Below are 57,671 nucleotides of genomic sequence, written 5' to 3'. Positions count from 1 at the left end.
AGATAAAACAGATTTCATTTGAGTCTAACTTATTCAGGTTAATCATTTTTCCCAAATCTCTTTTATTTGAATCAATAATTTTGAACTGGATTGAACTGTCATTTGCCTCTTCATCACTTGTAGTGGTACTTTCAACCTTATTTTGTAGTAGATTTTCTGTACGTTTAGCGCCTACGAAAAGAAACCCTACGACAAGGATAGTTATTATTATGAGTGTAACAACAACCTTTTTCATAAATACTTCCTTTACACTTTTTTTGCCTATCTATTTGCTAAGTAGCGGTGTAAATCATTCAGTATTAGCACCTAGGAACTGGAAATCGCTTCGTCCTAGCGTGTCACTCTTTCCGACATCTTCTTTACTTGTTTGTGCTATAACCCTCACCACTGGATTTCCTTCAAAATTTTTTGCATCTTCAATCATTGTTATTTTTCCATTTGTTACATCTTTTTTTATTTGATCGTATGAATGTATACTGCTTGCTTTCAGAAACAGATGAGTTTGTCCGTCAAACAGCATAGCTCTAAAACAGTGGATTATGAACTACTTTCAAAATAGTCGTTTTGGAAGCATTCAAAACAACATAGCTCTAAAACTGCCCTTGAGAAATATCAGACACGCCTAGCGTTTTGGAAGCATTCAAAACAACATAGCTCTAAAACTATTTAATAGTATCTCCTACCCCAACTGTTGTTTTGGAAGCATTCAAAACAACATAGCTCTAAAACCGTGTAGTTAGTCTAGTGTACTTCTTGTGAGTTTTGGAAGCATTCAAAACAACATAGCTCTAAAACATGGTTTGAGTTACATGGTGACAAAATGACGTTTTGGAAGCATTCAAAACAACATAGCTCTAAAACAGGATACTGTGTGGGAAGTAGAAAGCTTGAGTTTTGGAAGCATTCAAAACAACATAGCTCTAAAACGTTACGATTACTAAATACTGAACCAATGAAGTTTTGGAAGCATTCAAAACAACATAGCTCTAAAACGAAGAACGTTCATTAGATGATTTAGACCTTGTTTTGGAAGCATTCAAAACAACATAGCTCTAAAACGAAAGCGGACGAACAGACAACGGGCGTTTTGTTTTGGAAGCATTCAAAACAACATAGCTCTAAAACTCCAAGCAACGGTGGAGGCTCTGGAAAAGAGTTTTGGAAGCATTCAAAACAACATAGCTCTAAAACTACCGATAGAAAAGTTTTGAACATCTTCTTGTTTTGGAAGCATTCAAAACAACATAGCTCTAAAACGTCCCAACAAGCGTAATTTCTGGCTTCACTGTTTTGGAAGCATTCAAAACAACATAGCTCTAAAACAAATTGGTAGCAACAAGCGTTACAGGATTGGTTTTGGAAGCATTCAAAACAACATAGCTCTAAAACCTCGGCTCAAATTTTTGAGGTTCCGTAATCGCACTATTCGCCCATAGCAAGGCTTTAGCCTGAATGCTTCATTGGTTTGATTTACTTGTCAAAGAACGAAAAAATTAGTCCTATCTGTTATCTTCTTGTCAAAAAATAATCTTGGTCTAGAATTTGTTGTGCAACACCCTCAATTGGTCGAGGTTCTAAAAATAATACATCTACATTGTATAAAGAAATATGGTCAATTAATGTTTGTAATTCTGTCGTGGTTAAATAAGAACAAGCATTCACGAATACCAATAGCTTCTTTTTCACTAGATAACGATATACTTGGATTACTTCAATCATTTTTTCTAAAATGGTATCACTTTTCGTTTCAATCCGTATTCCTAAGCACTTAAATATCTCCATGAGGGTCAACTCATCTTCTTCAAGATCTAGCGCATGTTCTAACAATTCGTGTTGCATCACTTTGGCAATTTCCATCGACAAACGATCAATTTTGGTTTTGATTTCTGGCTTTTCATTCAACTGATTTTCTAAATCTGCATAAATAAATTTCAATGTTGCAGGTGAATTTACTTCATACCCCAAGATATCTGTTATCAAAATCAGTTCAGATTCTTTGAGATTTTTTTGATTTTTATCAAACAATTTTAGTTCGCTCATCTCATCATAGCGATAAAACTGTTCAACGGTACGTGCGTAAGTCTTTACATCTTCAACTACTAAAATCGTTGATAAATTTAATTTTAACGATTCATCAAGTAGCTTAAAGTTCAGATTCATCATGTGCTTCTCCTAAAAAAACGACCCTTGCATCCGAATTTCCAATGCAAGTATCCTGTTCTCCTGTCAAATAGATCATTCGTGCAAATTGTTTTTCCGTAACCGTCAAAATTGTTACCAATCCCTTTTTAGGATTATGTTGCTTCAAGCGATTGATCATAGCAGTATTGGCAGTGTTATTCAGCAAAATCTTACTATAAACAGAAAATTGGTGCATAATAAAGCCTTCACTAAGCAAGAATTTCCGAAATCTCCGATAAATTTTTCTTTCTTCTGCAGTTTCTGTCGGCATGTCGAACATCAAAATCATTCTCATATAACGATAGCTCATATCCTAAAATTAGGCGCCCCTTCTATCTCTTTATTTAGTGATTTCACTACTTTTTTCGTATAATCACTGATGATATTGGTCAAAAACATTTTTTTGTTATGATAAGGATAGTTGTTCGTAAACAAATCAAATAGTGCTCGCTTGATTACTTGAAATTCCTGATGTCGATTTTCATAAACGATGTGATCAACTAACGGTCGAAATGGTTCCATAAAATCACTTGCTAAGTTGAAATCATTGAACTGATTCGCATGCTTTAATCCAAATTGCGTCATGCAACCTGTTTGAACAACCTCTCTTGCAAACATACTCAATAATAACGTGTAGCCATAATTCAACCCGGCATTGATTGCATTGTCCGCCTCACGTGTAAACTCTTTACCAAACAAGGCATTGAAATAGATTCTTGCGGCATGGCCTTCGCGATTACTTGGATCAAAAATTTCTAACTCGCTTTGCAAGTTGAGGAGTGAAGCTGCTTTCTCTTGAAGATCAAAGCCAGTTAACAACTGACTTTGATTCAAGATTTTTTGTGAAATGATTTCGGTCCAAATTTCCGCTTTTCTGTTTTCTTCCCATTCCAACTGCCGAGCTAATTGTAAACTGCTATCATGACGTGCATAGAAAGATAACAATTTACCAATAGGCAAACGTTTATCATCGCAAAAAAGAATCAGAATATTTTCATCAATCAAACGTTTAATTAACATGGTAGTTAACGTAATGTCTGTTGTTTCCAGTAAGAGAACATCAATTTCAGACAGATGGATCAATTCTTGTCGATCATATGTCCGAAAAACTAGATGATTGTTTTTGTAAGTCAATTTAGAATGCGTATTTACTACTACTGTCCGCCAACCCATTAACTCAGACCAACCTTCTTTGAGTCTCGTATAATCCTGTAATTGATTGGTTAATAAATGTTGCATCAACTATTTCTGCCGTATTTTTATATCTTCTACGTGGAATAGTCTCACCAAAGAATTTGAAATCGGCTGGTGCGCCTTGTTTATTTAATTGAAGTAACTGAATAAATGAAGAAGCTAGTTCTCTCATATCAGCATCCTGATTCTTTTCATATAAATCACGGACTTTCTTCTGATTTTTTCCCGCATCAATATATTGTTCAGTGAACTGTAAAATTGCTTCTAGTAATTCAGCAAATTCGTGGCGATGCTCATTCAAATACTCCAAGCTTTTACCACTAGAATCGCTCACGTGTTTCGCATGATATAGCAATTCAATCAGATGCACTGGCAAGACCATTTGATTGCCTTTTTGTGATTCCTCTGCACTTGCCAATAGGCGGCGGCGACCATCAGCAAATTGATATAAAGAATATTTTGGTAGCTTCAATTGAACTTTGGGATGGATAAAGCCTTTTTCTTCTAAGAAGGCGACTTCGTCTTGTTCAAACGCTTGACGTTCTAAAATTTTGATTCCGACTAATTGTTGGACAACTTTTGCAGCTTTTCCTTTTTCATGAGTAATAATAACAGAATACGCCACCGTTGGACTGTCAACCCCGCCATAATTGACAGGTGCCCAATTGTTTTTTCTAGCAATCAATTTTTTCGAAGGTCCTTTAGGTAAGATTGATTCTTTCGTAAACGCACCTGTTTGTATTTCAACTTTCTTTACAATATTCATTTGATGATAGTTCATCACTTTTTTGATTGTCTTGATGTCTCTTTGACGATTCCAAAGGACTTCGCCCGTTTCTTCGTTAGCTACCATCTCATCACTTGTAAAAAAGTTCATAATGTTTGAATAGAACTCTTTTTTTGCAGTTGCCTTGTTAAGGGCACGAATCGAAACTTTTTGGTACTCACCATAAACAAATTCAGGCTCAAGTTTCGGATAAACTTTTAATAAAGCTTGAGCAATGACCCCATTCAAGTAAGCATCTTGTGCATGGTGATAATCATTGAGTTCACGAATTTTATATAACGAAAAGTCTTTTCGAAACTGGCTTGCTAAAGCAGATTTTAACGTAATCACACGAACTGGTTTTTCGGATGATTGTTCATTGTTATATTTTTGGTGTAAAATCTGGGCAACATTTTTTGTGATTTGGCGTGTCTCAACTAACTGACGTTGAATGAAATGTGCTTTGTCCTCTTCAGTCAAACCGCCGTTGGTTGCTTTCGTCAAATAACTAAATTTCTTTTTACTGATTAGACCAGAAGCCAAAAGTCTTTCCCAAGTAGGTCGCATTTTTTTTACTACGCTTTCAGCAGGTACCGTGTTTGATTTTCCACGATTCATGCTAGAGGTAGTCAACACGCGGTTGTCGATTGAATCATCTTTGACGAAACTTTGAGGAATAATGTGATCGATATCATAGGAAGATAAGTTGTTAATGTCTAACTCATTGCCGGTATACATATCACGCCCATTTTGCAGATAATACAAGAACAAACGATCATTTCTTAGTAAATTAGCGTCTTTGCTAATCGGTTCATCTTCCAAAATACTACTACCTAATTTTTTGATGGATTCTTCTAAATATTTCATGCGCGCTTTCGAAGCACGATTTCCCTGAGCAGTTGTTTGGTTTTCTCTCGCCATTTCTACAACAATATTTGTTGGTAATTCTCCCATGATATCAATGATTTCTTCCACGATTTTTAAGCTTTGTAAAATACCTTTTTTGATCGCGGGGCTACCTGCTAGTTCCTGTACGATTTCTTCTGTGCTCTTGTCATTATCAAAAGCTATTTTTTCGATTTCTTCTTTAAAAGATAGATTTTCATCGTTAATTAATTGCATAAAGTTACGGTTACGATTTTTCGGTAGATCATCATCATCAATTAAATAATCGAGAATCGTTTTCTGTGTTTTTTGGTCAACAATGCCATGAATCAGTTTGGCAGATAAACGTCCCCAGCCTTTGTAATGCTTACGTTCCAATTGCTTTTGTTCTTCTTCAGTCAATATGTTGGAGAACTTTTCTAATTGTTTACGGCGCATTTTACGATCTTCAAAGACAGTCAATATTTTCACGATTTGTTCAAATTGTTGTTCATGTTCTGGTTGCTCAAATAACTCTGGACGGATCCCCAGTTTGATTAAATCATGATATGTCCCCAGACCTGCATTAAAAGATTTTTCGATTCCTTCAACCTTTGGATTTTCAATGCCATACTCATTTTTCAGAAAAGCCTCTAGCATTTCTTTTTTGACTTTTCGTTGTTGTTTAAATAACTCATTGACGATTTGCCGTTTCTCTTTACTCGAAAAGTTTTGTACACGCCCGTTATCATCAATGTATCTCACCTTAGTCAATTCATTGTAAACAGTAAATGTTTCATATAACAGACTATGCTTAGGCAAGACTTTTTCCATTGGCAAATAAGAGTCGTTGTTTGTCATCCGTTCCACAAAGTCCGTTGCTGATTTTTCAATATCTACTTTTTCATTCAGATTCCAAGGTGTGATTTTCCCCGTTTCTTTTCGTGTTAGCCAAGCAAACTGTCCCTTTTCTTTAGCCAACGGACCTACATAGTAAGGAATTCTAAATGTCATGAGCTGACTAATTTTTTCTTCATCCAAAAATGAATAATAGGATTTTTGATTTTTGATAATTGCTTTTAATTCTTCTAAATGAAGTTGATAAGGAATCACACCGTTATCAAAAGTTCTTTGTTTGCGCAAAAAATCCTCCTGCTCAATTTTTGCTAAGAAACCTTCCGCACCTGTCGTTTTCACCAACGTTTTTTTCAAATATTTGTAAAATGCTTCTTGTGTCTCGCTGCCATCGATATACCCTGCGTACCCAGCTACTTTTTTATTTTTAAATAGATCATCATATTCGTCTGGTAAGTTTTCACGAACAAATCGCTTCAATGTTTTTAGATCTTCTTTGTGATCTGTAAAACGCACAACCATACTACTTGATAATTTTGCACGTGTCGTAGCATCCGTTACTTTCAAAATATTGGCTAGCGAAATCGCATCATAGACACTTTTTGCTGCATCAAATACACTACGGAAATCCTCACCTATCTCAGCAAGTAACGTTTCCAAATTTTCTTCATACTCTTCTTTTGAAAATTGGATTTTAGCGTCTTCATTCAACGAAAATGTTTTTTTGACATTTCCTTGATTTCCAACAATCATTTTGATAAATTGTGCAAAGTCTCCTGTACTTTTTTCTTCAGGAAATAAACTTAAAATCAGTTCTGCTCGCTTCATGCGAGAGATTTTTTGCTCGGCAATCCCGTCTAAATCGACCGTTAAGTCCAATGCTTTTTCAACGTTGAATGTTTCATTATAGACTTTAATAAACTGTTCAAACGTCCCGGAAACAGAAGAATTTTCTGTATTCAGCTCCCCTTCAATCAAAAAGTGTCCTCTGAATTTAATGATGTGCGCTAGTGCAAGATAAACCAAACGTAGATCTGCTTGCTCAGAGGAATTGGCTAAATGCTCACGTAAATGATAAATCGTCGGAAACTGTTCATGATAAGCTACTTCTTCTGCTACATTTCCAAAAATCGGGTGACGTTCATTTTCTTTTTCATCTATGATAGAAAAGCTCTCATCCAAACGAGCAAAGAAATTCGCATCAACTTGATTCATTCCTTCATCAAATATTGTACGCAAATATTGAATTCGTTGACGGCGTCGAGCGATTCTTCGGCGAGTCGTTCGTTTCAATCGGCGTCCTTCAGCTGTTTCACCCTGCTCAAATAAGCGAACACCCCAAAAATTTTTTTTGACTGCTTTTTTTTGTGTATTACCCGAAATTTTCATTTTTCGTTTTATCAACTCATAATCTTCTGTCAGTACTGCCCACCCGACACTCGCTGTTCCAATATCAAGGCCAATTGTGTAATTTTTTTTCATCTTTACCCCTCCCGAATTTTCTTCTGTAATGATTCTTGTAAAAAATAAAAAGAATATTTCTGTTGTGTATTCTCAAATATGTGATAAAATATATTTGTTGGTAGCATTCAAAACAACATAGCGAGTTAAAATAAGGCTTAGTCCGTAAACAAACTTTGGCACTGTATTCGGTGCTTTTTTTGTACTCTTTTTTAAAACATTTTGTTGTTTTTTAAAACAGAAACTTGCTACTTAACCATTTTAAATTATACCACTACCCACTACACAAGCAAGCCTTTTCAATGGATAAACAATTGATTATTCATCTTGTTAAAATAAGAATAAAAAATAAAAACAAAACCTTTATCGAACTTAAAATAACTTTAAATAGACAATCATATAGTTATTTTTATTCAGTCAAAAAAAGTGAGCCAAAACAGAAAAATGTTTTGGCTCACTTTTTTTGATTTCATAGGTTCAAGTAATTCGTCTTGGACTTACACTAAAAGAAACTTCCACTCGTGAAAATAATTCAACCATCTTCATTTATTTCATCTATTAGCTGGTTTCCTTTACGTGCTATTCATTCTTCGTTTTCAGAAGGATGAATAGCACCCAACTCTTCATTCAAGAAATAAGAAATAATCGTGCGAATCCCTACTAATGCCGCTAGTTGAAAAATATCTTTCAACGTTGGTTTGATGATCGACTCGATGATTCCAGCAGAAATAATAATTTCTAAGCTTAGAAGAATGTAGCCACCTAACATTTTTTTAACTTCGGTATTCTTTTTGATTTTTGCTTGCTTGTTTAATTGCTTATCAAATGAAAAATAGAAGAAATCTTTTGCAGATAATACCGCTCCCCACAACAACAATAAGATAGCAAAAAAGTTAAATCCTAAAACGAGGTATTGTGCATAAGATAAGAATTGTTCACTCAACATATCCTTCATCCTTCACTCCCCCTTGCTCGTTTTTTTTATCTGAAATTTCCCTGTTCAAGAAATAAGAAATCACTGTTCGAATGATAACCATCACAGCCAACTTCAAAATGTCTGCCCAAGTTGGTCGAATAATCGATTCAACGATATCCGCTACAACTAAAACTTCTAAACTCAATAAAATATAACTAGCCAACAATTTTCTAACTTCTGCATTGCGTTGATTTCTTTGTGCATAACTTTTTCTTATTGAGTGAAACTGAAACAGCGTTTTAAGCACCAAAAATATTCCCACGATCAAAATTAAAATGGAAAAAATATTTAAAATAAAAATAGCCCATTCTAAATAGAAAACAAACGTTTCATCAAACATCGCTTATCACACCTCTTCCATTCTCCATAACTTTATTGTAAAGAATGCAAGAGGTCTCGTCCAATCAAAACAAAAAAGAATTCTTTTTCATATTGCTTTGATAAATTAGACAGACAATAAAACTTGTCAAAAAATCTTTTTTTCAGCACGCGTATCATTTGGTTGTTTCAAAAATTGGGTCTATCATTTAAAGCATAAGAAGGATGTCACGAGAAATAAAGGAGGATTTTCTTATGAACAAAAAACTAATAAAATTAAGCATTGGTTTAGGTGTACTAGCAATTGGCGCACTGATCGTTGGAAAGAAAACTGGTTTCTTTGAAGACGATAGTCATTTATATGACGAATATGAATCAATCTAGTCGTCCAATCATCATTTAATAGTTGCCAAAGCCAAGTACTGGAGGAAGAATCACAATGAAAAAAAGTAAAGCAATCATGATCGGGGCAGGCATTGCCAATATGGCTGCTGCTGTGTATTTAATTCAAGAAGGAAAATGGCAAGGAAATCAAATCACCTTTTACTCATTAGATGACCATGGTGCAAATGATGGGGCACCAACAGACACTGTCACAGATGAATACTGGAATAAAAATCATCCGATGGAAAACACAAAAGGGTATATCGCTCGTGGTGGTCGAATGCTCAACTATCGAACTTATGTTGACTTGATGGATTTGCTCAGCCGAATTCCATCTGCAACAGAGCCAGGGATGACTGCAGCCGAAGACACGCGCGATTTCGATGCCAAGCATCGGACATATGATAAAGCACGTCTGTTAGAAGGCGGAAAAGGAATTATTGATGGTGGAAAATTAGGATTCAACAATAAAGATCGCTTGCTCTTAACAAAACTAATTTCGATGCCTGATTCAGAAGAAGAAAAATTAGACAACGTGACAATTGCTGAATACTTCAAGGACTCTCCTCATTTCTTTGAAACAAATTTCTGGTTCATGTGGGAAACAACTTTTGCTTTCCGTACTCAAAGTTCAGCTCAAGAGCTTCGTCGTTATATGCACCAAATGATTTATGAATTTACTCAAATCGAACATTTAGTAGGGGTCAATCGTACACGCTACAATCAATACGAAAGTATTATGTTACCACTAATCAATTATTTAAAAGATCAAGGTTGTCAAATTATCTTAAATCGTTTAGTCACTGATTGGGAATTCAAAGAAACACCTATGCAAGACGAAATCACTGTGACTGGTTTAGAAATGATCAATACAGAAACAAACGAAAAAGAACATGTCATTGTTGACGACGATACAGCTGTTATCTTTACTAATGGATCAATCACTGACTCAGCAACTTTGGGCGATTACGAAACACCTGCTGCCGAAAATATGGACTATGGTGCCGCTTCAAGTTTATGGAAAAAAGCAAGTGAACGTTTCTATAATCTAGGAAATCCTGATAAATTTTTCGCTGATCGAGACACTAGTGAATGGGTCAGCTTTACTTTAACAACCAAAAATCATTTGTTGTTGAATGAAATTGCAAGAATCACAACTCAAGAACCTGGCAATGCATTAAATTCATTTATTTCAACAACGCCAATCACACCTTTAGGACATAAAGATGTCAATATGTCGATCGTGGTTCATCATCAACCACACTTTACTTCACAAAAACCAAACGAAACGGTTATTTGGGGCTACTTCCTTTACCCACGTCGTCACGGTGAATTTGTGAATAAGCCTTACATTGAAATGACTGGTCGAGAAATGCTGCAAGAACTGATTGGACAACTCTCAAAAGTTGACCCTGGTCCAGTAAATATCAGAGAAAAAGAAGAAGAAATTTTTGCTAGTGTTATTAATAACATTCCAGTGTATATGCCATATGCTTCTGCATTGTTCAATAATCGTGCAAAAACAGATCGACCAAAAGTTATTCCACAACATTCAACAAATCTTGCCTTTACAGGTGAATTTGTCGAACAACCTTATCAAATGATTTTTACAGAACAAAGTGCTGTTCGTTCTGGTGAGATTGCCGCGTTCCATTTTGCTGGAATCCCAATGTCACGTCTTGTCAAAACACCGCGTTATGATAAAGACATACCAACACTTGCAAGAGCAGCGAAAAAAATGTTTGAATAAATGTTATTTTCCTGTAGCAACCAATAAATCAATGAGAGACTAGGAAACTGTAAGATCCTAGCCTCTCATTTTTTATGCTTTTAAAACCCATCTTCAAACTTCAAAGATACTTTATAAAACGTTTCTGGCTTTTTGTTGCTTGATAGCCTAACTTTTCATAAAATTGATGAGCACCCATCCTCTCTTCACCAGAATTCAGTCGAACCCCTGCATACTTCCGCCGTCTTCCTTCTTGTTCCAATGCAGTCATCAATAAAGTTGCAATTCCTTGATGTCGTGCTCTTTTTGCTACAGCTAAGCCCAAGACATTGAACATCGTTTCCGAATACAATGTCGCATACACTTCTGCGTGAACATAGCCGACTACTTCTTCATTCGAGTCTTCGAAAACGACCAAAAAATGATGCAATGAATCTTGCTGAAATTCTCTGATTTTTTCTTGAACACGTTGTTTGTCTAATTCATAGCCCAGATCATCAGCATTGATTGTAGCTAATGCCGCAGCATCTTTTACTAATACCTCACGTAGCATCTCACTCACCAACTTTCATCATAAAAAACTAGCGTACTTTAATTCACTTTTCGATTCATTCTGCCATTAATTGTACCACCAATAAACATTTGACTTAAGCATATACCTTTTACAACACGTAGATGCGTTCCCATGATACGCGGGTCAGTATGAATGTTCATCCACGAGTTTCTACTAACAAAGTTGTTTGTCTTTGTAATCAGATTATGCTTAACTGAAAGAAAGACCAAACTAAACAAAGTAGGTGCATTATGAAAGAGAACTATCTTGATTTTATTCAATCCGGAAAAATGTATAACGATTTAGCTGACACACTGATTCAGACTCGCCAAACAACAATGCGGGCACTTCTGACTTACAACAACCTCTACGGGACAGATGAACCTGCCAGAAAAAAGATTCTATCTGACTTACTTGGTTCTGTTGGAGAATCTGCTTTTTTCGAACTAGGATTTCGTTGCGAATTTGGCAAACACATTCATATTGGTGAACGTTTTTATAGCAATTTTGACTGTATCTTACTAGATGGTGCAGAAATTCGAATTGGTGATGACGTCTTATTTGGACCACGTGTTGGGATTTTTACTACCAATCACGCAATTGACCCAGAAGAACGAGCAGCTGGTGCCTGCTATGCGAAACCAGTTTCAATTGGCAACAAAGTTTGGCTAGGCGCAAACGTTACGGTGAATCAAGGCGTAACCATTGGCGAAAATACAATTATCGGCTCTGGCAGTGTCGTTACAAAAGATATTCTCGCAAACGTCATTGCTGTTGGAAATCTCTGTCGCATACTGCGAACAATTACTGAAGCCGATAAAACAGATTATTTCTCCACACTCATGACTCCCTAATTTTACTTTTGTTTCTGATTCATAAATAGATACGAAAAAAAGACTGAATTTTTCCAGTCTTTTTTTGTTTTTATTTATGATATTCTTTCGTTTTCTTCCACAAAATAAATTGCTTATTTTGTTTTTTCAGACGATAGTTGCCAAAACGCTTCACTTTCAACACAAAAACTAACTTCTTGTAATTGTTGATGCTCGCTTTTACAATCTGTTCGTTTGATTTCTCTTTGATGATTATTTTATAGCGTCCCCCTGGCAATTGTTCAAATAAAACGCGTCCCTGCGCATCACTGTTTTGTTGAACAGGTTGTCCCTGTGCATCCATGATTATTTGTTGATTCCAATCAGTAAGATACACAGGTTGATTTTCTTTTGGTTGACCGTCTACAAAAAGTGAAAACGCTAAGGAATAATAAAAATCTTTACTTTTTATCTGATTCCATTTTAGCCAACACCAACGACTAACACTAGCCAAAAGAACCAAGCAGATCAGCCCAAGTAAAATAAACCTGCTGATATGATACGTTGCTACTCGCTTTTCCGCTGATTGCGCCTGCTGTTCCTCATAAGGAATCCGTTTACTTGTAACTAATAAACGATGCGTATTTATCCCATAAGGCGTGCATGTCAATAAAGTCACTAAATCTTCATTTTCTTTGATAGCTAAGGCATCCACGTCAGTTGGTAAAACAACCGTAAGTTGACTAACTTCATATGCTAGTTTTTTGCCCAGCGTTTCAATATAAAATTGATCGCCGATTTTTAATTGCTCTAAGTCGGTAAACAATCTTTTCTCGGGCAAACCACTGTGTCCTGTAATCACTGCGTGTGTACTTTTCCCACCAATTGGATAGGACGTTCCCTGCAGTAAAGTCGCTCCTTTTTCCAGAAACAATTCGTTCGTCTGATCAAAAATTGGCAGACTAACGTTGATTTTAGGAATATAGATGCTTCCAATTAAATGATTATTCAATTGTTGGTTTTGTTTTCCCTCTTTCTTTTGGAAACTCTTTGAGAAATAATCCTCTAATTTTTCAGAACCAATCAGCAAGCCTTGTTCGCGTTGCTGTTGATTTACTTTTGCCATACTGCTTAGCCGTTTTTTTTGTTCTTCTTCTCCTTTTTGGCGAACTTCTCGTTGGTAAGTTTGTAGCCTAGCTTGGTCAATTACATTGTTCAACGAATCAACAACAAATGGATACAAAAAAATAAAGAAACCAATCAAAAACAACGTCAAAGCACTGCCCTTTAAAAACAGACCTAGCGGCTCTTCTTGCGCTTGATTTTTTTCTTTTTTTGTCAGTTTCTTCATTATCTCTCACCTCTTTCGCCAACGTTTGATTAATTAAAAAAATGGGCAACGACAACTTTAACATCAGTTATCATCGCCCACTCTTCATGTCCTTAAATTTCTGTTGGTTTTTTTAATTTACGATACCCACCATAAGCAGCTAGCATTAAGAATGAACCAATTAGCAAGAACAGATAAATTCCGTTTCCACCAGTTGAAGGTAAAGCACCTTTTTTCGTATTAGGAACTTCTACATCAGTTGGTTGCCCAATTTCTTCAAAACCGTTATAGCTTCCAAGTTCTACCGTAAACTCTGTAAACGCAGCAGCCCCAGCTGGTAATGCGTAGCCGTCAGCAGCTTTCACTTCTTTCATGTAATAAGTCCCATACTCTAATCCTTGGACTTCAAATTTCCCAGTGTCTACCAAAGAAACAAACTTAGTGGCACCTGTTTGATCGTCAACCCATTCAACGCTATCTGCATCGTTCTGATAACTACTTAGGGCAGTCCCATCTTTATAGAAAACAGCATATTTTTCTTTTGCTGCATCCCATAATTCAAACTCTGCTCCTGCAAGTTTTGCTTTACTTGATGCGTCATACTTTTCAAATTGACGGCCTCCTGTTGCTACTTTTTCTGGTGGCGTCACATCTTCTGAGTAGTCGTACGCATCACCGCGTCCAATCGCAATTTTCGCCGTATTATCTTGTAGGTCATCCGGTGTGATTGTTGCTGTGAGCTTCATCGCATAATTGACGGTTAATTGTCCTCCACGCGCAGCGGCAAGTTTAGTTAATGTAGTTGTGTTAGCTGTACCATCTTTTTCTGTTAAGATTGTTAATTTGAATCCATTATCTACTTCTTCCAATGTATAATCTTCATTTAAAGTTAGTTCTGTCGTCCCTGCTGTCACAACCAATCCTTGATTAAAATAGGTTAAGCCAGCAGTTGGTTTATCTTCAATGATAAAGTGATTGATTACCGGTGTGCCGTCATCATTCACTGAGTCAATAAAGTAAGGAATCGGAGCAGTAATCGTATAATTGATCAAATGACCTTTTTCTAAATCCGCGTAAGAAACTGTCGACCCATCACTTAATTCGATTTCTTGTAATTCAGAAGGATCAATATTCATGACTTTACTAGACTCTTGTGTTTCATTTTTTGGGTATAAATGGATATCATCATTATATGTGTCTAACCATTGCCCTGGATTAGTTGTATCCGGCATCATCACTGGCATCAACACAACCATTGGTGTTGCCACTTTGGCAATAGCAGCTGGCGAATATGTTTCTAAAAACAGATACGCTTTATCCCGTTTTTCATTAGCTGTTTCTGTAACTTCCAATTGGCTGAAGACGGCTTCACCTGTGCCAGTCGTCGTGACAGTTTTTTCAGCGGTTAACTGGTAATCTTGGAACCATTCACTCGTAAGGTCACTTTGAATCAATTGGATTGCTTCTGCTGAGGTCATTCCATCATCTGCTTCAACTGTTGTTGGATTGTCTTTTAGCAAATCATAATAGACGTCTGTGACATCAAACAGACTAAAGTCGACACCTGGTAACGGATCACCACCAAAATCATTATCCTCGAGTCCATTGTTAGGTACTTCAGCAGGCAGTGATGAGAAACTACGTTTATGTAGCGTAATCGTTACTTCCTCTGGTTTCGTTGTTACTGCTGCTGCATCAACACTAGTCCCAAATCCTTGAAACAGTGGGGCAAGCATCCCCATAATCGTTAGTACTTTCCAAAATTTTTTCATTTTTTCCTCCTATGAACCTTTTTTAGTTGTTTTTTGTCTTCGCAAGTAATACCCAACGCCTACCAGAACCATGACGCCAAGCAAAAACGCCCCTGTCTTAACTGCACCTGTTTGTGGAAACTTACTGAATGGCGGTTTATTCCCAATATTCGTCGGTTCTTCTGAATCTTTTGTAGGTGTTTTTTGTCGTTCATTATAAACGCGCGGTGTTGCACTTTCTTTTGCCTCCTCAGGTACTTTTCCTGAATGCAGTTCCAACATTTTTTGTCCAGCAACAGTTACAAAGGTTTCGTTTCCTTCATCATCAACCCATGAAGCAGGAATTTTCACCTCGATTTTTTTACTCTCTTCGTTAATCTCATACCCTTCAACACTCTGAACTTCTTCAAAATAATAAGTATTCGGTGCTAGAAGCAAACCATCTGTGTCGACTAACCCATTGTCTTTTGACTGATATTTACGAATATTTTCGTCTGTTAATGGCTCATTATTCTTTGCTTTCTCCCACTTGCTGTTAAAGCTTTTAGTAGAATCAGCTGTCAGATAAAGTTTTTCCCCTTCTTCGAGTTTATATAGGACAAATTTTGCTCCTGCTAATGGCGTACCTTCTTCATTTGTTCCCTTCGTTCGGCCATATTTAAAGAAATAAGGGTCTCGTAAATAGCCAATGTTTTTGGGATATAAATGAATTTCTTGTAGTTCCTTCGCTGTGTCCATTGGATCCATAATTGGTAAAACAACGGCTAGAGGAGTAGTCAATGTATCTTTAGCCAGATTCGTTCCACTCCCCGTATCTGTCTCTTGTTCAACAAACAAATACACCGCATCTTGGGCGTTACTCTTTCGCGGAAGACGAATTCTGCCGATTCCTCCGCCATACTTTCCATTTGTTTCACCTTCATCTTGTGTTTGAATGGTGCCAACCAATGGAATTGCTTCTTTTTCAATCAATGTATCAATCTGTTGGAAACTGTATCCCGCCATGGTTTGCACAAATTGTTTTGCTGTCCCATTATTTGCTTTACCATAGTATTCGGTCAGATCATACACCTGAAATTTTGCTCCATTCAATGGCGTTGTTTGTGTGATGACATCTACATCCGTCGTCTTCTTATCAATTTCTTTGCCATCATTTTCATACATCTCAAAATTTTCCTGACTGTAATCCACATCACGAATGATGCGCTTATGCAAAATAATCTCAACTTCATCATTGGTTTGTGCCTGAACGATTGTCATCGGAATGAAAAGAAAAGAAAGAGTCGTTAGTATCACACCAGCTAGATTTAACAGTTTGCGACTCATTTTAATCCCTTCTTTCTTTTGTTTTGATAATAGAAGTAACTTCCACTAACTATTCCAGCCAAGCCAACTAAAATTGCTGAGATCAGCATAAAGATTTGCCTACCTTGACCGCCTGTAGCTGGAAGTGGATTTTCCGTATCATTACCTACCTCAACTGACAACGCAATTCTCTCGTTATCAATCAATTCATAAGTAAGTTCCTTTGTTTCAGCCGGGGAGCTTGCATCCATTGTCGGATAATAAGCTATTTCTGCTTTCAAACTTCCCTTTTCCTTTCCAGGAATGACTTTTGAATCCCCATCTAGCGCTGCTTGTTCTCGGTAACTAAGGGTTAACAAGAAATAGCCCGGCAATTTTCGATAACCTTCTGGTGCCTCTGTTTCAATAATTCGATAATTACCAGCTGCTAAATCTTTGGAGATAAAACTTGCTGAATCATTTTCATCCACAGCCAATCCATTTTCGATCAACTCGAAGCCATCATCTAGTTGTTTCTCAATACTAAAACTTGCACCTTCCAATTTCCGCTTGGTTACACTGTCTAATTTTTCCAGTGTCAAATCTATTGGAGCTAAGTCATTCGTTAAAGTTAATTCTAAAATATCGTCAATCATTTGGTAGCCAGTTGGGGATTGAGCTGACTCTTCATCAAGATTTATTCCATCAACAATAAAATTACCTTCTTCATTCACTTCAAATTGAAAGACTTTATTGGATAATTGATAGCCACTTGGTGCAACGCTTTCTGTAACTGTGTATTCACCTGGCATCAATCTCAGCGGTATGTCATAGTCTAAATCAGCATATTTTTCAGTATGGTAACGATAGGCGTAGAAATAACCGATACCATCCGCTTGTCGTTCCGTGTTTGGCTCCAACGGATTCCCTGTATAGGCACGGTAAGCAGGGAAAGATGCATCATTTTCTTTTGTAATCGTAAATCCTGCACCATTTAACAGCTGATCATTCGCATCTAATTTTTTCACGCGAACTTCTCGATATAAGAAGGTATTTTCAACCTCAAATTCGATCCACAACGTATTATCATTTTCATCAACGGTATAAGACAAGAATGTCCAATCTGCTGCATTTATTTGTTTTAATCGGATCCGATCATTATTTTGGATCTGTAATAACCAATCCTCTTCTTTCACCGGGTCTTGATACCCCGCAGGATTTTTTGTTTCAACAACTCGATATTCTACATATTGATAACCATCGCCAGAATGAACAAAGCTGCCTGATTTGGCTAAAGAATAGACTTTTTTTTGTCCATTTTCGTCTAACACATACGTTTCGGTGTCATCAATCTCGTAAAAAGTCAACGTTCCTTTAGTAGCATCTTTACTTTCGCCAGAAACGCCTTTTGCCACAGGCTTCCCTTGAAGTTCCCCCGAACCATTCGTTTCATAAAGAGAAAATTCAGCACCATCGATTGCTAATCGACTTTCTTTGGCTACCTTTTTCAAGTTTAGTTGAACAGGTTTGTACTCATTTTTCATTTCTAACTGTACAAATAGTTCAGCAAAGTCCGTTTCTGATTCGTTTTTCTTCTGAACGACTGATAATTTATGATGACTTCCTTCAAAATAAGAATCAGGATCATCACCTTCGGTATCATTGATTTCGCTTACTCGGTTACCTGAGGTTCCTGCCGCAGTTAATTCGTAATGGCCTAATGTTTCACCAGGTTTTGCGATATGTTTTTTGATTTGGAACTTTAAGGCCTCTTCTACTAGTTCATACCTTTCAGGCCCTTCCATTTCCTTGACCCAATAAACATTACTAATAGCGTCTTCTCCATCACTTAGTACATTAATCTTCGTATTAAAGATAGCTTGTCCATTATCTGTCGTTCGACTTTGCTCAATTAAATTAGCTTCAGATAAGCTCGGATCTGCATCATATAAGCCAAACAGCACACCTGCTAATGGCTGTCCATCTTCTCCAGTTTTCTTAATCTGTAGATTACGGTCAGGATGCTCAAAACGAATCGACGGTGCCGGGAAAAACATTTTCCCTGACTCAACATTATTCTCGTAATCTTCTTGGTTTTGGATATAAGCTAAGTTATTGACAGTGTAGAAATTCCCATCTTGGGCACCACCATCTAGTTTCACTTGATACTTGATTCGTACCATTTCGCCTTCACCCAACGAAATTGGTGAAAATTTATAGGCATGATTATCTCGTCCTTGATAACTAGTCGGCATTGCTACAACATCAGCTGGCCTTTGCCCATGCTTTTCCTCATCCCATAGCTCCGGTGCTTGATAGCGAACGCTACCTTCCGAGTTATTATCAAGATGATAATAGTTGATTTCAGCCGATGTTCCGCCATTAAACAAGGACACATTAAAACCTGTTTCATCATACAAAGTTGCTTGACGAATTGTTTTCGTAAATGTTGAAGAAATTGATTCTAGCGCTGTAACAATATCTTGTTTATTGCTTGCATTGTAATAGTACGAAGTCCCGTCGTCTTTGGAATCAGCAATATTTTGCAACACATTTCGACCAATCGCATCTAATCGTTGACGGCCACTAACAGAACCATCAATTCCTAGACCAATCGTGAAAATATTCGGTGGATCAGTCATCTTATTTTTTAACCAGTGATGATAAGCCACTGTATTAATTGCTGCACTTTTTTCTTTTGTACTCGCAGCTCCAGTCGTCGAATTATCGGCTGTACCATTACCAATCCAGTAAGATTTTGCATCTCCATCTTTAACTTCCCCGCCATAATATCTAGTTTGTGTCGCACCATTAACTAAAGGTGGGACAGGTTCATCAGCTGGTCGATCAAAATCACTTGGATAAGTCAGCGGTCCATTAAAACCTGCACCTGACGTATTTCCAGAATAGGTCTCAAAATTTCTGAAAGGTTCAATATTATTTGTTGCCGTTGTAACAGTTGTATCGGCAACTATCGTTAGATTTCCCCAGTTGCCCCACCGATTTGTATTTCTGACTCTTGTTTGTGATTGGATAGGTCCATAACTAAATGTTGGGATACCATCGCCAACAACAATTAGAATCTTCTCAGGATTTCGTTCAGCTTCGCCATCATCTTCGTATAAAATTTCATAGCCTTTTCGTAATCCCAACGAAAGCGGTGTTCCCCCTTCTGGGCTTCGATAAAGAGCCGTGTTACTTGTTCGATTCGTAATTCTGTTAATGTCATTAGTCATTCCTAAGGTGTTAGAGTCAATACCATTTTGATTTCCTCCATCAACAGGATATTCAGAATAAAAATTGACCATTCCAATTCGAGCATCCATTGTTGGATTAGATAGTAAATTGCGACTAATTTCCACAACAGCTTCTTCTAAAGCGTTGTTTTTTGACTGGTTATTGTTGGCACCTGTCGTTTCATTCATACTTGCTGATTTGTCTAATACGAAAACAACATCTACCGGATGAACATCACGGTTTTCTCCACCAATCACATCAAGATAAACGTTGTATAGCGTGGTATTGTCTTCTGGGTTTATCTCACTACTAGTGCTTTCTTGCAAAACAGGTTCTACCCATTTTTTAATATAAGCACCACTATAGTCTAAATAACTATTTGCAAATGTTCGATCATTTCCCCACAGTTGAACTGTCGGTGCGCGTGTATCTGTTTCGCCAGTTCCTGCTGTTGAACCATTGTCAGTTGCATAGTTATAATTACGCCAATTGGCTCCGCCACTTTGATATTCTTCATCTGAAATTGGTTCGTCATTGCCATTCTCATATAGTTCACCCTTATCACCAGTATATGTAGCAGATTCTTGTCCACCAGCTAATACTTTCGTATAATCATTTGTTGCAAAATATGGGTAACGGTGTTGTGTATCTCCATCTGTTGGATAAATATATTTGTAAGGATCATTTGTTGCTGTGGGGCCAAGTCTTTCAAGGATACCCGCAAACAGCGGACTTTGATTTCTAACCAATGGTGTTCCTTGACTTTTCACTTCATTTGTTTCGTTGGGTTGTTCTGTGGTGTTTGTTTTTTCAGCATCTTCATTTTGGACGCTTTCATCTGTGGTGTTTTGTGTTGCGTTGTCTTCTGTTTTACTTGTTTCTATTTCTTTGTCTGTTTCTTTTACTTCTTCATCGGCGCTTTCTTCTTGCACTTTTTCATCTACGACAACTTGCAAGGGAAGTTCCCCATCTGTGATTTCTGTCCCTTTTTCTGTCTCGAAAGTCAGCGTCCCGCTCTTTGCTTCTGTCGAATAAACCTTTCCAATATACCAAGTTTCACCTGAAATTTCTTCTGTCTTCAAATCTGTACCTTCTGAATCATAAGAAGAAAGTCCCTGTCCGCGAACATTTTTTACCGTGCCAATCCCAGCAGCTGCTGTATCAATTGCTAGTCGAATCCGTCCTTCATTCGTGCTGGCCTTTTTTTCAAATTGAATCGTCCATTCTAAGGCATTTTCTTTTTCAATATAACCTCCTTCCACCTTTGCGTAATCTTCATCTAATAACACTTCCAAGTCTATTTCTGCTTCTTCTTGCACGGTTTGGCTCTCTGCTGTCTGAGCTTCAGCAAATACCTGTTGTACACTCACAGCTGTTTCAATATAAGGTGCAAGAATCATCCCAACTGCAATTAAAGGCATCATCCACTTAGAAACAACTTTCACTATCAATCACCCTTCCTTCCACTTATCAAAAGTTCATTATCTAACAATCAATCTAATCGTAATCTAATATTTACAATTAGATTATACTTTATTCTCTAATCAAAAACAAATAAAAGTTCATTGTTTTTTAATTTTTATTTGTAAATAGCTATGTATCAAGGCTTCATACTAACGATAAATAATTATCCTTTTATGAAATTAAAATGATAGAAAATTTTGAAAACTTTTTTATAACACGTATTATTTTCACAATACGTGGCTAATTACACACTAATTTGTTTTTTATGAACTATTTCAAGCTATTAGCGGACACAAAAAAGAGATTGCGACTAACGTCACAACCTCACTGCTTTCAAGCTTGTCCATTCTTAACCGAACAGCTAATTTTCTTTTTATTGCGCTACTTTACGTTGTTCTTGTACTGTTGCAACTTTTACGAATGGCAAGTAAATCAAGACTGAAAGAAGCAAGTTAACCGCAGCTAACACTCCGCCTGCCATACTCTTAGTTGCCAAAATCCCACCGATAACTGGTGGCGTTACCCATGGAGGCATAACTGTTGCTGCCGGAACGATTCCTGTTAGTGTGGCGAAGTAAGCAACACTAACTAAAATCATTGGAGTCAAGATAAACGGAATAAACATAATCGGATTCAATACGATTGGTAAACCAAACATTGTTGGTTCATTGATATTAAAGATACCTGGTGCAATTGATAAGTTTGTTACGACCATATAAGGTTTGTTTTTACGACCAACCAAGTAAATAGCTAATAACAAACCTAATGTAGCACCTGTACCACCTAAGTTAACGAAACTATCAAAGAATGGTTTATTAACAATAAAAGGTGCATCATGTCCTGCAGCAATTGCTTTCACATTTGCTTCGATTGCAGGTGCATTGATTGTTTGCATCAATGGGTCAACCATGTTTGCCCCATGTAATCCGAAGAACCATAAGAATGGTGTAATGAATGCTAATAATAATGCTGATGGATATGAGTTTGCAAGTCCCATAAATGGTTCTTGAACTAATGTGTAAAATGCACCTACAATATCAGCTACGCCAAATGCAGCAAAGATTGCAGCAATTAGTGCAAAGAATGAAATAGTAATCATTGCAGGTAATAATGAAGCAAATGCTTTTGCAACTGCTGGCGGAACACCGTCAGGCATTTTAATAATTAATTTTTCATTTCCACTTAATCGAACAAAAATTTCTGTTGAGACGATCCCAACAATAATTGCAATAAATAAACCAGTTGAGCTCATGCCCAATGCTCCGCCTAAAGCGAAGAATGATCCTAATGAAATAACACCGGCAGACACACCGTCTTTTTTATAACCATTCGCTAAATGATAAGCTAACAAGAAAGCAATCAGTACTGAAAGGATTGCAAATGTTCCGTTCCAAGCTGCGCCACCGAAACCTTTCCATGCTTCGCCACCAAAAATTGAATTCATCAACTCTTGGAATCCAGGGATTGGCAAGTTATTGATCATAACTGCTAACGCTCCTAGAATCATTAACGGCATACTTACCATAAATGAATCACGAATGGCAACCAAATGTCGTTGAGCACCAATTTTTGATGCTACAGGTATAAAATGTTTCTCCATAAATGCAACAAATCTATCCATCTTTCCTACCTCTTTCTTTTACCCCTTTACGCGTCGATTCGACGGTATAAATCAATAATTTCTTTTGCTAAATCAGTAAATGCAATTGATGTCATCAAGTGATCTTGACTATGAACAGTCAATAATGTAACGTCCACATGATTGCCTTGTGCTTCTTGTGTAAGCATTTCTGTTTGTGAATGATGTGCTTGCACTAAAGATTCTTCTGCATCTTTGATTTTTGCATCTGCTAATTCAAAGTCGCTGCTTTTTGCAGCAGCAATCGCTTCCATTGCATCGCTTTTTGCGTTTCCGCCAAACATGATCAAGCCCATGATTGCCTCAAGATTTTTTTGATCTTCCATTGTTCTTCATCCCCTCTATTTTCTATTCAAGTTTTTATTGGTTAATTAAGTTTTCCGCTTGTTCTAAAACTTTTGCACCGTTCATCATGCCGTAGTCTTGCATATTGATTACGTCTAAAGGAATTCCTTTTGGTGCAAGTTTTTCTTCAAATTGATTTTTCATAAAACGAACTTGTGGGCCTAAAAGTAAAACGTCTACATTTTTATCTTCTAGATGACGATCAGCATCAGATGCTGATACAGCAAAGATATCTGCTTCTACACCTTTTTCTTCAGCCACTTTTTGCATTTTCGTTACTAATAGACTAGTACTCATTCCTGCTGAGCAGACAAGCATAATTGTTTTCTTTTCCATTTAGAACACATCCTTTTCTCTTACTTACACTTTTGTATAATGCAAGTACCGTGCCAAAAATAAAAGCGCTTTACAGCACTACTCTATCAAGGGTTACAGCCACAAACCGTTCGTGCGCACACTAATAAATAAAAATACACAAGTTATTATTAGTGTGCAGTGTTTTCGGTTTCATACGTGATTTCTGTGCAAAAAAAGAGCGTGAAACAGTTTTCTTTCGATCAACTGCTTCACACTTTAATTATTTTTGATTACTAAATTGATTGTACACTACTCATTTCTTATAGCCATAGAGATTTAATTTTCCAGACAAGTACTCTCCAAGATAGATTTCATTGATTTTCTGGTACCCATTTTGTTGAATTTGCTCTTCTAACCAAACCTCATCTTTTTTGATCAATTCCAACACATCTTCATTAGATTGACCATCAACGATAATTGGATAGCGGATGTTTTCATCCCCAAATTCAATCAGTGTCAATTGGCCGTTTTGTTCCAAGACAGCACGTTTTACATTTTCTACTTCGTAAATGCCATTTGCTCGAAGCTTAAACATCAATTCATTGGCTGAGATTCCATTTTTCAAACATTCATTCACATCAACGACACCATTTTGAATCAAGGTAATCGGTCGACCATCCACCACTCGTTTCACATAGCGGTTGTGTTCTTTAGCAAATTTGAGAACTAATACTAGTAACGTCCAGATAATCAGCACCAGTACAAATTGCAATACAGTAATTGAGTCATTATAGATAACACCGCCAATAATTCCACCCAATACATAATTTTGAACCTGATCCAATGCTGAAGAAGGAGCCAAGTTTCCTTTTCCCATCAAATTAATTTGAATAATCAAACAAATGATACCTAACGCAAATTTAATAATAATTGGTGTATAAAACTGCATATTTTTTCTCCTTACTCATTGATGATTTTAATCTCTGGATTAGTAACATATGCTCGTTCTAGCGTATAAGATGTCTGGTCACCGCTTAAGTTGACTTTATAAAAATCATCTGCGATTTTCACAATGATTCCGTCTGCCAATTGTGTGGAATTGACCAAGATCTCTTCTTTCGCTAAGTTTTTTTCTTTTGAAATTTGTTCCACTAGGTTAACCATTTGAGAAGATTGAGAGTGTCTACTTTGGTTCACTTGATAATCCGAATACTGAACGCCAGAAACAAACAATAAGAATAAGAAAAAGATAATGCTAAGATCTCGATACTTCGTTTGAATTCGATGTCGTAAATACAAACTAAAAACTACGACCAATAGAATCAATGAACCAAAAATAAAAAAATATTTTACATAATCATTTAAGTTCGTTTGTGCTTCCAAATAGGTGATGCTATAAAAAGTCATACAATCCCCCTCGCTCATATCTGTTCAAACTGAAAAAATTTCAGTTCTACTTTTCTCAAAAATGGCAGTCGTCATTCATAAAATAAGTCAATCCGACTGAAATAGACAATCAAAACACGACTCATCTTTGAAACAGCATACAACTCACGCAATTTTCGTCGTTGAGCTACACGTTAGTCAAAGTAAGTCTGAAATACTGGTTGAAACTCCGCATGGCTTTCTTGATTAGCCGACCATTTCTGCAGACGAATTGGCGACTGTTTTGAAGCTACCTGAGTAATTAACCCATACAAACCATAAATCGGTTCATTTTCACCAGCCAACCAACAATCTGCTCCTAAGATATCTGCTGTTAACTGACACAAAACAGCTGACTCAAAAAAACCACCACTGACTGCTAAGTTACTTGGTTCATTCACCATTTCATGGAGTCGCTTAACGTTGAACAGTACCCCTTCAATCACTGCTCGAACCATCTCAGCTCGGCGGTGATGAATCGTTAAACCTTTAAATTCCGCTGTTTGATTGGCTTTCCAAAGTGGAGCTCGCTCACCGTTGATATAGGGGAAGAAACGTAATCCCTTGGCACCGATTGGCGATTGTGCTAAATAGTCCGGAATCTTTTCATAGAATTGTACGGGGTCATCTGCAAATACTTGGCTTGCCCACTCAAGTACTTTCCCACCGTTATTTGATGGCGCACCAATCACATAAATATTTTCAGTTAGATAGTAGCAAAAGTTTTGACGCTGCCAATCCAAAACTGGTGTACTAGTTATTTCTCGAACAGCAGCACTCGTACCAATGGTCAAACTTGCTGACAATCCGTTTGCCAGATAACCACCATAAGCCGCTAAACAACCATCACTTGCCCCTGCAAAAACTTGTACGCCAGGTAAAAAGTGTAGCTCGTCAGCCAGTTCTCTTTTGATTAAATATGAAGTAGTTGGTTCTACTAACTGGCCTAATTGATCCGTGCTGATACCAAGGTAACCTAAGATTTCTTTATCCCATTGACGTTTGGCTAAATTCAATAAACCTGTAGCAGACGCCGTAGACAAATCAATTGTTGAAACACCAGTGAAAAAGCCCATGAGCAATTCCTTCAGACCCAACCATTTCGTATTTTCAGGATACATTTTTCTTTTCTTAAAATAGAGAATTTTGGCAAAAGGTGTCATTTCATGAATCGGTGTACCTGTTTTTTGGTAAAAACGTTCGGCTTCATTCGCCTGCTTGAAGACCGCTATCGCTTCTTTGCTTTGAGTGTCAGACCAAATAAAGACTTGTTCAAATTCACCAGCAACCACAGGCATACAACTGTGCATCGCCACGCTAAAACTGATTTTTGTGATTCTCTGTTTTAATGAGCGAGGTATTTCTCGCAATTCATTTTGGATAATCACTAAAATTTCAGAAGCTTTTTGATAACGGACACCCCCAGATTCGCTGTAAGTTTCCAATGGTACACGATGATAAAAAATGGTTTCTCCTTGAGCAATTGCACCAAATTTGATTGCAGTGGTTCCGATGTCAATACCTAAAAATATATCAGTCATTTTTTATTCTTCCTTCTTGTGTCTTTCTGAATTGTTTTCCTCAACTTTTTGATGTACTCGAGAAAGATTACTTAATCGCTTTTCTTGATGTTTTAAATGAATATATCCCCAGCTAACTATGACCAGAGCACCAAGCATATTTACGATGCAATCTTTCATCGTATCAATCAGTGCCTCATGCCCACTTAAAATCTCGCCTTCGCCTGTCATAAATTTTTGCATGTTAGTCCCTAATAAATGATCCGCTAAAAATTCGTAGACTTCCCAAAGCAACCCGACTGTTGTTGCAAAGCAAAAGGCAAACAAGCTAATAAAAAATGGACTTAATTGAAGCGCTACTCGTTTACTTCGATTTAAATAAGCGACAATAATAAATCCTAGCGAACCCAGCATTGCCGCGCTAAATCCATGTAAGATCATATCCCAAAATGGTATTTTATAGTAGAAATTGCGTACCTCACCCAAATAAATTGCACAAAACAAAAAAAGAAAGAAAAGAATTTCCATCGTATCAGGAATCTCAATATCAAATTTCTGTTCTACTTGCCTTGGTAAAAAAATAATAATCATTCCTGCCACACATTGCAAAATCATCAACACATAATCACTTTTGACATGTTCGTACTCAGTTGTCGATGTTCCAGATGGCGTTTGAATCATCATGACAATGGCATATACGGTAGAAATTGCTAGTAAAATAAAGACTAAATAAAAAATAATCTTTTTCTTGTCCAACCAGTTTTTTTTCATAACAAGCTCCTTTGCTCATCTGGTTCTTCCGATGAGTCTTTTCCCTTATAAACATGATACAATAAGTGGATAGAAAATAGGAAATAACTAAGAGGTGAATCTAGTGAATAGTGAAAAATCATATACTCAGATCAAACAACTCATTGAACAAGAAACCAATCAAGCAGGCAAAAGCTTCACTGTTGGAAAGTTCACAGGCATTGGCTGGCTATTTATCCAACATTCGCCAGAAGAACCCGCTTCACCACTAATTGCAGTCAAGCAATACGCAAAAACAGTGAATATTTATGTACCCATTGATGAAAATGAACCGCCATTGGTTGAACAATATGCTCAGATCTTTGGCAAAAGCAATTTGGGTAAGACATGTATTCGGATCTCTTCTTTAACACCAACTCGTTTAGATGCTCTAAAAGCATTAGTCCAAAAGATCAAAAGAGAAGCTGAACAAAGCGCGTAACTACGCTTTGTCCAGCTTCTCTTTTTCTATTTTAAACTGGCAAAATCAACAACTTGATACTCTGTTGTTTCAAACCATTTTTTTAACTCAGAGGAAGTCAATGTTTCTAAATCTTGACAACGTGGCAAGGTTAATGTGCTGTGGTCTAAAACGTATTGATCTAAGAAACCAGGGTGAAGATGTAATTCAATCACTGTTTCTTCTGGTAATGCTTGGTAACCAAACGCATCGTCTGCAAAGTCACTAAGCTTCGTTCCACGATTGAGGACCGTCATCAATTTATCAAAATCAGGAATTTCTGCCAGTTGATAGGGCAATTTTTTTGGTGGTTGGTATCCATAAAATAAATTGGCATGGATGCCATATTTTTCAGCCAATTCAAATAAAGCTTGTCCAACTGCTTGATCGCCAACAGAATGTGTTTCCATATGCACTGGGAATTCACCAAGTAATTCCTTAAAATGTAAGATTTGTGCTTCCATTTCTTGTTTGATTTCATGATAGTTAAACGTCAATGTTCCACCATTTTTGTAATGACTTGAAGAGAGGAATAGCCCCTTTTCATCCACTAAACTAGGAATTTTTTTTGCATCTGTCACTGGTTTGCCTAAAGTAAAGTTGATATGCAGATTGATTTCAACCGTTGGATCAATTGCTTGGATCAACGTAACTCCAGCTTTAGCTTCAGGCATATTCACCATTAACGAAGTACTCCTAACGATTCCTTCTTCCACACTTTTGGCAATTCCTAAATTAATAGCCTCTGACATTCCTAAGTCATCTGCATTTAAAATAAATTTTCTCATCATTCAGCCTTCCTTTTCACTTACTTCGTTTGAATCAGATGATTTTTATCTGTTAATGAAATCTTGACTTCTGGATAATCAAGTGTGTTTGTTAAAACGACTGCTGTTGTCGTATCGTAATCAGCTAATTGACTGAAATCCACTTGTCCAATGACTTGTCCTGCAGTTACTCGATCACCTTGTTTAACCTGCCAAGAAAAACCTTTTCCATTTAATTCTACTGTATTGAGACCAATATGGATTAATAATTGCTTACCATCATCAGCAGTGAACCCAATCGCATGTTTTGTTTGAGCCACTAGCTCTACAACGCCGCTAACAGGTGCATATACCGTACCCTCACTTGGTTTGATTGCAAAACCTTCGCCCATGCTTTTTGAAGAAAATACTGGATCATTGATTTCTGAAATCGGCAAGTACTCTCCATTTAAAGGTGCTACTACTAAGTTAGCTTCACTTAAGTTAGTAGATGCAACTGGTTCTGCAGAAATTATTTTCTGTTCTTCTTCACTAATTGAGACTGTTTTCATTTGCTTACGCATCCACAAAGCAGTAGCTACTAGCGCCACGAAGAATGACACACCATTCGCTAATAATTGTGCACTAAAATTATTTCCAGGTCCTACAAACATTGAGAATGTAAAAATATTGGCTACTGGGGTAAAAGAATAAGCTTTGGTTTCAAAAAAGCCACTGATTGCGCCGCCAAGTGCTGCAGAAATCGAACCAATAATAAATGGCATTTTATACTTCAAGTTAATCCCATAAATGGCAGGCTCTGTGATCCCAAAAAAGCCTGATAATGAAGCAGAGGCAGCAATTTCTTTATCTTTTCCTTTTCTTAAAAATAGCCACGCGCCAACTACAGCACCAAATTGACCAAATACACCGTTAGAACCAATTGGTAAAATCGTATCTGCACCAGTGTTTTGAATATTGATTAACGCAATTGGTAAAATTCCCCAATGTAAACCAACCATCACTAATAATTGGAACAAGCCACCTAATAATGCACCCGCTAAAATCGGACTAAACGCATACACGCTAAAGTATGCTGTACCAATCAAATTGGCGATTCCATTTCCTAAAGGACCGATCAAAGCAAAGACTGCAATTCCGGTAATGATGATTGTAAAGAAAGGAACAAATACTGTGTGAGTGACTTTAGGCAAAACTTTTTTGACACCACGTTCGATATAGCTTTGTGCCCAAATTGCTAAAATCGTTGGAACAACAGCACCACCATAAGTTTTGAAACTAATCGTTAATCCCAGCAATGACGCACTATCTAAAATACTAGCATCTGTTAATGGATAGATCATTGCCGCTGCGATTGCCAACGCTATAAATTGATTTGTCTTAAATCGATTGGCTGCTGTTACTGCGATAAACAAGGGTAATAATGTGAAGACACCAGATGCTAAGATACTTAACAATTGATATAGTCCACTATCTGCCGGCAAAATATTGTACATGGAAAGTGGAATCAAAAATCCTTTTAAAATCCCCGCTGCTGCCAACACACCAATATATGGGGTGAAGATAGCTGAAATTGTCGCAAATAATTCATCGTACCATGTTTGTTTCTCTTTTGGCTCATTTACTTGTTTCTCCGCATCTTCTGGTAATAGTTTCACTAATTCATCAAAGACATCCACCACGTCACTTCCAATTACTACTTGATGTTGTCCACCAGACTCGACATATTGAATCACACCAGGTACTTCTTTGATTTCTTCTTTTTCAACTTTTTGTCCATTGTTTAAATAAAAACGTAGGCGTGTCGCGCAGTGTGTTAGTGATGAAACATTTTCTTTTCCTCCCACTGCTTCTAAAATTGCTTGTGCTCTTTGTCGATCGTCCATTTCTTTTTCCTCCTTAAAAATTGTTCGTAAAAAACAAAAAACCAAAAAAACTAGCCCTCTTCAATCAAAAGAGAGTCGTTTTTTTGGTTATGCCTGGTCGAACCAGTTACACTCAAATTTCACTTATTTTTTTGATGTGGATTAGCAGATAAAGCAAATCTTCTTCGTCCAACGTCCAACCGTAAGACTCCTGCAAATAATGCTCGATTTTCTTTACGCACTGCGCTTCTTGCACATATTGTGCACGCAGTGTTTGATACAATTCATTTTTTCGATACTCAGTTGTCTCATGGTTAAGTTTCCTAGCAATAAAATATTTAAGATGCGTCACAAAACGTAAATAGTAGAATGAATCTTCTGGGAACTCTTTATGAAAATGATACGTAATAATATTGTTCACATCACTGATAATTTTAATGTAAGGATCTACTTTTTCACGCTCACCAAGACTTGCTTGACTATTGATAAAATGTAAGGCGTAGGCGTGTGCTTCTTGTCTAGGAATTTGTTTACCTGTCTCTTCCGCCAAATAGTTCACCGCCCAATTTCCCAGCTCAAATTCTTTCGGGAAAAACTTTTCGATTTCAATTCGAAACGGTGCACTTAAAGAAATTCCTTGGTCCAAACGTTGCAACATGTAGTTCGTGTGATCCGCAACATTTAAAAACAAAAGATCTGTCGTTGGTAACTGGAGTTCTTGCTCAGCTTTTTTGACAATTTGATGAGAGTAGTTCATGACTTCTAGCGGAAACTGAGCCAAGTTAATCCCATTTAAATTGGAATCATTTAATTGATATACTTTTTCGACTTCATCTTCTGCAATCGTTTTAGGAAATTTTCCAAAGCCAATTCCCACTTCTGCAACAATAACTTCTTTGCCATCTTTCATCGCTAATGCAAAATTGTTGTTGATACTCTTGATGATCTCCAACTCGCCACCTCCAATCTAAGACAATAAAAAAGCCAACATTAATACACTGCTCCCACAGTCTATTACATGCTGGTTGATGCCTGGTCGGACCAGTAACACGCCTTTTATGTGAACATCATAACGGTAACTTCTTCAAAAGTCAATGATAAATGTAACCGTTTTTCGTTTTTATTACAAATGTTATACAATTTTCCTTATTTTTCTATCGAAAACAAGAAAAATTCTGTTATTACAAATACGCATCACTTATACAAGAGCAAGGGTTGAACCTCCTACTGTTTCTAGTCAGTAAAAAGTTCAACCCTTGCTCTTTTTATTCTTTAATGAAGTAAACGAACAAATTAAGGCAGCCGCAATCAGTTGTTCCTAATTTGTTGCGTTAAGGAAATCATCTCGAGTAATCCTTGTGCCACGTTTGCCCCATTATTTCCAGCTTTTGTGCCTGAACGTTCAATTGCTTGTTCAATTGTTTCTGTCGTCAGAACACCAAACATAACTGGAATTTCTGATGCTAAACCAACTTGTGCCACACCTTTTGCTACTTCATTACTAACCAATTCGTAATGAGTCGTTGCTCCACGAATCACCGCCCCAAGAGTCAACACACCATCATATTGATTCGTTGCAACGATTTTTTTGGTCATAAAGGGAATTTCAAAGGCTCCTGGAACCCAATAAACATCAATATTTTCTTCTTCTACGCCGTGACGAACCAAGCTGTCAATTGCCCCGCTTAGTAGTTTTGATGTAATAAATTCGTTAAATCGTCCAATAACAATCCCAATTTTTTTCGTTTGTCCATGAAAGTTTCCTTCAAAAGTATGCATTGTTTTCTCCATTCTCAAATTGATAGTAAGTGATGAAATCTTGTTTTTTTCGTTTGTAGATACGTATAGTTTTCTTTTTCTGGCGGGATCTCAAGCGGCACGCGTTTAACGACCTCAATTCCTTGTTCCATCAACTGTGTCACTTTTTCTGGATTATTCGTCAATAATTCGATTCTCTGAATACTCGTTTTCTTTAACATTTCTACCGCAAATTGGTACGTTCGCTCATCTGGCTCAAATCCTAAAGCAAGATTCGCATCATAAGTATCAATACCTGTTTCTTGTAGTTGATAAGCCAATAATTTATTTTTTAAACCAATGCCTCTGCCTTCTTGACGTAAATAAAGAATAGCGCCTGTTCCTCTTTCCGAAATCATCCTCATAGCTTCATGAAGCTGGTCGCCACAGTCACAACGGTGGGAACCAAATACATCGCCAGTCAAACATTCAGAATGAATACGCACGAGTAAAGGTTCTTCACTCTTTCGCACATCACCTTTTGTTAGCAATAAATGTTCTTCACCAGCGTTGTCCTCAAACAAAGTTAATTCAAAGTCACCATATGCTGTAGGTAGTTGAACAGTTGGTCGTTGCTCTTCCAAATATTGTTTCAACTCTTCGACAGTAATAAGTGGCATCTGCCAGCTATGCGCCAAAACTTTTAGTTGCTCCAAACGTGCCATTGTTCCATCTTCATTTAAAATCTCACATATATAGGCAGCTTCTGATTGATTGGTTAATTTTGCTAAATCAAGTGCAGCTTCCGTGTGTCCTCTTCGCTTCAAGACGCCGCCTTCCTTGCCTATCAACGGAAAAATGTGGCCCGGTTGATGGAACATCGTAGCTTTCGTTGTTGTTTGCCCTAAAGCTTTGATCGTCTTTGCTCGATCGTAAGCAGAAATACCAGTTACCGTTGTTTCATAATCAACACTGATCGTAAATGCTGTACCAAATGGATCGGTATTTTTTTGGACCATCTCCGTTAACTGTAGCTGCTTGGCACGTTGAAGAGTGATTGGCGCACAAATGAGTCCTCGAGCAAATTTAGTCATAAAATTAATTGTTTCTGGTGATACTAAGTTTGCAATCCCAACTAAATCTCCTTCTGCCTCCCGGCTTTCATCATCTGCTACGATAATTAAGTTTCCTTTTCGTAATTCTAGTAAAGCTTCTTCAATTTTTTTATGGTTCATCTCTCTTGTCCTTCTTTCACCACTTAAGAATTCCTTGTGCCTTTACATACTTTCCTAGTAAATCAGTTTCAATGTTGACCAATTGTCCTTGAACCAGTTTTCCTAAATTCGTTTGTTCTTTTGAGTGTGGGATCAAGCTAACCGAAAAGGTCTGCTCGGTCACTGCTGTAACAGTTAAACTAACACCATTGATTGCAATCGATCCTTGCGGAATAATTTCACCTTTAAAAGTACCCGGTAATCCGAAAACAAAAACAAAGGCATTTTCTTGCATTTTTTTTTGTAGCAAGCGAGTCGTTCCATCTACGTGCCCTGTTACCAAGTGTCCTTCTAGTCGTCCGTTATAAGGCAATGCGCGTTCCAAATTGACCGGATCTCCGACTTTCATTTGCGAAAAAGTCGTTCGCTGATACGTTTCTGGCATCATTTCCACACAGAATCGTTGATTGTTGATTGCAATAGCCGTTAGACATGTCCCATTGATAGCCATACTGTCTCCAATTCGATAATTGTCTAACAATTGTTCAGACGCTTCGCAAGTAAGTTCGATTGTGTGTCCATGTCGTGTAATCTTAGTCACTTTTCCCTGCTCTTGAATCAATCCAGTAAACATTTTATACTCTGCTCCCCACGATTTTTATTGTGTTGTCTAACGCTTGGACTGTGACATTGTTCAATTCTGTTACTTTTTCAACATGTCGACTAGAGGACATACACGTAACACTATCACCACCTAAAATTTTAGGTGCAACGTAAGTAATCAGCTCTTCCCAACACGCACTTGCCAAAAAAGCATCATGAATTTTTGCACCACCTTCAACATACACAGATTGGATCAGTCGTTCTCCTAATTTTGTTAATACCTCGGAAATCAAAACTTTCGGCAGATAAATTACCTCAACATGTTTCGGTAATGTCTGACAAATTTCAGACTGTTCTGTAAAAATCAAAACTGGCGCTGTTTCATCTTGAAAAACAGCAAGATTTTCGTGTTCGAACACCCTTCCTCGTCGATCTAAGATTACTCGATAAAACGGAAAATCGTTTATCGCACTTGTTAACTTGGGATTGTCAGTCAAAATAGTTTGACTTCCTACCAAAATTGCTTGGTAATTCGCCCTTTCTTCGCGAACTTTTTGCACCACATATTCACTTGTTAATCTGGTTCGTTGGTTCAATAATGCTAACTTTCCATCTAATGATATTGCTTGTTTTAGCGCAACAAATGGCCGCTTCTTTTCAAAAAAATAATTGTAATGTCTGTTTAAATTTCGAACCTCTTCTTCTAACACACCAACTAAAACATGAATCCCATGATCTCGTAGTTTTTTTATTCCCTGACCAGACACTATAGGATTAGGGTCTACTTGTCCGACTACTACTTGCCTGATTCCAGCAGCAATAATTGCCTCTGTGCAAGGTGGTTGTTTTCCGTGATGGTCACAAGGTTCTAGAGTGACATAAATTGTTGAATTGAGTAGTTTTTCGGGAGTATCGCATAAATAATCAATTGCTACTTTTTCTGCATGTGCCTCGCCATATGCTAAATGTGCGCCGACTGCTAGGACTTGATCGTCTTTCACAATAACTGCACCGACTAAAGGGTTCGTAAATGTTTTCCCACGCCCATTTTCCGCTGCTAGAATCGCTTTTTTCATAAATCGTTCATGCAAATGAATTCCTCCTTTCCAAACAAAAAAGCCCCGTGTAATTACACGAGGCTCATAGTCAAAATAAACTCAAAGAAGCACGACAAAAAAAGGGACACTTTTCCCGTCATTTTTTCGATAAGTTTTTCTTCTCCCATCCAGACTTTAACTGTCGGTTCTAGATTTTCACTAGATCAACCGCAAACTATTGCGGGTCACGGACTTCAAGTTAGACTTGTCACCGTCGGTCGGGAATTACACCCTGCCCCGAAGAAACATATTCAATTAACAAAAAAAGCATAACGTTCAAAAAAAAGAATGTCAACTGCTTTTTTCTTGTGCTTGATTCGCGACTTGCTTCAATCCATCGGAAAATGTTTGTGTCGCTTACGGTAATTCAATGGTGTGATTCCCTTGATTTTTTTGAATGAACGTACAAAGTAACTGGCCTCAACATAACCTAATTGATCGCTAATTTCGCTGATTGTTAAATCTGTTGTCCTCAATAATTGTTCCGCCCAATAGATTTTTAATTTCGCATAAATTTGACTGAAAGGTTCTCCAAACTCTTCTTTCAACTGTCGGCTTAAGTAGCTTGGACTCAAATTCGTTACATCGGCTAACATATTTAGATCGACATGACTTCCTTTATTAGCAAAAATCAGATCAATTGCAGGTTGCAGCATTTTATTTTTGGCTAGATACCTATCTTTTTCTGTCCCTAATTGGTTTTCCAATAAAGATTGACGAATGTCTGCTTGCACTGTTTTTAAATCAACTGATTGATCCGGTACTTCTGCTTTTTTTGAAATGCGGAGTGTCTGCTTATACGCTTTGATTAAATAATCTTTTTTGATTGCTTCCGTTACGATGTATTCGCTTAAACTTTCTAACATTACAGCTGTTCTCTGCAAATCAGCCAAGGTAAACTGGGGATATTGTTCAAATAATTCGTGGTGTTCTTCTTTAAATGCTTCCAATCTTTCTTGGTCTTCTACTTGTAAAACTTGTTCTAACTTTTCTTGTCCATCTATTAGCAGAACTTCTCCAGCCATGATTGCACCAACATATTGATTATCAACCATAATTGGGATTGCCATATCAACAATATTAAAATGGCAACGGTAAATAAACGGCTCTCCTGTTCGAACAGCTTCCAGGCCTCCTCTTGAATCACATTTTTCACAATAAACAGCCAATTCAGGGTGATTACGTACTAACTGGCAAAAAGGTTGAACTTGGCTGTGTTTCGTAATTGGTCTACCCCGATAATCTACTAAAATAATGGCCAAATGTGTAGCGAGGGCTAGACTTTCTTGAACTTTTTCCCATTTATCTAAATCTAAAACTTGTTCGATATCAAATAAAGTTGTGCTCATTTTCTCACCTCTAGTTAGTAGTATAGGACGATTTTCTAAAAATGACAAAATAATCCTATTTCACAAAATACTTCAACACATTCTCGAAAGAAAGCGGTATCAAAGTTCAATGATTCTTTGATGATAACGCTTTATGCTATAATAGTAAACGATAACAAGGAGGAACTACTGATGAGAAAAGCACTAATTTTACCAACCAAATATGTACAAGGTGAAGATGAATTACTGAACTTAGGTTACTTCGTATCGACTTTTGGGTCTTCTGCATTACTGATTGCAAACCCGGCTGATGTGGATCGTATTCGACCACAACTAGATGCTACCGCAGAAAAATTTGGCGTATCATTTATTGAAGGCGGTTTCAGTGGTGAAGTCACTCAAGCAGAAACAAAACGATTGCAACAAGTAGCTAAAGAACAACACACTGATTGCATTATTGGTTTAGGTGGCGGAAAAGCGATTGATGCTTCAAAAGTTGTAGCTGAGGGTGAAAAACTAATTATTGTTCCAACAATTGCAGCGCAAGATGCGCCAACCTCTCACTCGGCTGTTTTGTACCATGAAGACGGTTCGTTTGACGACTATGCTTACTTTAAACAAAGTCCAAGCGTTGTCTTAGTGGATACAAAAGTGGTGGCAAAAGCACCTACTCGTTTCTTGGTTGCTGGTATGGGTGACGCATTATCAACTTATTTTGAAGCACGTGCAACGCATGATTCTTATTCCCGCGTTAACGCAAGTTTGCCAATGGGTTCAAGAGAGGGATTAACTCCTCCGGCTAGTGGCACTTATGCTGCCTTAGCGATGGCAAAATTATGTTGGGAACATTTACAAGAAGACGGCTTGAATGCAAAAATTGCTTGTGATGCGAATTTAGTGACTGAATCATTGAGTAAAATTGTCGAAACAAATATTTTGTTATCTGGTTTAGGATTTGAAAGTGGTGGTTTAGCTGCAGCTCATGCCATTCATAACGGAATGACTGTTTTACCTGGTGCACATAGTTACCTTCATGGTGAAAAAGTTGCTTTTGCCACCTTAACTCAGTTAGTTCTGGAAGATGCAAAAACGGAAGAAATGAATGACGTCATGGACTTCATGGCTTCTGTTGGATTGCCATTGACGCTAGCTGATCTAGGTGTGGATCACATTACTTATGAAGAAGCACTTGAAGTAGCAAAAATCGCTTGCATTCCTGAAGAATCCATTCATTCAATGCCGTTCCCAATTGTTGTCGAAGATGTCGCAAACGCTCTAATCGTCGCTGATCGAATTGGACAAGCCTACAAAGATAGAATGCGTAACTAAAAAGGAGTTTTTTGGAATGAAAAAAAGTATCTTACTCGTTTCTCATAGTCAAATGATTACAGATGGGCTCAAAGAAATGATTGAGCAAATGGGCAAAAGTGAGAATGTCGTGCTCTTTTCCCTAGGTGGAACTTCTGACGGAGAATTAGGTAGCGATCCAACCAAAATTGTAGATGCAATCAATGAAGCAACTGATAGTGATATCTTTTTTGTCTTCGCTGATCTTGGCAGTGCTGTCTTAAGTGCTGAACTTGCATATGATTTATTAGAACCAGAACAACAAGAAAAATATGTGTTAGTTGATGCCCCCTTAGTTGAAGGAGCATTCGCAGCTGGAATCACAGCAAGTGTTTCTGACGATCCCGACCATATTGTCAATGAAGCAAAGCAGGCAGCAAAGAAAGGTTGGAAATAAAATGAAGAAAATCATTAATGAACCACAAAATATTATCGAAGAAATGCTTGAAGGAATGGTAAAAAGTTATTCAACACTTGTTCATCGCGTCGATGATTCCAGAGTAATTGCTAAAAATCAAACAGAGAATGCACAAGTCGGATTAGTTTCTGGTGGCGGAAGCGGGCATGAGCCTGCACATGCTGGTTTTGTCGGTGACGGAATGTTAAGTGCAGCGGTTTTAGGTGATGTCTTCACTTCTCCTACACCAGATCAAATCGAACGCGCTATCGAAGCAACCAACCAAGGCAAAGGTGTTTTATTGATTGTTAAAAATTATACTGGTGACATCTTGAACTTTGAAATGGCAAAAGACTTAGCCGAAATGAACGACATTCCAACAGAAATCGTTGTTGTTGATGACGATATTGCTGTAGAAGACAGCACTTATACCGCTGGAAAGCGTGGTGTTGCCGGAACAGTTCTTGTTCATAAAATCTTAGGTGACGCTGCACGAAGTGGCGCTTCTTTAGCAGAATTAAAAGAGCTTGGTGAAAAGGTTGTCCAAGCAACCAAAACGATTGGCGTTGCTTTAGCAGCGGCAACTGTCCCTGAAGTTGGGAAACCTGGTTTTACTTTAGCAGAAGATGAAATCGAATTCGGCGTTGGTATTCATGGAGAGCCAGGATATCGTCGCGAAAAATTACAACCTTCAAAACAATTAGCACAAGAATTAGTTGAAAAATTAGTTCAGGCTTATCCAGAAACGCCAAAAAAAGTTGGTGTCTTGGTCAATGGTATGGGTGGCACTCCTTTAATGGAACAATTTGTCTTTATAAATGATGTGTTAACTTTACTTGCGGCTAAAGATATTGACGTTGATTTCCACAAGGTTGGGAACTATATGACCTCTATTGATATGCAAGGTCTTTCTCTGACATTGATTGATTTGACAACAACGGAATGGACAAAAGCTTTAACCAGTCCAGTTGCAACCATCTCATGGGGCTAATTTAAGAAAATGATTGACTAAAGGAGAATGACAATGGATTTAACAGTCGAAAAAGTACAAGCATGGTTGAATGATTTTTCTCAAGAAATCGAAAAAAATAAACACATGCTCAGTGAATTAGATACGCCAATTGGTGATGGTGACCATGGAAACAATATGGCTCGTGGCATGGCAGCTTATCAAGAAGCATTTGCTGCACAACAACCGAAAACTATTACTGATACATTTAAGATCTTAGCCATGTCTTTGATTTCAAAAGTAGGTGGGGCTTCCGGTCCATTGTATGGTACAGCATTCATGAATTTTGCCAAAGCAACAAAAGAAGTTACTGCCATTACAAATGAAGAACAGCTAGGTGAACTTATACAAGAAGGATTGAACGGGATCCAATTACGTGGAAAAGCCAATGTAGACGATAAAACAATGGTCGATGTTTGGGCTCCTGTAGCTGAAATACTCAAAAAAAATCAACCCTTAACAACAGAAGAAATCACATCTGCCAAAGAACATACAAAAGAGTTACAAGCCAAAAAAGGACGCGCTTCTTACTTGGGTGAGCGTTCTATTGGCCATATTGATCCGGGTGCTGCTTCCAGCGCTATTTTGTTCCAAACGTTATTACCTTATCTTAACTAGAAAGAAGCAACTGACATGAAAACAAATTATGATTTTATGATGCCTAGCGTCAATTTCTTTGGTCCTGGGGTCATTGCCAAAATTGGTGAACGTGCAAAATTGTTAGGCATAAACAATATTTTGATTGTAACTGATTCTTTTTTACATCATTTAGAAGATGGACCTGTCAAACAAACCGAAGAAAGCTTACGATTAGCTGGGATTTCTTATACTATTTTTGACGGTGTCGAGCCAAATCCTAAAATTCGTAACGTTCAAGCCGGAGCTGCGATGTATCAAGAAAATAATTGTGATAGTATCATCACTGTTGGTGGTGGTTCTGCCCATGATTGTGGTAAAGGAATTGGGATTGCCCTGACAAATGGTGAAGATCTTGCAAAATTAGCTGGAATCGAAACGTTGACCCAACCATTACCACCACTGATGGCCGTGAATACCACCGCTGGAACAGCTTCTGAAATTACACGACATGCCGTGCTAACAAACGAAGATACACATTTGAAATTTGTCATTGTTTCGTGGCGAAATGTACCTTTAGTTTCTTTCAATGATCCATTGTTGATGCTTGATGTTCCAAGTAAATTGACAGCAGCTACTGGAATGGACGCTTTGTGTCACTGTGTAGAATCTTACGTTTCAGAAAATCGTAATCCAATTACAGATGCTCAAGCAATTCAAGGAATGAAATTGATTGGCCAATATTTACGTCGAGCGGTTGCGAATGGTCATGATGTTGAAGCACGTACCAATATGGCTTATGCTTCTTTACTTGCCGGAATGGCATTCAACAATGCCGACCTAGGTTACGTTCATGCGATGGCACATCAATTAGGTGGTCAATATGATGCCCCACATGGCGTTTGCTGCGCTGTGTTAATGCCGACTGTTGAACGTTGGAATATGATTGCTAGTCCAGAACGCTTTGCTGATATTGCTACTTTCTTAGGAGAAAACATTACTGGATTATCTCCAATGGAAGCAGCTGAAAAGGGAATTCATGCACTCGAAAGAATTTCTGAAGATGTTGGTATCCCAACAAATATCAAATCAATTGGGGCAGACCCAAAAGATTTTGAATTGATGGCTGAAAATGCGTTAAAAGACGGCAACGCCTTTTCAAATCCACGCAAAGGTACAAAGTCAGACATCGTTGAATTATTCACCCGTTCTTACGAAGCCTAATTTTTACTTAACAGAGAAAAAAGGATGAAGCAAAACGAAATAACGTTTTGCCTCATCCTTTTTCGTGCATAAAATTGATTAATTCAAAACAACTTTTTCTAACAATTCACCAGATTGATGCGTGCCATCCAACCTTTTTTCACCATGAAGTGTCACTACGCGCTCCATGTTCAAGATGATGACCATGACTATTGTTGATTTTTTTTGCGTGCGAATATAATCTAAATCCATCTTTGCAATTTTTGTTTTACTTGAAACTTTATCTCCAGCTTGAACAAATAGCTCAAATCCTTCGCCATTCAACGAAACTGTGTCGATTCCCATATGAACCAAAATTTCCACGCCATTAGTTGTTTTGATTCCAATCGCATGTTTAGAAGGAAAAATTGTGGTAACAACTCCGGATACGGGCGCATAAATTTCACCATTGATTGGCTCAATAGCAAATCCATCTCCCATCATTTTTGTCGAGAATACTTCATCGGGAACATCCTCTAAAGGTACATAAGCACCTTGGGCTACCGCATGTAAATCAACTTCATTGGTTACAAAATCTTCTGTTTCTTCTTTTGGTACAAGTAGATATGTCACTAGAAACGAAGAAACTAAAGCAATCAAAATACCTAGCACTGCAAAAATAAAATATTGCCCAATGTAGGCCGGCAAACTAAAAATACTCGACAAAATATAACCATAAATTCTAACCCCAAAAAAGCTAATGAACGCTGAAGCTAAGGCACTACCAATCGTAGCCGCAGCAAAAGCTTTCTTATACTTCGATAAAATACCAAATAGCGCTGGTTCAGTGATTCCTAAAATACCTGAAATTGCTGAAGATAAGACAATTGTTTTTTCTTCTTTTGTCGTTACCTTGGTATAAATTGCTGCAGTTGCACCAGTGATTGCCATGTTCGCCATAAACATCATTGGCATTAACATATCATAGCCTTGATTTGCAAAATTTTGTAACGCAATCGGGGTCATTGCATGATGAAGCCCCGTAAATATCGCGATTGGGCGAATTGCGCCAACGACAATTCCAGCTAAGATCGGTGATATTGCAAATAGCCCTTCTACCCCACTTGCCAATAAGTTTCCTAGAAAAATACTGATGGGTCCAATGACCGTTAACGAAAGTATTCCTGCAATAAATAATGATAATGTTGGCGTGAAAACAGTTCGTAACACTTGCGGTAGAACTTTGTCGACCCAACGATAAATATAGCTTAATGCTAATACGGCAAAAATAATTGGAATAACTGTTCCAGCATAATTAAATACAGGAACTGGAACTAAGCCAAATAATAAGAATTGAGAGACTTCTCCTTGTGCAACAGCTGCCGTCATAGTTGGAAATTGCATAGCTGCTGCAATCGCAATTGCTAAATACTGATTCGTTTGAAAAATTTTCGCAGCAGATGCTGCTACAAAAAATGGTAAGAAAGTAAACACACCGCTTGCAATCATATCAATAACCAAATAGGAATCTGTTTGATTTGAAAGTACATTCAATGCTACCAATCCAGCCATCAGTCCCTTGATCATCCCAGCACCAGCAATCGCCGGCACCAGCGGACCAAAAACTCCAGAAACCGTATCCATAAACAATGATACAAGTCCCTTCTTTTCACCTGAATCAACTATCCGTGTTTCCTCCAACCCTAATTCCTTTGCCAATGGAAGAAAATAGTCTGCGACATCCGTTCCAATAACTACTTGTAGTTGGTCGCTCTGATACTTTGTCCCAACCACATGTGGAATTTTTTCTAACGCCTCATAATCAACTGCTTCAACTTTTTTTAAGTTAAATCGTAAGCGTGTCATACAGTGCCAAGCATTATTAACATTCTCTTTTCCACCAACAGCTTCAATGATTGCTTGTGAAGTTTCTTTATGATTCATTTCTCGCTCCTCCTTGTTTGCGTTTACACGAGCTATATTAGCATGGAGACATCTCGTTGTAAAACCAGTCCTATTATACAAACAACTAACAAAAAACTTTATTTAACAATATTCCCAAACAAAAAAAATGATAATTGGACTGATTTTTAAAGCTATACGACCTTTTTTTTAGGCCAAATTGACAGCGCTATAAATGACATGTTTTACTAACTACGAAGCACAAGATTATTTTCTATAGGAGTGAATATAATGACACCAACAATTATTACGAACATAAAAAGTTTTGCGATCAAACCAGATCGGCATAATTTATTAGTGGTCAAAGTTGAAACAAATAAGGGCGTTTTTGGCTTAGGTTGTGGTACTTTTCAGTTCCGCCCACTAGCTGTCAAAACTGTTGTGGATGACTACCTCAAACCTCTGCTTATAGGGCGAGATGCAAATCAAATTGAAGATCTTTGGCAAATGATGAACGTTAATTCTTATTGGCGAAACGGTCCAATTACTAATAATGCAATTTCAGGCGTTGACATGGCTTTATGGGATATCAAAGCAAAGTTAGCAGATATGCCACTCTATCAACTACTAGGCGGAAAAGCACGCACCGCAATTCCCGCATATACACATGCAGTTGCTGATAATATTGACGATTTATTCAGTGAAATTGATCGTTTCTTGTCTGAGGGATACCAGTATATTCGTTGCCAATTAGGTTTTTATGGAGGTAATCCAAAAAATTTGCAAACACCTGAAAATCCAATCGCTGGTTCTTATTTCAATCAAGAAGAATACATGGATACCACACTAAAAATGTTTGCTACCATTCAACAAAAATATGGTCATCAATTTCAGATGCTTCATGATGTTCATGAACGTCTTCATCCAAATCAGGCGATTCGTTTTGCAAAGGCTGCTGAACCTTATCATTTATTTTTCCTAGAAGACCTTTTGCCTCCTAATCAAAATGAATGGCTTACACAACTCAGAAATCAAGCTTCTACACCTATTGCTACTGGGGAACTATTTAATAATCCAATGGAGTGGCAAGAACTTGTACGAAATCGAATGATCGACTATCTGCGTGCACACGTTTCTCAGATTGGTGGAATTACACCTGCACTAAAATTAGCTCATTTTTGTGATGCAATGGGAATTCGTATTGCTTGGCATACTCCGTCAGATATCACACCAATTGGCTTAGCTGTAAATACACATTTAAATATTCATCTTCATAATGCTGCTATCCAAGAAAATATTGATGTGCCAAAAAATACACAACAGCTTTTTGGGCATATTCCTCAACCTAAAAATGGTTTCTTCTATCCAATTGAAGAAGTCGGCATTGGTGTTACATTTAATGAAGAACTAGCGGCTGAATTTCCGGTTGTTTATCGACCGCATGAATGGACACAAAGTAGGACGCCAGATGGGGCAATTGTTACGCCGTGAGAAAGGTTGTGAGAGAAGTGCTTAGCTCCAATAAATAAGAAAAAATTACCAGAAATTGCTTCCCAAATTTTTGAGTAATTTAGGCTTATTTGGAAGGAGTTACTTCTTGAACACCGAGGAAAAGGTTGTGGCGCAAAACGCTCAGCTCCGACAAGATAGTGAGCAGGCACTCAAAATAGCTCCTCATATTTTGTAGTGAATGCAAACTATCTTGTCAGAGTTGTTTTAGGAACACCGTGAATAAGGTTGTGGCGCAAAGCGTTTAGCTTCAAGCAATAAGAATGCTTTTCTAAAAATAGTTTTCCATATTTTAAGAAAAGAGGACTTATTGCCGAAGGAGCTGCTTTGGGAACACCGTGAATAAGGTTGCAGCATAAAGCGGTTAGATTTGAAAAAAACAAGTACCAACAAAAAAATTCAAGATATACACTAAGAGGCAAAGACAATTCAACTGATTGTCCTTGCCTCTTTCTCATTAGCTCATCAATCAATTCTTGATTGATGAATCATTCGATCAAATGGACGAATATAGGTAACCGAGTAATCAATAGCTGTAATCTCACTATATTCAAAAATCCGACCATCAGCCAATAAAGCTCGATTTTTGATTTGCATTGCTGGTGTTCCTCTTCTAACCATTAAAACTTCTGATTGTGCCTTTGTTAAAGTCACTGGCGTGTAGTTACTAATATAATGTGAAATTCGGTACCCTTCTTTTTCAACAAAGCGTTGAATCGAATGTTCGACTACTTCTTTTGTTACTTTAGGGAACAATTTAACTGGCAACAATGATTTTTCTAGTTGCTCAATTTTATAGTTCACTAATCGAATTCGCGAAAATGACCAGATTTCTTCTCCAACTTCTAATTGAAATAGTTGACACTCTTCACTACTTGCTAAACGTTTTTCTAACGTCAACATTTTAGACTCTATTCGATCATAAGGCGTGCGTGTCAAAGAATTAAATATCAATGGGTTCTTAACCCATTTTTCGTGAACAAAGATTCCTGATCCTTGAACGACGCGCACAATTCCAATCTCCTCTAAGCTTTTGATTGCTTGTTGAATCGTAAAACGAGATACTTGGTATTTTTGTGCGAGTGTTCGTTGGGCAGGCAACTTACCATCCTTGAACTCTTCTTGATAAATTTTACTCAGCAAATCTTGAACAATAAATTCCTTTTTTTTCATAAAAAACTCCTCATCTATAAATGATGACAACTCATGATAAGCAGACCTATCTTTCATTTTTCCCAGTTATTTCTTCTAGTATAGCAAATATTCACACGTTTTATTATTCATCAAAAAAAGGCTACGACAAAAGTCGCAACCTTTTTTAGTTACATGAGTTGATTCAAAGTGACTCTTCTATATAGATATAACTTACATTTACTACAAAGCATTGGAAGTTACTTTGAGTGCCTGCTCATTATCTAGTCGGAGCTAAATGTTTTGCGCCACAACCTCTATTTACTCGTTACCGTCCCAATAATTTCGTTCACTTCACCATCTTGGCCAGTTGTTACTGAGAATGTATCGATTTTATCTGGATTTGTAAAGACAACGATCATGTCAGCTTCTTTACCACTTGCCTTCAAACTTGCTAGATTGACTTTTGCAAGCATTTGTCCACGTCCCACTTGTTGTCCTTCTTTAACAAAGACAGTGAATGGTTCACCATTTAATTGAACAGTATCGATTCCCATGTGAACTAAGACTTCAATTCCAGATTCAGTTACTAAACCAATCGCATGTTTTGTAGGAAAGACACTTGTCACTTTCCCAGCAACTGGCGCAAAAATTTCGCCTGATTCAGGAATAACTGCAAAACCGTCACCCATCATTTTTTGTGAGAACACTTCGTCACCGACTTCAGTGATTGGAATCACTTTCCCAGTAGCTACAGCATATACATCTTGTGTTTGTGGTCCTTCTGGTTTGCTGATTTCTTCGGTAACTACTACTGTCCCAGCTGATTGGCTGACAGGACTTCCATGTAATTTACTCATTTCATCTGCTACAAATTGAACCTCTGTTCCAACAATAACTTGGATATTTTGATCATCAATTACTTTCAATCCCGGAACACCAGTTGCTTTGATTTTTGATTGATCAACTTGTTTTGTATCTTTCACTTGTAAACGAAGACGTGTTGTACAGTTATCAATTGATGTCACATTGCTTGCTCCACCAAGAGCCGCATAGATGCTATCTGCTAAAGCAGAAAACTTATCGTTACCAGTTGCTAAATCAGGCGTTTCTTCACCTGTACCTTCTTCGCGGCCTGGTGTCATCAAGTTAAATTTCTTGATAACAAACATAAAGGTAACATAGTAAACGACAGCCATAACCAAACCTAGTAAAATCAACATGTATGGTTTATTCGCAATTGGTACGCGTAAACTCAAGAAGAAATCAATAAAACCAGCACTAAAGTTAAATCCTGCTGTCCAATGGAAAAGTGCTGCTACAAACATTGAAATACCTGTTAAAGCTGCATGAACAACATACAGTGGCCAAGCAACAAACATAAATGAAAATTCTAGTGGTTCAGTAACACCAGTAAAGAATGAAGCAAATGCAGCTGCTAACATCAATGAAGCTGTTTGTTTTTTCTTCTCTGGACGAGCACATTGATAAATGGCTAACGCACCTGCTGGCAATCCAAACATCATTACTGGGAAGAACCCAGCTTGATACATTCCTGTAATTCCTTTTGTTCCTTCACTTGCCCAGAATTTACCAATATCATCAATTCCTGCAAGGTTGAACCAGAACACATTGTTCAACGCATGATGCAAACCTGTTGGGATCAATAGACGGTTAAAGAAACCATATAGTCCAGCACCGACTGCTCCCATTCCAGAAATCAATTCACCAAATGAAACAAGCGTATTGTAAACTGGTGGCCAAATAAAAATCAATAATGCCGAAATCAAAGTCATTACACCAGCAGTTACAATGGGAACTGCGCGCTTCCCGCTAAAGAAAGATAAAGCCATTGGCAATTTTACTTTACTAAAACGATTGTACATTGCTGCGGCAACTAGCCCAGCCAAAATCCCAATAAAGACATTTTTGTTGTTAATTGCGCCAAACGCAATGTTTACTTGTTCAACATCAACTTTTGTGAACAATGCAACTGATGCACTACTTACCAAAGTCATCGGTGTCAAGAAAGCAACCAACCCTGCCAAAGCTGAAGAACCATCTTTGTCTTTCGACATTCCTAATGCCAAGCCGACCGCGAACAACAATCCTAAATTATCTAAAATCGTACTACCAGCTTTAATTAAAAAAGCCGCCAAAATATTATTGCCACCCCAACCACTTGGGTCAATCCAATAACCAATCCCCATGAACAAAGCTGCTACAGGTAATGTTGCAACTGGCAACATCAATGAGCGACCCATTCTTTGCATATAAGCTTTCATCTTTTTCTCTCCCTAATTTTTAATCACAAACAGCGCTACGTAAGCGTTCAATGTGGATTGCTAAGTATCCCATTTCCTCACTCGTAATCGACATTTGATATTGTTTAAGTAATAAAACACGAATTTTTTTCGTCATTTCATAACTTGCTATATATTTTTTCTTGACCATTTTTAAAATATCTTCATCCAAAACAGCGTACTGCTGGTTCTTATAACGTTGTAATAATAATCTCAAGTGATTTGCTAAACGCGTGTAGCTCAAAGACATCTCTTGAGTATGCAAATCAACCTCAAGCTCTGCTTCGATTAAACGAATCACATCTGAAATAATTGTCACCTCTCGAATACTTCGATGATTGTTCAATTGATTTCTGCGACTCGAATGAATATGAATGGCAATATAGCCTGCCTGATCGTAAGTAAATGGCACATCTAACGTTTTCGTCAAATGTTCTACTGCCCATTGTGCAATTTGAAATTCTTCAGCGTACAAAACTTCGATTTCTCGTAATAGTTTGTTACGAATCACGATACCATTTTTCATATTTTCGGCAGCAAATGCGATATGGTCTGTTAATGCAATCAAAATATGTTCATTCAACGGCTCCATTAAAATCGTTTCTGCATGCTGAATGATTTCCTCAGCTGCAAATAAATATTTTTCATCAATTTGATTCAATAAGTTTTGCAAACGAAGTTGTCCTTCCGGTTCCATGACAAAGAGGCGCTCGATGTCCTTCATAAAAATAAGGTCATTTCGTTTCTTCTCAAAGCTGATCCCTTTTCCAATTGCAACTTTTTCTTGTCCGTCATCGTCTACCAACACAGCATTCTGATTAAAGATTTTTTTGATTTTCATAATGAGTTCCTTTTCTGCAGAAATAGGTTTTTGATTTCACAACTAACAATCATTTTCCAGAAATTTTTTGGCCTAAAGAATTTCCAGACAAAAGAAAAGCATGGAAAAATCACCTGGAAAATTGCTCTCCCACGTCATCTTTCCATGCCTAGTATGATCTAGTCACATGAAATCAATATTGTTAACAATTAAATTGTATAGACCAAATAGTATTTTGTCAACCGCTTTCTTTATTTTTTTATTTTTTGCGTTTGACAGTTGCTTTAACTTAACTCTGGCCAGAACTCTTTGTTTGCTTCGTGAAGCTCATCTAAAACTTTTTTACCCACTGTATAGTTAGGAATTGTTTTATTTAACATAACTGCTTCTAATGCTGTTTGATATGACCCTGACAAAGCTGCATCGACTGTCATTTTTTCGTAAGCTTTTTGCATCTCCATCAGTCCTTTTTGGAAAGTTGGTATGTGTCCGACGGTAATTGTTTCTGCCCCCATACTTCCCACATATGCTGGAACTTCGATTACTGCTTCTGGATCAAAATTTGCGATTGAGCCCTGATTTTTTTTGTTGACCGTAAAGCGTTCGCGCGTATTGTGGATAATCGCATAGGCAATATCCACAATATAATTTCCGTGGACACCCGCGTGCAAGCTTGAATCTTTGGCACTGCCATTAGCAATCACACGCCGACATTCTTCGTAAATTCGTTTTTCACGACCTTGCATTACGTAATCGCCACGAGTAAATGAAGGATCATCATGCACAATCATTTCGTCTGGTGTTAAATAATACTGCAAGTAGCAATTTGGGAAATATTCTGGGAACCGTTTGAATAAACTAATCATCTGACGATAGGTATCGATCCAATATTGATCCTCTTTCGTTTCATCATTTGATTGTAATAATGTATCGATTTTACCAGAAAGAACGTCTTCTCTTAAGATTGGTAAAAGGTCTGTTCCTGTCTCATCAATAATATTCGTCCACCAACCAAAGTGATTCATTCCAAAATATTTAAAGGTTAAGTCACGTAAATCTTTATTGAAATATTTAGCTATCGCACCTTCAATTGAAATCGGCATATCACAAATACACAATACATTTGCATCAGGAAATTCTCGATAGATTGCTTCTGACAAAATGGCTTCTGGATTTGTGTAATTGAGAATCCACGCCTTTGGACAAATTTCTTTTACCTTTCGAATAATTTCTAACACTGCTGGAATCACACGCATAGCAAATGAAAATCCACCTAGTCCACAAGTTTCTTGCCCAACAACACCATTGTTAAGACAAATTTTTTCATCAATTGCACGTTGTTTGTTCAAGCCTGGTCTAATTTGCATGAATAAGAAATCAGCATCAACTAATGCTTCATCAATGTTTGTTGTATAACTAACTGCCACTTTTGAACCTAGTTCTTGATAGTACATTTTCGTATATTGGCCAAGTAGTGACACTCTTTCTTCATCAATATCATATAAAACTAATTCACTTAGATTCAATTCTTCTGCACGTTTTCGTAAAACTTCTAAAATTCCTGGTGACTGTGTTGATCCTCCACCAATCATTACAAATTTATTTCCCACTGTTGTTTTCCTCCATTTATCTTAATTATTCATTTCTTTTAGATGAGTCAGATACGCTTCTACTTTTTCCCGTTCTTCTTCTACACCCATCCCAATAATAATCTGGATATGCTTTCCTTTATCCACAATACCTGACGCCTTCACTTTTTGTTTCAGTAAGTCGATGTCAACTTTTTGTTCATCTTTTACATCTACTCGTAGACGCGTATAGCAGTTAACGATGCTTTCAATATTTTCCGCACCGCCTAAACCAGCAACAATTGTTTGTGTTTGCGGCTCAAATTCACTATCGATACCTGTTGTAACAACTGTTTCATCAAGTGCCGCAAGTTGAGCTTCACTTTTCTCGCGTCCTAAAGTCGGAATATCTAAACGAACAATCAATTGCTTAAATACGACATATTCTAAGACAGCCGTTGCAAGAAACATAATTGGAATCAAGTACTGATGACCTAGCCGACTTGGAAATGCAAAGCTGTTGATAATCATATTGATGCCTGTATCAAATTGGATATTGATACCCACTAAATTTGTAAAGAATAAGCTTAGTCCGTAAACAACTGAATGTGCTAACCATAAAACAGGTGACAAGAATAAAAATAAAAATTCTAATGGTTCAGTCACACCCGCTAAAAATGCCGTTGTAACCATTGGAATTAAAATAGCCGCAACTTTTTTACGATTCTCGATTCTAGCTGTTTTCCAAATAGCAAAAGCAATCCCAATAGGCAATGAAATCGAACCAAAATTAGATAGATAACCAATAGATGGATGCATTGATGTGATTTGACTAGCATTCCCCAATTCCGCCAGCCAAATATTGTAAGCTCCTTCATAAACTTGACCTGCAATTTCGGCGCTTCCCCCTAATGGTGTATAAAAAATCGGCATCCATAAGAAATGATGTAATCCAAGTGGTAGCAATAAACGATTTAAGAAACCATAAAAGAAAAATCCGGCTGAGCCAGCAGTTGTTGTTGCCTTAACTAAGCTTTCAACACCGAAATTAATCATTGGCCAAACATAAGTAATACCCATTGCAAACAAAATCGTAACAAAGACAATCAATAAGTAAACAGACTTTGTCCCAGAGTAAGGTGAAAGATACCGGTGCAACTTAATCTCACCAAATCGATTCACCATCCAGCCAACCATCACTCCTAATGAGATTCCTAAAAAGACCCCCATGTCTGTGACTTGAATCCCGAAGACCATTCCTTGACCAGTTCCATAAAGACCTTGTTCACCTGCGGTTGCTAAACGATCAGTTATTGTTAACCATGAATTATTTGCGTATAAGAAAAGCAAGTAAGTAATAATTCCTAAAATGGCGGCATCCGTTTTGAACTTTGGTTTTGCCAAAGCTGCAGCAATCCCCACACAAAAAATCGCACTTAGCTGTCCAATCATACCTGAAGACAAAATATTAAATACAAAATTCCCGACATCTTTGGTGAAAGTTGGCATCATCTCAAGTTTTAAGATTGCACAGACAGACAAAATAATCCCTGTAACAGCCATGAACATCACTGGTTGGATAATTGCTTTAGAAAAAACACTAGCCGACTTCATAACTTTCTCTTTCATTCTATTTCTCCTTTTTTAGTTTGGCTTTATGCTACTAAGCTACTTGCTAATGATTGACAATCAAGTGACCTGCTGAGATCTCTTGATAATTACACAACGTGATCTCTTGCTCATCCAATAAATTTTTTAATTGTTCAGCACACAAAATGGCAACTTCTTTGGTTCGTTGAAGATGAAAACTTGAGCCAAAGTATAACGACTCATCAACAAATGCTGGATGAACCATCAATTCAGTCACCTCATCATCTTCTACTTGTTCCACTACTGATTGGATCTCGGCCAAACAAGCAGCCATATTTTCAGCAAATGATTGATTCAAATCACGAATCGAAGGATAATTCATCAAATCAAGAAATCCACTGATATTTTTTTGATAAGGTAAGTTGATTTGTTTTTCCAAATCAAATGCGTTTCGAAAGCATAGCTGGTATTTTTCAGCAATTCGTTGCGTAATCGCTAAATTTTCTGGGAATGTATGCACATGATGATGGCTATCTAAATGGGTTAGTTTCAACCCATTTTCCAACAAGTAATCGATTTGACTTGACCATTCATGGAAAATCTCTTCTTCTTTCATAAGCGGACGATTTTTTTTATAATCTTCCAAATGATAAAATTGCCCTTCTTCATTTGTTAATGACGTTGCAGGTGTCAATGGTTGCCCGCAAGTCAATACAAGATGCCCACCTACGCCAAGTCCCTGATTCTCTTTTGCAAGCTGAATCGCTCCGTCTCTTCCTGACATGTTCGCCATCAAAGTAGTCGAAGTTAATACCCCATCTTGATAGGCTTTGATAATTCCTGCGTTGACAGCTGCAGAATAACCAAAATCATCTGCATTGATAATTACTTTTTTCATGCTTAACCTTCTTTCATCAAAGAAAATAGATTCATACAATTGTATTTGCTTTCTTTATAGCCATAGTATAGTATCTTAATAAAGCGCATACAATGCTTATTTAACAAGTTGACTCCGTTTTCACACACTGAAAATATTTTCAAGAGAGGAACTATTCAATGACAAAAATTTATTATCTTAATCGTTTATTCCCAAATAACTCATTTCATTCAGAAGATGAACGAATGATTGAAAAAATTGTCGAAGCAATCCATAGTGATGAAAACTTAGATATTCGCAATATTGCCAAGATCAATTACACCTCGCCTTCATCAATCAGCCGCCTAGCCAAACGAGCAGGATTTAATAATTTCAAAGAACTTATTTTTTTTCTTTCCAATAAGTTTTCTGCCTCTTCAGTCAATCAAATCGAAGAACTTTCGTTTGTCACAACTAATCATGAATGGGAAAAAATTGATTGTTACTTCAATGAAGCTTTTTCTGAGAGAAAGATCTATCTGTTTGGCGAGGGATTTTGCCAGTTTCTCGTTGATTATACTTACCGAAAATTATTACTAAAAAAAATTTATGCAATCGACTTAGAGGGAGTGGAAATTAGCCTCGTTACTGACGAAACCCCACATACCTTGATTACTTTTTCTCAATCTGGTGAAAATCAAAATGGTTTAATCAAAATGAACGAGTGCAAAAATTACGGTGGACATGTTATCACGATTACGGCTAACGAAAACAGCAGTTATGCCAAAAAAGGAGATCTCTCATTTCTAGTCGAAAGTGGTACTGTTGACTCTGGACCAGAAAATCAACAACTGAATTATTTTTTCGGTAATGCTTTAAATTTGATTGAGTATCTGATTGCTCGTTATGCCAATTGATAATACCACTAAATTTGCTATTGTTTCTATTCACTCGTTGAATCAATGCATCGATTTTTACCAATCAACGATGCAAAAAAGGACGCTAATTTTGTACCCACTTCCAAAACATTAGATTTTTAATCTATTTTTTGGGGCAGTACATTCCTCGCGTCCTTTTTCTGATATTATTTATTATTTTATAAGCCTCACCGTTTCCCGTAGAAAAAACAAAATTTCCTTTGGTCTTTTTAGTCAATCATTTCCCATTTACTTCTCCAAGCGCCAGTGTGAATAGGACTACATTCAAGATAGCCTAGGTTATTTTCTATATGGATTACTTGTGTCGGTTTCCAACGATTCACGAACCGAGTGTAATTACCGACGGTTTCTTTTTTCCACTGTGCACTGTAATACGTTTCTGGCACTACGCCGTGTTCTACATAACCTTTTTGGTGCTCATTGTGTAACAACTCATTTGTCCTTGCATTTTTAATCAGAAAATACTCACCTTTAGGAATCATTTGCCACTTTTCAAGATTTTCGTTTGTCGTAGACAGAATCACCTTGTCTGATTCCGTAGCCAAACTAAGAAATTCACCTGTCTCACGATTTTTAATTCCTTGTTTTGGTATATCATAGCCCGCATCTTTTTTATAAACCCGTACATAATCAATCGCCCATTCTTTAGGATAGACCTCATTGTGTTTTCCTGATCCTGCATCTGTGTATATATTTAAAATCATCCCCATTGGATAATCTGGTGCTTGATTAATTGTCCTGAACAATTGACCATCAAAATAAAATTTCAGTGAACCAGGTTCCCATTCCATACCATACGTATGAAATTCATTAGTTAAGCTATCTACTCCAACTGCTCCTGGAACAACAGCTTCTGCACCGCCAATTGTTGCTGTCGTACTATCTGTCCACGATCTTGAAAAGAAAGGATCATTCCAACCATATGTGCATACTTGCCATAAGCCTTTCTGGCGATTGTCTTCTGTAACGTTCTTTGTTCCAACTGGTCGCTGAACATTTTTACTGTAATCAAAAAAAGTTTCAATAATATCAATTTCGCCTGTTTCTTTTGAATTTTCCCAATCATTCGTGTCATTTTGCATACCAACTAACCACCATGCTTGATGGCCGCCACCACTACTATTTGATAATTTTGCTCGAATTTCAAAATAACCATACGTTGTCGCATACCCACCAGTTTTCTCATCCCCCAACATTTCATTTTCAGGTGAGATAGGAGACATTAGCTTCTTGCTGCCACTAAAATTATGAATCCAGTTTTTATTAAATGATTGAATTGCACTGGATTTGACACCTGTTGTTCCGTATCCATAATTATCCTTGTCTAGTGTTGGTGCCCAAGCTTTTTGATCTGGTTGAATAGACTCAATCAATTTTCCTTCTTCAAAACGATAATTTGCTTTGGCATCATCTGGATTATCTGCCCAATGTTCCAAATACTTATCGCTCCATTTTGATTGATCCAAAGTTGGTCCATTAAATTCATCATGAAAATCTAGGGTATATCCATTTTTTTCTGGAATTTGTTCCTCTGCTGCTACCACTTTTTCTAAACTCAATCCAACACTTACCACAGCCAATACACAAAATAACTTTTTCATAAAAGAAACCCCTTTCATCTTTATTCAACCAAAGTGTAGCACAGCTTTTTAGCGACTTGATTGTGATTTGTTATCATGAATCTATTTTTACATTTTGAAAATAGTTGCAAAAAGAAGAAATGAAACCCAAAGGCTCATTTCTTCTTTTTCAGCTACTTTAATTATTTTGGATTTAGTGATAATACACTTCATCAAGAAATAGTCCTTGCGCTGGCACTGTTTCTCCCGCACTTTTCCGCACTTTTTGTTCAAAAATCTCATCAATGGCAGCCACTGGCATCTTTCCTGCACCAATCTCTAACAATGTGCCCATCATAATTCGAACCATTTTATATAAAAAACCATTACCAACAAAAGTAAAGTGAAGCATACTTCCATCTTTTTCAATCGTAATTTTTTCAACCGTTCTTGTTGTAGATTTCTTGCTCTTTTTCAAGGCAGAAAAACCAATAAAATCATGTGTACCTACTAATCGTTTGCAAGCCTCGTTCATCGCATCCAGATTTAACTCTTGTGGAACATAAAAGCTGTGATAACGTTCAAAAGCTGTTGGGATTGGGTCGTTCCAAACATAATAGCTGTACTTTTTACCACTTGCGTTGTAACGAGCGTGGAATCTTTCTGGCACTTCTTCAACCTTCTTGACGACAATATCACCAGGTAAGAAACGATTCAAAAATTCACACATAGCCAATCGATCCATTGTTGACTCTGTCTTAAAATTAGCAATCTGTCCTCTCGCATGTGCACCAGCGTCTGTACGCCCTGAGCCAATAATCTCAATGGTTTCACCTGTCATTTGTTTTAACACAGCTTCAATTTTACCTTGAATCGTTTTATCTGAATCACCAAGACGTTGCCAGCCAAGATAGCGACGTCCATCATACTCAATTGTTAGTTTGATATTTCTCATGTGTCTGCTCCTCTTATTATGAATGATGCGTTGTGAATGACGCAATTTCGTTTCTTAACTCATCGCTCATTATACCAAAGATCATTGCTCATATTAAAAAAAGGAACTGTTTTCTACTAACAACTTTTCCGCGCCAATAAAAAACAATCAGAAACAACGAATTGAGCGCTGTCCTGATTGTTTTATTGTTTTTATTTTACAGAAGCACTCGAAACTGCATCTACTGCAGTTTCATCGTGTGTGCTAGCGCTGGTTACTGCATCTGTTTTTTCACCATGAACAGATGCACTTGAAACCGCATCTTCATTTCCAACAAGTTGTTGACCCGTTTGTTGTAAATACCACTCAATGATTGGTTTGAAATCAAGAATGTATTCATTGATTCCAGCATACTCTCCATTTTCATCATGCATTGCTTGGTAATTATGCACAATATATTTTTCTGGCACTTGTTTTGGTACATGAACACGTACCGCATCTGTTGCTCCGCTTCGCAGTTGTTGAATTACCCACTCCACATTTTTATACGATTTTTCTGGGTGACAGTTGGCTAACGGATTTCCTACCTGACCGGGCACACGAGCAGCTAACATCTCTTTCGCTTCTTGGCGCAAATTATAATATAAAAATTGGTTATTATTATCTGCAAAAGTTAATTCCATCGGCATCGAATCTAAAAAGTAATTGATTTGATCTACTGTCAATAACCCACGATTTAATTTGACGTAAGTATTTCCAGAAACGGCCCCGACTGCTTCAGAAGCTTTTTCCAACCAATGATCATCTGACATATCAACATCGGGTATTGTCGTAGCAATTGTTCCTGTCGCATGCAAATCTTCTGGTGGAAGCTTTTTAGGCCCTGCTAAGGTAGACACGACTTTAATGAATTTTACAAAACTTGCTAATGTACTGCCTAAAAAGTCAACAGTTCGTGGATCAATCAAGCGACCTTCTTGGTCAAATGCTTCTTTTGCTTTTCCCAATAAAAATTCATTTCCGGGCATCACCAATGCATTCACACCTGGTGCGTCCAAAATTTGGCGCAAGTGTAATTGCGCGCGTGAAGTTCCTTGATCGTAGTAAGAAGCACCCACAACCATTACAGGTTTATTTTCAAGTGGATGGATTTTAAATGATAGCCACTCAAGTACACTTTTCAATCCTGCTGGAACCGTATGATTGTGTTCTGGCGTAGCAATAATTACCCCATCAGCCATTAAGATTTTGCGATTTAGCTGTTGAATAGCAGGACTATTTGTTTGATCATCATCTTGATTGAACAGAGGCAAATCTTTGATTTCAATGATTTCTAAATTAAATAGTTCATGATATTGTTTTTTGATAAACGTTAATAATTTACGGTTATATGAAAGTTCAGCTGCTGATCCGACGATACCTATTAATTTCATCTTTGTTTGCTCCCCTCGATTAAATCGTTTCCCATGAAAAGTTTTCGGCTTCACGTTTATTTGCTTGGTGCGCATGTTGCAATTGACTAGTGATTGTGACAAAGAGTAAGAAATCTTTGAATAGTTCACGTAATTTTGCGACTTGTTCTTCATCAATGAGTCGTCCTTGCTCATCAAAGGCTTGGAGTGAATGACCCAATAAAAATTCTGAGCTTGGCATAATTCGTGCCTTTAACTCTGGTGAATCCAATATTTGGCGCAAATGTGCTTGTGCGCGTGAAGAACCTAACGTGCCGTAAGACGCTCCGGTAATCATCACTGGTTTATCCACAAACGGAAAAATACCATATGAAAGCCAATTTAATGCGTTAA

Annotated in this window: 50 protein-coding genes, 1 CRISPR repeat array and 1 riboswitch (2 of these 52 running past the window's edge); of the genes, 11 read left to right on the top strand and 39 right to left on the bottom strand. The window is 37.4% G+C overall.

Going from position 1 to position 57,671, the window contains the following annotated elements; translation table 11 throughout:
- The 8 genes from IGJ93_RS01425 to IGJ93_RS01390 form a co-directional block, all read right to left on the bottom strand.
- On the bottom strand, positions 1 to 235 hold the 5' portion of the coding sequence (locus IGJ93_RS01425; RefSeq protein ID WP_071868597.1) for a hypothetical protein. Its footprint begins 233 nt before the window's first position; only the first 235 of its 468 coding nucleotides appear in the window; it begins with the start codon at positions 233 to 235; the stop codon falls past the left edge of the window.
- A gap of 54 nt (positions 236 to 289) precedes the next feature.
- Positions 290 to 424 (bottom strand): hypothetical protein, encoded by a 135-nt coding sequence (locus tag IGJ93_RS01420; RefSeq protein WP_256869189.1) that lies wholly within the window; start codon positions 422 to 424, stop codon positions 290 to 292.
- Positions 425 to 561: 137 nt separating this feature from the next.
- Positions 562 to 1,389: a CRISPR direct-repeat array (repeat unit 36 nt; unit sequence GTTTTGGAAGCATTCAAAACAACATAGCTCTAAAAC).
- Positions 1,390 to 1,506: 117 nt separating this feature from the next.
- Positions 1,507 to 2,160 carry a type II-A CRISPR-associated protein Csn2 gene (gene csn2 / locus IGJ93_RS01415; protein WP_071868596.1) on the bottom strand — a complete coding sequence of 218 codons (654 nt, stop codon included), beginning with the start codon at positions 2,158 to 2,160 and terminating at the stop codon, positions 1,507 to 1,509.
- Complete coding sequence (gene cas2, locus IGJ93_RS01410) at positions 2,144 to 2,491, bottom strand: CRISPR-associated endonuclease Cas2 (protein WP_067483145.1); 348 nt, start codon at positions 2,489 to 2,491, stop codon at positions 2,144 to 2,146. The genes csn2 and cas2 overlap by 17 nt, the downstream gene beginning before the upstream one ends.
- A complete protein-coding gene (gene cas1 / locus IGJ93_RS01405; RefSeq protein WP_067483696.1) occupies positions 2,488 to 3,354 on the bottom strand; it encodes a type II CRISPR-associated endonuclease Cas1 in 867 nt (288 codons plus the stop codon). Before cas1 ends, cas2 begins: the two co-directional genes overlap by 4 nt.
- A 4-nt stretch (positions 3,355 to 3,358) precedes the next feature.
- Positions 3,359 to 7,342, bottom strand: a complete 3,984-nt coding sequence (gene cas9 / locus IGJ93_RS01400; RefSeq protein WP_430596972.1) for a type II CRISPR RNA-guided endonuclease Cas9 — start codon at positions 7,340 to 7,342, stop codon at positions 3,359 to 3,361.
- Positions 7,343 to 7,904: 562 nt separating this feature from the next.
- Positions 7,905 to 8,276, bottom strand: coding sequence for a DUF1622 domain-containing protein (locus IGJ93_RS01395; protein ID WP_067483149.1), 372 nt, complete (start codon positions 8,274 to 8,276; stop codon positions 7,905 to 7,907).
- The gene (locus tag IGJ93_RS01390; protein ID WP_071868594.1) at positions 8,257 to 8,637 is read right to left on the bottom strand and encodes a DUF1622 domain-containing protein; all 381 of its coding nucleotides are present in this window, start codon (positions 8,635 to 8,637) and stop codon (positions 8,257 to 8,259) included. Before IGJ93_RS01390 ends, IGJ93_RS01395 begins: the two co-directional genes overlap by 20 nt.
- A 233-nt stretch (positions 8,638 to 8,870) precedes the next feature.
- Between IGJ93_RS01390 and IGJ93_RS01385 the strand changes: the two genes are divergently transcribed.
- Positions 8,871 to 8,999: a methanol dehydrogenase gene (locus IGJ93_RS01385; RefSeq protein ID WP_067483153.1), complete on the top strand. Its 129-nt coding sequence runs from the start codon at positions 8,871 to 8,873 to the stop codon at positions 8,997 to 8,999.
- A gap of 55 nt (positions 9,000 to 9,054) precedes the next feature.
- A complete protein-coding gene (locus tag IGJ93_RS01380) occupies positions 9,055 to 10,749 on the top strand; it encodes an oleate hydratase (protein WP_067483155.1) in 1,695 nt (564 codons plus the stop codon).
- Positions 10,750 to 10,849: 100 nt separating this feature from the next.
- On the opposite strand, the gene IGJ93_RS01375 is transcribed toward IGJ93_RS01380, so the two are convergent.
- A complete protein-coding gene (locus IGJ93_RS01375; RefSeq protein WP_067483157.1) occupies positions 10,850 to 11,281 on the bottom strand; it encodes a GNAT family N-acetyltransferase in 432 nt (143 codons plus the stop codon).
- A gap of 251 nt (positions 11,282 to 11,532) precedes the next feature.
- Here IGJ93_RS01375 and IGJ93_RS01370 point away from each other — a divergent pair, with 251 nt between their 5' ends.
- The gene (locus IGJ93_RS01370) at positions 11,533 to 12,135 is read left to right on the top strand and encodes a sugar O-acetyltransferase (protein ID WP_430596971.1); all 603 of its coding nucleotides are present in this window, start codon (positions 11,533 to 11,535) and stop codon (positions 12,133 to 12,135) included.
- Between the two features lie 70 nt (positions 12,136 to 12,205).
- Here the strand turns inward: IGJ93_RS01370 and IGJ93_RS01365 are convergent, their stop codons facing one another.
- From IGJ93_RS01365 to IGJ93_RS01315, 11 genes are all read right to left on the bottom strand, one after another.
- Entirely contained in the window at positions 12,206 to 13,444 is a 1,239-nt protein-coding gene (locus IGJ93_RS01365; RefSeq protein WP_285701250.1) for a class C sortase, read from the bottom strand.
- A 92-nt stretch (positions 13,445 to 13,536) separates the two neighbouring features.
- Positions 13,537 to 15,195: a SpaH/EbpB family LPXTG-anchored major pilin gene (locus IGJ93_RS01360; protein ID WP_430596970.1), complete on the bottom strand. Its 1,659-nt coding sequence runs from the start codon at positions 15,193 to 15,195 to the stop codon at positions 13,537 to 13,539.
- Between the two features lie 9 nt (positions 15,196 to 15,204).
- Entirely contained in the window at positions 15,205 to 16,500 is a 1,296-nt protein-coding gene (locus tag IGJ93_RS01355) for a pilin N-terminal domain-containing protein (protein WP_271027290.1), read from the bottom strand.
- The gene (locus IGJ93_RS01350; protein ID WP_376015606.1) at positions 16,497 to 21,140 is read right to left on the bottom strand and encodes a SpaA isopeptide-forming pilin-related protein; all 4,644 of its coding nucleotides are present in this window, start codon (positions 21,138 to 21,140) and stop codon (positions 16,497 to 16,499) included. Before IGJ93_RS01350 ends, IGJ93_RS01355 begins: the two co-directional genes overlap by 4 nt.
- 392 nt (positions 21,141 to 21,532) lie before the next feature.
- The gene (locus tag IGJ93_RS01345; protein ID WP_067483167.1) at positions 21,533 to 22,780 is read right to left on the bottom strand and encodes a PTS sugar transporter subunit IIC; all 1,248 of its coding nucleotides are present in this window, start codon (positions 22,778 to 22,780) and stop codon (positions 21,533 to 21,535) included.
- Positions 22,781 to 22,806: 26 nt separating this feature from the next.
- On the bottom strand, positions 22,807 to 23,124 hold the full coding sequence (locus IGJ93_RS01340; RefSeq protein WP_075491865.1) for a PTS lactose/cellobiose transporter subunit IIA: 318 nt from the start codon (positions 23,122 to 23,124) through the stop codon (positions 22,807 to 22,809).
- Positions 23,125 to 23,158: 34 nt separating this feature from the next.
- Positions 23,159 to 23,479: a PTS sugar transporter subunit IIB gene (locus tag IGJ93_RS01335; RefSeq protein ID WP_067483171.1), complete on the bottom strand. Its 321-nt coding sequence runs from the start codon at positions 23,477 to 23,479 to the stop codon at positions 23,159 to 23,161.
- 274 nt (positions 23,480 to 23,753) lie between these two features.
- On the bottom strand, positions 23,754 to 24,389 hold the full coding sequence (locus IGJ93_RS01330; RefSeq protein WP_071868588.1) for a DUF421 domain-containing protein: 636 nt from the start codon (positions 24,387 to 24,389) through the stop codon (positions 23,754 to 23,756).
- Positions 24,390 to 24,400: 11 nt separating this feature from the next.
- Positions 24,401 to 24,847 carry a DUF3290 domain-containing protein gene (locus IGJ93_RS01325; RefSeq protein WP_075491863.1) on the bottom strand — a complete coding sequence of 149 codons (447 nt, stop codon included), beginning with the start codon at positions 24,845 to 24,847 and terminating at the stop codon, positions 24,401 to 24,403.
- 173 nt (positions 24,848 to 25,020) lie between these two features.
- The gene (locus IGJ93_RS01320) at positions 25,021 to 26,406 is read right to left on the bottom strand and encodes a gluconokinase (RefSeq protein ID WP_176694894.1); all 1,386 of its coding nucleotides are present in this window, start codon (positions 26,404 to 26,406) and stop codon (positions 25,021 to 25,023) included.
- Positions 26,407 to 26,409: 3 nt separating this feature from the next.
- Positions 26,410 to 27,156, bottom strand: coding sequence for a hypothetical protein (locus IGJ93_RS01315; RefSeq protein ID WP_086270559.1), 747 nt, complete (start codon positions 27,154 to 27,156; stop codon positions 26,410 to 26,412).
- A gap of 103 nt (positions 27,157 to 27,259) precedes the next feature.
- On the opposite strand from IGJ93_RS01315, the gene IGJ93_RS01310 reads away from it, so the two are divergent.
- Positions 27,260 to 27,616, top strand: a complete 357-nt coding sequence (locus IGJ93_RS01310; RefSeq protein WP_067483179.1) for a hypothetical protein — start codon at positions 27,260 to 27,262, stop codon at positions 27,614 to 27,616.
- 26 nt (positions 27,617 to 27,642) lie between these two features.
- Here IGJ93_RS01310 and IGJ93_RS01305 read toward each other — a convergent pair whose 3' ends face one another.
- The 8 genes from IGJ93_RS01305 to IGJ93_RS01270 all read right to left on the bottom strand — a co-directional run bounded on the left by IGJ93_RS01305 (position 27,643) and on the right by IGJ93_RS01270 (position 36,266).
- On the bottom strand, positions 27,643 to 28,422 hold the full coding sequence (locus tag IGJ93_RS01305) for a ChbG/HpnK family deacetylase (RefSeq protein ID WP_067483181.1): 780 nt from the start codon (positions 28,420 to 28,422) through the stop codon (positions 27,643 to 27,645).
- A 20-nt stretch (positions 28,423 to 28,442) separates the two neighbouring features.
- On the bottom strand, positions 28,443 to 30,287 hold the full coding sequence (locus IGJ93_RS01300; protein ID WP_067483183.1) for a beta-glucoside-specific PTS transporter subunit IIABC: 1,845 nt from the start codon (positions 30,285 to 30,287) through the stop codon (positions 28,443 to 28,445).
- 112 nt (positions 30,288 to 30,399) lie between these two features.
- Entirely contained in the window at positions 30,400 to 31,218 is an 819-nt protein-coding gene (locus tag IGJ93_RS01295; protein WP_071868582.1) for a PRD domain-containing protein, read from the bottom strand.
- Between the two features lie 356 nt (positions 31,219 to 31,574).
- A complete protein-coding gene (gene ribH, locus IGJ93_RS01290; RefSeq protein ID WP_067483187.1) occupies positions 31,575 to 32,045 on the bottom strand; it encodes a 6,7-dimethyl-8-ribityllumazine synthase in 471 nt (156 codons plus the stop codon).
- Between the two features lie 14 nt (positions 32,046 to 32,059).
- Positions 32,060 to 33,238 carry a GTP cyclohydrolase II gene (gene ribA, locus IGJ93_RS01285; RefSeq protein WP_285701244.1) on the bottom strand — a complete coding sequence of 393 codons (1,179 nt, stop codon included), beginning with the start codon at positions 33,236 to 33,238 and terminating at the stop codon, positions 32,060 to 32,062.
- A 16-nt stretch (positions 33,239 to 33,254) separates the two neighbouring features.
- Entirely contained in the window at positions 33,255 to 33,851 is a 597-nt protein-coding gene (locus IGJ93_RS01280; RefSeq protein ID WP_095803378.1) for a riboflavin synthase, read from the bottom strand.
- Position 33,852: 1 nt separating this feature from the next.
- A complete protein-coding gene (ribD, locus tag IGJ93_RS01275) occupies positions 33,853 to 34,911 on the bottom strand; it encodes a bifunctional diaminohydroxyphosphoribosylaminopyrimidine deaminase/5-amino-6-(5-phosphoribosylamino)uracil reductase RibD (protein WP_430596969.1) in 1,059 nt (352 codons plus the stop codon).
- 118 nt (positions 34,912 to 35,029) lie between these two features.
- A riboswitch (FMN riboswitch) is annotated at positions 35,030 to 35,166 on the bottom strand.
- Between the two features lie 80 nt (positions 35,167 to 35,246).
- Entirely contained in the window at positions 35,247 to 36,266 is a 1,020-nt protein-coding gene (locus IGJ93_RS01270) for a PocR ligand-binding domain-containing protein (protein ID WP_067483194.1), read from the bottom strand.
- Between the two features lie 171 nt (positions 36,267 to 36,437).
- On the opposite strand from IGJ93_RS01270, the gene IGJ93_RS01265 reads away from it, so the two are divergent.
- From IGJ93_RS01265 to IGJ93_RS01245, 5 genes are read left to right on the top strand one after another with little or no spacing between them, the layout of a single operon-like run.
- Positions 36,438 to 37,574, top strand: coding sequence for a glycerol dehydrogenase (locus IGJ93_RS01265; RefSeq protein ID WP_270492919.1), 1,137 nt, complete (start codon positions 36,438 to 36,440; stop codon positions 37,572 to 37,574).
- A 16-nt stretch (positions 37,575 to 37,590) separates the two neighbouring features.
- Complete coding sequence (gene dhaM / locus IGJ93_RS01260; protein ID WP_067483198.1) at positions 37,591 to 37,989, top strand: dihydroxyacetone kinase phosphoryl donor subunit DhaM; 399 nt, start codon at positions 37,591 to 37,593, stop codon at positions 37,987 to 37,989.
- Position 37,990: 1 nt separating this feature from the next.
- Positions 37,991 to 38,980, top strand: a complete 990-nt coding sequence (gene dhaK, locus IGJ93_RS01255; RefSeq protein WP_075491857.1) for a dihydroxyacetone kinase subunit DhaK — start codon at positions 37,991 to 37,993, stop codon at positions 38,978 to 38,980.
- Positions 38,981 to 39,013: 33 nt separating this feature from the next.
- On the top strand, positions 39,014 to 39,616 hold the full coding sequence (gene dhaL / locus IGJ93_RS01250) for a dihydroxyacetone kinase subunit DhaL (RefSeq protein ID WP_071868576.1): 603 nt from the start codon (positions 39,014 to 39,016) through the stop codon (positions 39,614 to 39,616).
- Positions 39,617 to 39,631: 15 nt separating this feature from the next.
- Positions 39,632 to 40,798, top strand: coding sequence for an iron-containing alcohol dehydrogenase (locus tag IGJ93_RS01245; protein WP_071868575.1), 1,167 nt, complete (start codon positions 39,632 to 39,634; stop codon positions 40,796 to 40,798).
- Positions 40,799 to 40,876: 78 nt separating this feature from the next.
- On the opposite strand, the gene IGJ93_RS01240 is transcribed toward IGJ93_RS01245, so the two are convergent.
- A complete protein-coding gene (locus IGJ93_RS01240) occupies positions 40,877 to 42,700 on the bottom strand; it encodes a glucose PTS transporter subunit IIA (protein ID WP_071868574.1) in 1,824 nt (607 codons plus the stop codon).
- A gap of 249 nt (positions 42,701 to 42,949) precedes the next feature.
- Between IGJ93_RS01240 and IGJ93_RS01235 the strand changes: the two genes are divergently transcribed.
- Positions 42,950 to 44,149: an enolase C-terminal domain-like protein gene (locus IGJ93_RS01235; RefSeq protein ID WP_071868573.1), complete on the top strand. Its 1,200-nt coding sequence runs from the start codon at positions 42,950 to 42,952 to the stop codon at positions 44,147 to 44,149.
- Between the two features lie 483 nt (positions 44,150 to 44,632).
- On the opposite strand, the gene IGJ93_RS01230 is transcribed toward IGJ93_RS01235, so the two are convergent.
- The 6 genes from IGJ93_RS01230 to IGJ93_RS01205 all read right to left on the bottom strand — a co-directional run bounded on the left by IGJ93_RS01230 (position 44,633) and on the right by IGJ93_RS01205 (position 52,477).
- Positions 44,633 to 45,340 (bottom strand): GntR family transcriptional regulator, encoded by a 708-nt coding sequence (locus IGJ93_RS01230; RefSeq protein WP_071868572.1) that lies wholly within the window; start codon positions 45,338 to 45,340, stop codon positions 44,633 to 44,635.
- Positions 45,341 to 45,615: 275 nt separating this feature from the next.
- On the bottom strand, positions 45,616 to 47,583 hold the full coding sequence (gene nagE, locus IGJ93_RS01225; RefSeq protein ID WP_284590644.1) for an N-acetylglucosamine-specific PTS transporter subunit IIBC: 1,968 nt from the start codon (positions 47,581 to 47,583) through the stop codon (positions 45,616 to 45,618).
- Positions 47,584 to 47,602: 19 nt separating this feature from the next.
- Positions 47,603 to 48,442 (bottom strand): PRD domain-containing protein, encoded by an 840-nt coding sequence (locus tag IGJ93_RS01220; RefSeq protein ID WP_067483214.1) that lies wholly within the window; start codon positions 48,440 to 48,442, stop codon positions 47,603 to 47,605.
- A gap of 263 nt (positions 48,443 to 48,705) precedes the next feature.
- Complete coding sequence (locus IGJ93_RS01215; RefSeq protein ID WP_071868571.1) at positions 48,706 to 50,031, bottom strand: 6-phospho-alpha-glucosidase; 1,326 nt, start codon at positions 50,029 to 50,031, stop codon at positions 48,706 to 48,708.
- 21 nt (positions 50,032 to 50,052) lie between these two features.
- Positions 50,053 to 51,618, bottom strand: a complete 1,566-nt coding sequence (locus tag IGJ93_RS01210; protein ID WP_067483218.1) for a PTS transporter subunit EIIC — start codon at positions 51,616 to 51,618, stop codon at positions 50,053 to 50,055.
- A gap of 46 nt (positions 51,619 to 51,664) precedes the next feature.
- Positions 51,665 to 52,477 carry a carbohydrate deacetylase gene (locus tag IGJ93_RS01205; RefSeq protein ID WP_071868569.1) on the bottom strand — a complete coding sequence of 271 codons (813 nt, stop codon included), beginning with the start codon at positions 52,475 to 52,477 and terminating at the stop codon, positions 51,665 to 51,667.
- Positions 52,478 to 52,635: 158 nt separating this feature from the next.
- Between IGJ93_RS01205 and IGJ93_RS01200 the strand changes: the two genes are divergently transcribed.
- A complete protein-coding gene (locus IGJ93_RS01200) occupies positions 52,636 to 53,352 on the top strand; it encodes a MurR/RpiR family transcriptional regulator (RefSeq protein ID WP_071868568.1) in 717 nt (238 codons plus the stop codon).
- 230 nt (positions 53,353 to 53,582) lie between these two features.
- Here the strand turns inward: IGJ93_RS01200 and IGJ93_RS01195 are convergent, their stop codons facing one another.
- The 4 genes from IGJ93_RS01195 to IGJ93_RS01180 form a co-directional block, all read right to left on the bottom strand.
- Entirely contained in the window at positions 53,583 to 54,974 is a 1,392-nt protein-coding gene (locus IGJ93_RS01195) for a glycoside hydrolase family 16 protein (RefSeq protein WP_285701239.1), read from the bottom strand.
- A gap of 172 nt (positions 54,975 to 55,146) precedes the next feature.
- Entirely contained in the window at positions 55,147 to 55,887 is a 741-nt protein-coding gene (truA, locus tag IGJ93_RS01190) for a tRNA pseudouridine(38-40) synthase TruA (RefSeq protein ID WP_067483226.1), read from the bottom strand.
- 191 nt (positions 55,888 to 56,078) lie between these two features.
- Positions 56,079 to 57,299, bottom strand: coding sequence for an NAD(P)H-dependent oxidoreductase (locus tag IGJ93_RS01185; RefSeq protein WP_086270553.1), 1,221 nt, complete (start codon positions 57,297 to 57,299; stop codon positions 56,079 to 56,081).
- Between the two features lie 19 nt (positions 57,300 to 57,318).
- Positions 57,319 to 57,671, bottom strand: partial view of an NADPH-dependent FMN reductase gene (locus tag IGJ93_RS01180; RefSeq protein WP_373270166.1) — the 3' portion only. Its footprint extends 253 nt past the window's final position; 353 of the gene's 606 nt are visible here — the last part of the coding sequence; its start codon lies off the right edge, out of view; the stop codon is at positions 57,319 to 57,321.

The organism is Enterococcus sp. DIV0174 (genome assembly GCF_050529065.1).
GTDB lineage: Bacteria > Bacillota > Bacilli > Lactobacillales > Enterococcaceae > Enterococcus_B > Enterococcus_B thailandicus.
The sequence above is the reverse complement of the archived record's forward strand: the minus strand, read 5'-3'. Positions and strand labels throughout refer to the sequence as shown.

Coding starts and splice junctions, on each gene's coding strand:
- IGJ93_RS01420 (WP_256869189.1), bottom strand. CDS start 424: ATGATTGAAGATGCAAAAAATTTTGAAGGAAATCCAGTGGTGAGGGTT.
- csn2 (WP_071868596.1), bottom strand. CDS start 2,160: ATGAATCTGAACTTTAAGCTACTTGATGAATCGTTAAAATTAAATTTA.
- cas2 (WP_067483145.1), bottom strand. CDS start 2,491: ATGAGCTATCGTTATATGAGAATGATTTTGATGTTCGACATGCCGACA.
- cas1 (WP_067483696.1), bottom strand. CDS start 3,354: ATGGGTTGGCGGACAGTAGTAGTAAATACGCATTCTAAATTGACTTAC.
- cas9 (WP_430596972.1), bottom strand. CDS start 7,342: ATGAAAAAAAATTACACAATTGGCCTTGATATTGGAACAGCGAGTGTC.
- IGJ93_RS01395 (WP_067483149.1), bottom strand. CDS start 8,276: ATGAAGGATATGTTGAGTGAACAATTCTTATCTTATGCACAATACCTC.
- IGJ93_RS01390 (WP_071868594.1), bottom strand. CDS start 8,637: ATGTTTGATGAAACGTTTGTTTTCTATTTAGAATGGGCTATTTTTATT.
- IGJ93_RS01385 (WP_067483153.1), top strand. CDS start 8,871: ATGAACAAAAAACTAATAAAATTAAGCATTGGTTTAGGTGTACTAGCA.
- IGJ93_RS01380 (WP_067483155.1), top strand. CDS start 9,055: ATGAAAAAAAGTAAAGCAATCATGATCGGGGCAGGCATTGCCAATATG.
- IGJ93_RS01375 (WP_067483157.1), bottom strand. CDS start 11,281: ATGCTACGTGAGGTATTAGTAAAAGATGCTGCGGCATTAGCTACAATC.
- IGJ93_RS01370 (WP_430596971.1), top strand. CDS start 11,533: ATGAAAGAGAACTATCTTGATTTTATTCAATCCGGAAAAATGTATAAC.
- IGJ93_RS01365 (WP_285701250.1), bottom strand. CDS start 13,444: ATGAAGAAACTGACAAAAAAAGAAAAAAATCAAGCGCAAGAAGAGCCG.
- IGJ93_RS01360 (WP_430596970.1), bottom strand. CDS start 15,195: ATGAAAAAATTTTGGAAAGTACTAACGATTATGGGGATGCTTGCCCCA.
- IGJ93_RS01355 (WP_271027290.1), bottom strand. CDS start 16,500: ATGAGTCGCAAACTGTTAAATCTAGCTGGTGTGATACTAACGACTCTT.
- IGJ93_RS01345 (WP_067483167.1), bottom strand. CDS start 22,780: ATGGATAGATTTGTTGCATTTATGGAGAAACATTTTATACCTGTAGCA.
- IGJ93_RS01340 (WP_075491865.1), bottom strand. CDS start 23,124: ATGGAAGATCAAAAAAATCTTGAGGCAATCATGGGCTTGATCATGTTT.
- IGJ93_RS01335 (WP_067483171.1), bottom strand. CDS start 23,479: ATGGAAAAGAAAACAATTATGCTTGTCTGCTCAGCAGGAATGAGTACT.
- IGJ93_RS01330 (WP_071868588.1), bottom strand. CDS start 24,389: ATGCAGTTTTATACACCAATTATTATTAAATTTGCGTTAGGTATCATT.
- IGJ93_RS01325 (WP_075491863.1), bottom strand. CDS start 24,847: ATGACTTTTTATAGCATCACCTATTTGGAAGCACAAACGAACTTAAAT.
- IGJ93_RS01320 (WP_176694894.1), bottom strand. CDS start 26,406: ATGACTGATATATTTTTAGGTATTGACATCGGAACCACTGCAATCAAA.
- IGJ93_RS01315 (WP_086270559.1), bottom strand. CDS start 27,156: ATGAAAAAAAACTGGTTGGACAAGAAAAAGATTATTTTTTATTTAGTC.
- IGJ93_RS01305 (WP_067483181.1), bottom strand. CDS start 28,422: ATGAGAAAATTTATTTTAAATGCAGATGACTTAGGAATGTCAGAGGCT.
- IGJ93_RS01300 (WP_067483183.1), bottom strand. CDS start 30,287: ATGGACGATCGACAAAGAGCACAAGCAATTTTAGAAGCAGTGGGAGGA.
- ribH (WP_067483187.1), bottom strand. CDS start 32,045: ATGCATACTTTTGAAGGAAACTTTCATGGACAAACGAAAAAAATTGGG.
- ribA (WP_285701244.1), bottom strand. CDS start 33,238: ATGAACCATAAAAAAATTGAAGAAGCTTTACTAGAATTACGAAAAGGA.
- IGJ93_RS01280 (WP_095803378.1), bottom strand. CDS start 33,851: ATGTTTACTGGATTGATTCAAGAGCAGGGAAAAGTGACTAAGATTACA.
- IGJ93_RS01270 (WP_067483194.1), bottom strand. CDS start 36,266: ATGAGCACAACTTTATTTGATATCGAACAAGTTTTAGATTTAGATAAA.
- IGJ93_RS01265 (WP_270492919.1), top strand. CDS start 36,438: ATGAGAAAAGCACTAATTTTACCAACCAAATATGTACAAGGTGAAGAT.
- dhaM (WP_067483198.1), top strand. CDS start 37,591: ATGAAAAAAAGTATCTTACTCGTTTCTCATAGTCAAATGATTACAGAT.
- dhaK (WP_075491857.1), top strand. CDS start 37,991: ATGAAGAAAATCATTAATGAACCACAAAATATTATCGAAGAAATGCTT.
- dhaL (WP_071868576.1), top strand. CDS start 39,014: ATGGATTTAACAGTCGAAAAAGTACAAGCATGGTTGAATGATTTTTCT.
- IGJ93_RS01245 (WP_071868575.1), top strand. CDS start 39,632: ATGAAAACAAATTATGATTTTATGATGCCTAGCGTCAATTTCTTTGGT.
- IGJ93_RS01240 (WP_071868574.1), bottom strand. CDS start 42,700: ATGAATCATAAAGAAACTTCACAAGCAATCATTGAAGCTGTTGGTGGA.
- IGJ93_RS01235 (WP_071868573.1), top strand. CDS start 42,950: ATGACACCAACAATTATTACGAACATAAAAAGTTTTGCGATCAAACCA.
- IGJ93_RS01230 (WP_071868572.1), bottom strand. CDS start 45,340: ATGAAAAAAAAGGAATTTATTGTTCAAGATTTGCTGAGTAAAATTTAT.
- nagE (WP_284590644.1), bottom strand. CDS start 47,583: ATGAAAGCTTATATGCAAAGAATGGGTCGCTCATTGATGTTGCCAGTT.
- IGJ93_RS01220 (WP_067483214.1), bottom strand. CDS start 48,442: ATGAAAATCAAAAAAATCTTTAATCAGAATGCTGTGTTGGTAGACGAT.
- IGJ93_RS01210 (WP_067483218.1), bottom strand. CDS start 51,618: ATGAAAGAGAAAGTTATGAAGTCGGCTAGTGTTTTTTCTAAAGCAATT.
- IGJ93_RS01205 (WP_071868569.1), bottom strand. CDS start 52,477: ATGAAAAAAGTAATTATCAATGCAGATGATTTTGGTTATTCTGCAGCT.
- IGJ93_RS01200 (WP_071868568.1), top strand. CDS start 52,636: ATGACAAAAATTTATTATCTTAATCGTTTATTCCCAAATAACTCATTT.
- IGJ93_RS01195 (WP_285701239.1), bottom strand. CDS start 54,974: ATGAAAAAGTTATTTTGTGTATTGGCTGTGGTAAGTGTTGGATTGAGT.
- truA (WP_067483226.1), bottom strand. CDS start 55,887: ATGAGAAATATCAAACTAACAATTGAGTATGATGGACGTCGCTATCTT.
- IGJ93_RS01185 (WP_086270553.1), bottom strand. CDS start 57,299: ATGAAATTAATAGGTATCGTCGGATCAGCAGCTGAACTTTCATATAAC.